Here is a 55,018-nt window from a genome sequence, read left to right as displayed (position 1 = left end):
GTGGCGGACGTCGCGGCGGTGCTCAGATACTGACGATCACTTCGAGCGTCCTGGGGCCGTGCACGCCCTCCACCCGGTTGAGCTCGATGTCGCTGGTGGCGGACGGGCCGCTGATCCAGGTGAGCGGGCGGACCGGGTCGAGCCGGGCGACCGCCTCCGGGACGCTCGCCACGACCTGGTCCGCCCGCACCACGCACAGGTGGTAGTCGGGCACCAGCGTCTGGGCGCGGGTGCCCTGGCCGGGTCCCGCGTCCAGCACGATCGTGCCGGTCTCGGCGATCGCCACCGCGCAGCCGGTGACCACACCGTCGGCGCCGCTCAGCTCGGCCCCGCCCGCCGCGCCGCCCGTCCATTCGTCCGGCAGCCCGTCGGGGACGATCATCCGCCTGCCCCGCACCAGCTCCGCGACCTTGGCCGGCACCTCGGCCGCCGGCAGCACGTGCACGACGGCCCGGTAGTCGTCCACCCGCTCGGTGAACAGCCCCACCGGGTCGTCCACCGGGACACTCGTCCGGTAGTCGCGCGGGATCTCCACCTCGGGCGCGTCGCGGACGGCCCGCCTGATCCGGCCGAGGATCTCCTCACGGGCGCTCATGCCGCTCCCACCAGTCTCTGAACGATTCTTCCGGGATCTCGGGCAGATCCCTCGTGTCGGTCCAGGCCGACAGCGGGCCGGGCAGCCTGCGCGGCACCAGCCCGCGTACGCGCACGGCCAGCCGCTGCGCCTTCGCCAGCCGCGCCTCGTCGCCGAGCACCCAGCCCGCCACCCGCATGCCCGCCCGCTCCGCGGCCCCGTGCGGGGCCTTGGCGCGCAGGTCGACCAGCACCTCGGGGATGTCGATCGCCACCGGGCACACGTCGAAGCACGCGCCGCACAGGCTGGAGGCGTACGGCAGCGAGGCGTCCAGCTCCGAGCCCATGCCGCGCAACTGCGGGGTGAGGATCGCGCCGATGGGCCCCGGATAGACCGACCCGTACGCGTGGCCGCCCGTACGCTCGTAGACCGGGCACACGTTCAGGCAGGCCGAGCAGCGGATGCAGCGCAGCGCCTGACGGCCCACCTCGTCGGCGAGCACGTCCGTGCGCCCGTTGTCGAGCAGCACCAGGTGGAACTCCTGGCCCTCGGTGGCTCCGGTCCACATGCTCGTGTACGGGTTCATCCGCTCGCCGGTCGAGCTGCGGGGCAGCAACTGCAGGAAGATCTCCAGGTCGCGCCAGGAGGGCAGCAGCTTCTCGATGCCGACCACGCTGATCAGCGTCTCGGGCAGCGTCAGGCACATGCGGCCGTTGCCCTCGGACTCCAGCACGACCAGCGTGCCGGTCTCCGCGATCATGAAGTTGGCGCCGGAGATCGCGACCTTGCTCCTGAGGAAGCGCTCGCGCAGGTGAACCCGGGCGGCCTCGGCCAGCGCGGCGGGCTCGTCGCTCAGGCCGTCGGGCGTCTCGGGCATCTTCTCCAGGAAGATCTCGCGGATCTCGGCCCGGTTGCGGTGGATCGCCGGCACCAGGATGTGGCTCGGGAAGTCGTCGCCGAGCTGCACGATCAGCTCCGCCAGGTCCGTCTCGTACGCCGTGATGCCGTGCTCGGCCAGCGCCTCGTTGAGGCCGATCTCCTGGGTGGCCATCGACTTGACCTTGACGACCTCGCTCTCGCCGGTGGCCTGGACCAGGCCGGTGACGATGCGGTTGGCCTCGGCGGCGTCGCGGGCCCAGTGGACGTGGCCGCCCGTCCGGGTGACCGCCTCCTCCAGCTGGACGAGGTAGCGGTCGAGGTGGCGCAGGGTCTCGTCCTTGACGGCCTTGGCGGCGGCGCGGAGCTCCTTCCAGTCGGGCAGCTCGGCCACGACGCTCGCGCGCTTCCCCCGGATGGTGTGCGTAGCCTTGCGGAGGTTGAAGCGGAGTTGCGAGTTCTGAACCGCCTTTTCGGCATTTTTCGGGAAATTGCCTGGCATGCCGAGGAAAGTGCCGCTCATCCCGTCGCCTCCGTCGCGACCAGGATCTCGGCGAGGTGCATGACCCGTACGCCCGCCTTCTGCCGGTCGAGCGTGCCGCCGAGGTGCATCAGGCAGGAGTTGTCCGCCGCGCACAGCACCTCGGCGCCGGTGCCGAGCACGTTGCGCACCTTGTCGGCGCCCATGGCGGCGGAGACGGCCGGGTTCTTCACCGCGAACGTGCCGCCGAAGCCGCAGCACTCGTCGGCCGCCGGGAGCGGGACCAGCTCCAGGCCGCGCACGCGGCTCAGGAGCCGGGCCGGGCGGTCGCCCAGGCGCAGGCCGCGGAGCGAGTGGCACGTCGGGTGATATGTCACCCGGTGCGGGAAATATGCGCCGACGTCCTCCACCTTCAGGACGTCCACCAGGAACTCCGACAGCTCGTACACCTTCGGCGCCACCTCCGCGACGGCCGCCGCTCCCCTGCTGCCGGGCCGCACCAGCTTCGGGTACTGCTCGCGGACCATCGCGGCACACGAACCGGAAGGCGCCACCACCGCGTCGTACCCCGAGAACACCTCGGTGAAGTGACGCGCCAGCCGTACGCCGTCCGCGCGGTAGCCGGTGTTGACGTGCATCTGCCCGCAGCAGGTCTGCGCGGCGGGGAAGTCGACCTCGCAGCCCAGCCTGCGCAGGAGCGACACGACGGCCTTGCCGGTGCCGGGGAAGAGCGTGTCGTTCACACACGTGATGAACAGGGCGACTCGCACGCCTCTCCTTCAGGTATGGTCGGACCACAGTATGGTCAGACCATATCCGATGGCATCGGCGGACCGCATCCCCGCCACGCTCCGAGGGGGCCTCGTTGACCGACACCCGCTGGCGTCCCGTCAAGCGGACCCGCACGTTCGAGGACGTGCTCGCGCAGATCGAGCACCGCATCTCCGAGGACGGCCTCACCGCCGGCGACCGGCTCCCCGCCGAGCGGCAGCTCGCCGAGCAGCTCGGGGTCAGCCGGTCATCGGTACGCGAGGCGATGCGCGTGCTGGAGACGCTCGGCGTCGTGTCCTCCCAGGCCGGCCGGGGCCCCGACGCGGGCGCCGTGCTCGTCTCCCGTCCCGACACCGCGTTGACCGACCTGCTCCGGCTGCACCTCGGCCTGGCCGCCCTGGAGCTGCGCGAGGTCGTCGACACCCGGCTGATGATCGAACGCTGGGCCGCCGGCCACGCCGCCACCGCCCGCGCCGACACCTCGGCCCTCACCGCCGCCTACGAAGGGATGGCGGCGGCGCGCACGCCGGAGGAGTTCGTGGAGCACGACACCGCCTTCCACTGCGCGCTCGCCGACGCCTCAGGCAACCGGCTGACCGGGGCCATCATGCGGTCGCTGCGCGACTCCATGCGGCGCTACGCGGTCGAGGCGGTGGAACGGCTGGGCGACACCACGGCGCTCCAGGCCGACCACGCGCGCATCCTCGCCGCCATCACCGGCGGCGACCCCGGCGAGGCCGAGCGGGCGGTCACGGACCACCTCGCCCGCGCCTACCCCTCGCTCTGACGGCGTAAATAGCTGGCGGCGTCCGGAACGTCCTGGCTAGTCTCGCCCGGGTGATCCACGAGCACCCCCTGGCCTACCTGCTGGGCATCGAAGGGGCCGCCCTGCTGCGGTCCTTCACCGGCGGGCACGACCGCGCGTTCGTCGAGGCCCGCATCGCCGAGATCCGCAGGCTGCTGGACGACGAGGCGCTGGCCGACGCCGCCGTCGAGGTCGCGCGGGTGGAGTCGGCCGAGGGATACCGGATCTGGTCCGGCACCTACGACGGGCCGAACGGGCTGTTCGACATCGACGAGCCCCTCGTGGCCGGTATCGTCGGCGAGCTGCCGCCGGGCGCCGCCCTGGACGCCGCCTGCGGCACCGGCCGGATGGCGGCGGCCCTCGCCGGGCGCGGCCACCAGGTCATCGGCGTGGACAGCTCGCCCGACATGCTCGCCCTGGCCCGCGAACGGGTGCCGCAGGGCGACTTCCGCCACGGCGAGCTGGACCGGCTGCCGGTGCCCGACGACGCCGTGGACCTCGTGGTCTGCTCCTTGGCGCTGACTCACGTGCCGTCGCTCGGGCCCGCGATGGCGGAGTTCGCCCGGGTGCTGCGGCCCGGCGGCCACCTCGTGATCTCCGACATGCACCCCGAGGGGGTCGCGCGCGGCTTCGTCCCCACGGTGCGCCTGCCCGACGGACGGCCCGGGCGGATCGCCACCTACCACCACCCGGTGGGCGACTACCTGCGCGCCGCCCTGGCCGCCGGCCTCCAGCTCCGCGCCTGCGAGGAACCCCGCCTCCCCCCGGCTCCCGCCCCGGCCGAACCCCTCACCACCTCGGAGGCGGTCGCCCGGTGGGACGTCTGGCCCTGGATCCTCACCGCCGTGGTCCCCGAAGCCACCCAGGCCGCCAACACCGACCGCCCCACCATGATCATCTGGCACTTCACCCTCCCTGCCGAAACCCCCGCCTCCACCGACTGACGAGCACTACCGTTTCCGCCGTGCGCACCCACGGATCGGAGGCCGGCCTCGATGCTCTTCAGCTTGGTGCGAGCGCAGCTTGCGGCATGCGCGATGGTCACGCTCATGACCGCGCCCGCCAGATGCGACGAGCAGGACCGCACCGGTGAGAGGGGGCGCGTGTCCGAACCCCGGTGCTTCATGGAGGTGCTTCATCAGACCGTCAGCGTGTCCGCGGCGGGGATCGGCGCCACCCTGAAGTACTGGTGCGACCTTCCACCTGTCCGGCACCGGATCTCCCTTCGCCTGCAGACCCGGGACACCAACGGCCGTTGGGTGACAATGGACGAGAGGACCGACAGGAGGGTGCCCGTGCCGGAGCCGCAGACGCTGACGGTCGCAGTGCCGTGTTTTCCCGGGCTGTGGCGGGCCCGTGGGACGGCGGTGGGCGCCCTGCGGGCGGACGACGGACGGGTGCAGGAGTTCGAGCCCGCCCAGAAGGACAGCGCGGAGAGGCTGGTGTCCACTGATGAATGCGGGATCGGCTGACTCGTGGAGGCGGCGGCGGGAAGCGTTCGGGCACTTGGCCGGGGTGCTGCGGTGGTGTCTTTCCGGCCGTACCCGGTCCGGGGTGACCGGGTACGCTCCGGCGCCCGGGTCGCGGTGGGCGGCCCTTCCGGCGGCGGCCCGGCAGCTGGTTCGGCCGCGTACGGTCCCGGCCCCGGCGGTCGAGCGGTGGGTGTTGAGCAGGGAGAGGGGCGGTTGGGTGGTGCGGCCCGCCGGTGGCGGGACGCCCGTCCACTTCACCGCCGCCATCCCCCAGGACGACCAGGAGGCCGCCTTCGACTGGGCCGGGGAGGTCGTGCCTCGGGCGGGACGTACGGGGATCAGTTACCGGTGAAGGCGGTCAGGTGGTCGGCGGCCCAGGTGGCGTAGGTGGCCGCGGGGCGGCCCAGGATGCGCGGGACCGTGTCGGTGACGCCCGGCGAGCCGCCGTCCCGGAGCATCGCCCAGCCCGAGGCGGCGAGGTCGGCCAGCACCGGGTCGGCGCCGGCGGCGACCATCTGGTCCCGGGCTGCGGCGGCCGGCACGTCGACGGTCTCCAGGGGGCGGCCGAGCAGTCGTGCCAGGGTCGCGACCTGGTCGGGGACGCTCACCATCGCGGGCCCGGTCAGGTCGTGGGAGCGCCCCTCGTGGCCCGGCGAGGTGAGCGCGGCGACGGCGACCGCCGCCACGTCGCGCGGGTCGACGACGGGGTGCGTGCCGTCGCCGGTGAAGTTCGGGATCGGCGCGCCCGTCCGTACGGCCTCGGCCCAGGCCAGCGAGTTGGACGCGAACCCGGCGGGCCGCAGCAGCGTCCAGGCCAGGCCGCCGGCCGCGACGGCCCGCTCGCCGGGCCGGTGCCAGGCGCCGGGGTCGGCGCCGCCGGTCGCGGCGACGGGGATGGTGGAGAGCTTCACCACCTTCTTGACGCCCGCCGCGCGGGCGGCCTCGACCAGGGCGAGGTCGTGGGCGGGCAGGGCGGGGCCGAACGCGGTGGCGAGGAACGCGGCGGTGACGCCGTCGAAGGCGGCGGCGAGCGAGCGGGGGTCGGCGTAGTCGGCGCGGACGACGCCGGCCCCGGCGGGGGCGCGTGCCGGGTCGCGGACCAGGACGCGGACCGGCTCGCCGCGGCCGGTGAGCAGGCGGGTCACGTGGCCGCCGATGGTGCCCGTGGCACCGGTGATCAGGATCATGGGTTCACCGTGCCGCCGCACCCGCCCGCGACTCTAGGAAGAATCGGCATATGAAGGACGCCGCCTCCGCTCACCTCTCCTTCCACGTCCGCGAGCCCGACACGGCGGCCACGGTGGCCTTCCGCACGGGCACCGACGGCGCGGGCGAGCTGTACGCGCTCGGGCCCCGCACCCGGGCCTCGTACCTGGAGCCCAAGCTGGTGCCGCACTGCGTGACGGTACGGCTGCGGCCGGGGCGGGCCCGGCCGCTGCTCGGGGTGGCGCTGGACGAGCTCGCCGACCGGGTCGTGCCGCTGCGGGAGCTGTGGGGCGTACGGGCCGACCGGCTGGCGGACGAGCTGGCCGGGCAGGCGGGCGGCGACGGCTGGGAGCGGCGGGCTCGGGAGCGGATCGAGGCGGCGTTCCTGGAACGGCTGGCCGGGCAGCCGCGCGCCGACCTCGACCGCGCGCACCTGGTGGACGCGGCGGCGAGGCTGCTGCCTCGGGCCGGCGTGCGGGCGGTGGCGGGCGAGCTGGGGGTGAGCGAGCGGCATCTGCGTGACGTGTTCACGGCGGGCGTCGGGGTGGCGCCCAAGCGGTTCGCCAGGATCGACCGGGTACGTCGGGTGCTGGGCGAGGTGTGCCGCCGGCCGGCCGCGGCGCTGGCCGCCGACGCGGGCTACTACGACCAGTCGCACATGACCGCCGAGTTCCGCGCAGTGATGGGGGTGCCGCCGAGCGCCTACCGGGCGGGCCGGCTGCCCGCGCCGGCTCCGTGCTCAGCCGCGTGAGTCGGCCACCCGGCACGACGCCCCGGAGCACGCGCGCATCCCGTCGAGCCGGGCGCGCAGACGCGCCACCAGCCTCGGGTCGGCGTCCGCGGCCAGGTTGTGGAGCTGGTACGGGTCCGTCCGCAGGTCGTACAGCTGCTCCTCCCCCGTCGCATATCTGACGTACGTGTGGCGTTCGGTGCGCAACGCCTGGTAGGGCGGCACCGGGGTCTGCGCGGCCGAGGACCGCTTGGCCGGGCGGGCGAACTCGACCAGCACGTTCCTGCGCCGCGTGGCGGGCCGCTCGCCGCGCAGCAGCGGCGCCAGCGAGCGCCCCTCGGCGAACGGCGGCACCTCGGCCCCGCCGAGCTCGGCGAACGTCGGCGCCAGGTCCACGGTCGCGCCCAGCTCGCTGATCGTCGTCCCGGGGCGCACCCCGGGCCCGCGTACGGCCAGCGGCACCCTGATGGCCTCGTCGAACGGCGTGGTCTTGCCCTGCGCGAGCCGGTGCGTGCCCTGGTGGAAGCCGTTGTCGGAGCCGAAGAACAGGTACGTGTTGTCCAGTTTGCCGCTCTCCTCCAGGGCGGCGACCACGGCGCCGACGAGGTCGTCGACGCCGAGCATGGCGCGCATCCGGTTGCGGTGGCGCCGGTCGACGGCGGCGAGCTCGCGTTCGTCCAGCGGCGGCCGGGAGCGCAGCCAGAGGGGTTCGCGGCTCACGTCCTCCTGGTTGAACGACGGCGGCCGGGGCGCCCTGGCCCAGGCGAAGGCGTCGGTGTGGCGCAGCGCCGGGTTGGCCGGCAGGTGCGGCGCGATGGGGTTGAGGAACAGGAAGAACGGCCCCCGGGAGCCGGTGATGAAGTCGCGCGCCTTGTCGGCCAGCACGTCGGCGAGGTAGTCCTGCTCGCCCCAGCCGTACTCGGCCAGGTCGCCGTTGGCGTTGAGCCGGTAGCCGTACTCGTCGTACAGGTTGCGCACCGGGACATGCCATTCGTCCCAGCCCGGCGGCACGTAGTCGTCGGGGGCCGCCTTGTCCGGGTAGTGGTTGAGGTACTTGCCCATGAGCGCGGTGCGATATCCGGCATCGCGCATCCAGGTGCCGATGGTGGAGCGTTCCCGGCCGAGCTCGTGAAAGCGCTCGAATCCGCCCTCGGGTGGCGTGTTCGTCCAGACGCCGTGGCTGTGGACGTACTGGGATCTGAGGATCGAGGCGCGTGACGGGCAGCACCAGGAGTTCGTCACGAAGAACCGGTCGAACGACGCGCCCTGCTGCACGATATGGCGCGAAATATTGGGAAACTGCGTCAGATTTCCCGCTTCGAGATCGTCCGCCATGACGAACACGATGTTCGGCCGCGACCCGCCGGAAACGACCACCGGCTCGGCTCCAGGCACCAGGAGGAGCAGGACGCACACCACATGCCGCAGACCCTTGAGCACGAAAGCACTCGTCCCCGGATGATCCCGCATTGACACCCGCCCCCGCGCCACCCGTAAATGGAACTTGATTCGGGAGGCGCCTCATGAAGCTCGGCCTGAACCTCGGCTACTGGCAACGCCACGCCGACGACGCGACCGACTCGGTGCTCGCCGCCGAGCGGCTCGGCTACGACTCGGTGTGGACCGCCGAGGCGTACGGCAGCGACGTGTTCACCCCGCTGGCCTGGTACGGCGCGCGCACCACGCGCATCAAACTGGGCACCTCGATCGCCCAGATGTCAGCCCGGCCGCCGGTCACCACCGCCATGACCGCGATGACGCTCGACCACCTCACCGGCGGACGCCTGCTGCTCGGCATCGGCGCCTCCGGCCCCCAGGTCGTCGAGGGCTGGTACGGCCAGCCGTTCGCCAAGCCGCTGGCCAGGACCCGCGAGTACGTCGACATCATGCGCCAGGTGTGGCGCCGCGAGCACCCGGTCACCTCCGGCGGCCCCCACTACCCGCTCCCCCTGCCGGGCGGCCTCGGCAAACCGCTCAAGCCCATCACCCACCCGCTGCGCCCCGACATCCCCGTCTACCTGGGCGCCGAAGGCCCCAAGAACGTCGCCCTGGCCGCCGAACTCGGCCAGGGCTGGCTCCCGCTGTTCGCCCTGCCCGGCAAGATCGAGGAGATGTACGGCCCGGCCCTCGCCGGCCGCGACCCGGGCTTCGACATCGCCGCCATGGTCATGGTCGTCATCTCCGACGACGTCCGGTCCGCCCTGGACGGGGTCAAGATGATGCTCACCCTCTACATCGGCGGCATGGGCGCCAAACAGCGCAACTTCCACGCCGACATCATCGGCCGCATGGGCTACGCCGAGGCCGCCGAGCGCATCCAGGCGCTCTACCTCGCCGGGCGCAAGGACGAGGCGTTCCGCGCCATCCCCGACGAACTCGCCGACGGCATCTCCCTGGTCGGGCCGCCGGGCCGCATCAAGGAACGCCTGGAACCCTGGCACAAGTCCCCCGTCACGACCCTGCTGGTCATGGGCCCCCGCGACGAGCCCTCCCTCCGCCTCACCCGCGACCTCGTCCTGAGCTGACCCCGCCAACCCGAGCCCTCCCGGCACGGAGACCCGCCCGCCTGCCGCAGGCCGACCCCGGGAGGCGCCGTCCTACGGCAGGCGCCCACCCATAAGGCGCCGGTCCGGAAGGGACGTCAGCCGAGGGCGGCCAGGAGTTCCTGTTCGCGGGCAGCGCTGAGACCGGCTCGGCGCTCGCGGTCGAGGCCCTGCTCGCGCTCCCAGCGCAGGGTGTCGGCCAGCAGCTCGGCGCGCGGCCGGTGGCTGAGCCCGGCGGCGCGCGCGGCCGCCCCGGTGCGGGCCGACCAGCCCTCCCAGCCCGGCTCCGGCAGCCACATCGGCAGCGACTCAGGCCCCATGTACTGGCCCACGCCGTTGGCCACCAGCCAGTCGGAGCTCGCGGTGACGACCGGACCGGTGTGGCCGCCGACCGTACGGGCCAGCTCGATCCACTCCCCGAACGGCACCGTCGGCCCCACGGCGTCGAACGTGCCCGTGCCGCCCTTCTCGGCCGAGTCCAGCAGCCACGCGCTCAGGTCACGCACATCCACGGCCTGCGTCGGGCTGTCCGGTTCGTCCGGGACCAGCATCGGGCCGAGCGGGTCGCGGGCCGCCCGCGCCACCCAGTAGCCGGAGCGCCCGCTGTGGTCGCCCGGCCCGCCGATGAGCCCCGCGCGGGCGACCAGCAGCCGGTCCCCGGCCGCCGACGCCGACGCCTGCTCGCAGGCGACCTTCGCCTCGCCGTAGAGCTCACGGTCCACCTCGTCCCGGTCGGTGGGCGCGAGCAGCTCCGCCGACTCGTCCGCGCCCGGGGTGGCGTGGGAGGCGTACGCGTTGACGGAGGAGACGTACGTCCAGTGCCGCGCCCGCCCGGCCAGCGCGTCCAGCGCCCCGCGCACGAAGCCCGGCTGCCACGACACCTCGACCACCGCGTCCCAGTCACGCCCGGCCAGCCGCTCGTACGCCGCGGGGTCACGCCGGTCGGCGGCCACCAGCGTCGCCCCGTCGGCCACCTGCCCGCTCTCGCCGCGCGCCAGGCACGTCACCCGGTGCCCGCGTTCGATCGCCTGCCGCGACAGCTCCCGCCCCACCCAGGCGGTCCCGCCCAGTACCAAGATCTCCATTCCGCCATCCAAACACCCCACCCACCCCAAACCCACCCAGATTCGCCCACAGCGCACCCACCCACCACCCCGGCCCGGCGAAGGGAACGCCCCCGACGGCACCCCCTTCCCGGATGGGACTGGGCGTGACCGACGGGGCTGGTGGTTGGGCGGGTGCTTACGGAACGACCCCTTACGGAGCCGGCGGCGACCTCGCGGCGCCGAGCGGCCCAAGCGGCCGGTCCGCCACCCCGGGGCCGACCGGGTGGGCGCAGCCGGGGCGCGGGCCACCCCCGAAGGCCGAAGGCCGAGGTGACGGAGGAGCCGCCCGCCCGTTCGGCAGCCCGGCCAGGGTGGGCGGCCGCGGCGCTCGGCGGCCCGGGGCCCTTCTCCGCAGACCCGGGCGGTGGTGGAGCGGCCCCGCCCCGCGCGCAGCCGAGCGGGGGGCAACCCCGGTCCGACGTCCCGTGAAGGTCAGTCGGGGCGGGGGGCGGGGTCGGTGGTGACCGCGCGGAGGAGGGGGCGGCTGAGGGCGCCGGCGGCGAGGACGCCGGCGAAGCCGAGCCCGACGCACACCAGCAGCATGATCAGCCCATTGGCGTTCGGCGCGCCGAACATGAACGGCGTGGCGCAGAAGGCCCCGACCAGGATGGAGCCGCCGCCCATGACGGTGAGCGGGATGAGCGTCTCGGCCCGCCGGGCCCGGTCGAGCACGGTGAGGGGGGTGCCCGCGAGCCTGAGCAGCCCGTACGTCTGCCGCCGGTCCAGGATGGAGGAGGCGGCGGTGATGCCGGCGCTGGCGATGGCGACGAGGAAGGACACCGACAGCACGACGACGGTGCCGACGCCGATGTCGGCGAGGAGCTGGGCGCCGGTGTGGTCGTCGTCGGCCCCGGTGGTGGCGGTGCGGCCGGGGACGAGGCCGGCGAGCGCGGTGCGGCCGCGGTCGAGGGTGGCGGGGTCGTCGCGGTTGGCCACGGTGACGGCGACGACGTCGTCGGACTGCTTGACGGTGGCGGTGACGCCGGCTTCGCGGAGCCGGTCGCGGGCGTGTTCGGCGACGGTGGCGGACGAGCCTTCGGGGACGAGGACGCGGAGCTGGCCTGGGACGGCGTCGCTGGTGAGCACGCCGGGGCTGAGCAGGGCGAGGAACCCGGCGACGAACCCGGTGAGCGCGACGCCGCTGACGGTGCGCCAGGCCGAGCGGGGGTCGTCGACGAGCCGCCGTCCGGCCAGCAGCCGGGCGGGCCCGCGGGCGCCGCGGGCGGTGATGCGGCCGATGAGGGCGACGACCCACGGCCCGACCAGGTTGACGGACAGGAACGCGAGCCCGATCGCCGCCACGATGATCGCGATGCCGGTGTCGCGCCCCATCAGAGGGAACGCGGCGAGCGCGGCGAGCAGGACGAGGACGCGCAGGAAGCGCATGGCGGGCGGCGTCTCGCGTTTGGCGACGCCGAGCGGGCTGACCACGACGCGGCGCAGCCCGGCGACGGCGGACAGGCCGACCAGCAGGGGCACGGCGACGACGGTGGCGGCGAGCACGGGCGGGTCGGGCCACAGGTCTGCGGCGAACCAGGGGCCGCCGCTCATGCGGATGCGGGTCAGCAGCGGCAGGGCGAGGGCGTAGGCGACGGTGCCGGTGAGCACGCCGGCGAACGCGACGATGACGGCTTCGGCGACGGTCATGCCGACGACCTGGCCGGGGGTCGCGCCGACGAGCCGGAGGGCGGCGAGCCGCTGGTCGCGTCTGGCGACGGTGAGCCGGGCGGCGGCCCCGCCGAAGACGAGCAGCGGCACCGCCATGAGCACGCTGCCGATGAGCGCGAGGATGCGGTAGCCCTGGGAGTCCATGGACGGCTCCCCGGCGAGGTCGGCGACGCGTACGGGGGCGTCGTCGGCGCCGCGTGGCGCGGTCATGACGGGCGCGTCGGGGCGCTGGCCGACGACGGCGACCAGCTCTTCGGGGTGGACGAGGGCTTCCTCGCCGAGCACGCCGGTCATGGCGGGGAAGCGCCCGGCGAGCTGCGCGGCGGGCAGTTGCTTGGCCAGGGCGGCGAGCGCGGGCGAGAAGTACGCCTCGCCGGGCGCGGGGAAGCGCGGCATGCCGGGCGGGACGGGCAGGGAGCTGCCGAGGGCGGCGAGGTCGACGATGACGATCTGCCGGTCGCGTACGTAGTCGAGCCGGGTGCCTTCGACGGCGACGGCCCGCTGCCCCTGGGCGGCGGGGACCGGGTTGCGCCAGGCGCCGCGCTCGCCCCTGTCCTCGAAGGCGAAGTTGGCGGTGACGGCGAACAGCAGCAGCGCCGTGGAGACCGCCACGGCGCCGAGGGTGAGCCAGGTGCCGAGCAGGCCGCGGCGGCCGCCGCCTTTGAGCAGCCGCCAGGTGAGTTCGAGGTTCACGCCGGGACCCCGCCTGCGAGGAGCTTGCCGTCGCGGACCTCGACGGTGCGGTCGCACCAGGCGGCCACGTTGGGGTCGTGGGTGACGACGATCAGGGAGGCCCCGTTGGCGCGGGTCGCCTCGACGAGCAGGCGCATCGTGTCGTGGCCGGTGCTCTGGTCGAGCGCGCCGGTGGGCTCGTCGGCGAACACGACGGCGGGCTTGGTGACGAGGGCGCGGGCGATCGCCACGCGCTGGGCCTGGCCGCCGGACAGCTCGCCGGGCCGCCGCGTCTCCATGCCCTGGAGCCCGAGGGGCCCGAACCACTCGCGTGCCTGGCGGACGGCCTTTGCCCTGGCGACGCCGCCGAGCATGAGCGGGAGCGCGACGTTCTCCTCGGCGGGCAGCTCCGGCAGGAGCTGGCCGAACTGGAACACGAACCCGAACCGGGTGCGGCGCAGGGCGCTGCGCTCGCGCTCGCCCATGGCGTCGATGCGCTGCCCGAGCAGGTGCACCTCGCCGTCGTCCGGCTTCATGATCCCGGCCAGGCAGTGGAGCAGGGTGGACTTGCCGGAGCCGCTCGGCCCCATGATCGCCACCGCTTCGGCGGCCCGTACGGTGATGTCCACGCCACCGAGGGCGACTGTCTGCCCGAACCTCTTGGTCAGAGCCAATCCTGCAAGCACGTCGTTCATGCGGGCAAGCCTCCCGCCGGGGCGGGGTGCGGCGGATCGGCCTTGTGACCGGTTGCGCCTCGGCCGAACGGCTGATCCTAGAGTTGGGCCGTGACTATTCGGGTACTCATCGCCGACGACCAGCAGCTCGTGCGCACCGGCTTCCAGATGATCCTGGACGCCCAACCGGACATGGAGGTCGTCGCCGCGGTGGCCGACGGCGCCGACGCGGTCGCGGAGGCCAGGCGGCTCAGGCCGGACGTGTGCCTGCTCGACATCCGGATGCCGAGGCTCGACGGGCTGGAGGCGACCCGGGCGCTGGCCGGCCCGGGGGTGGAGAGCCCGCTGCGGGTGGTCATCGTCACCACGTTCGACCTGGACGAGTACGTGTACGGGGCGCTGCGGGCGGGGGCGACCGGGTTCCTGCTGAAGGACAGCGGGCCGACGCTGCTGGTGGAGGCGGTCAGGGCGGCGGCGAGCGGGGAGTCGCTGGTGTCGCCGTCGGTGACCGTGCGGCTGCTGCGGCATCTGGCGCAGCCGCAGCGCCGGGCCGCGCCGCTGCCCGAGCCGCTGACCGACCGGGAGCTCGACGTGGTGCGGCTGATCGCGCGGGGGCGGACCAACCAGGAGGTGGCCGCCGAGCTGTTCGTGTCGCTGTCGACGGTCAAGACGCATCTGGGCAGCATCTTCGCCAAACTCGGCGCTCGGAACCGGGTGGAAATCGCGGCTTGGGCGTGGGAATCGGGGGTCGTGAGCTGATTAACCGAGGTGCCCGCGGGATAGAAGTGAAGGCAGAACCTCAGCGCATGGCCCGGGGGGAGAACATCGTGCGCTTTGCCCAGGCACCGCCCGTCAAAGCGGCCAATGCCGTCTACCTCACGCTTGCCGCGCAGGTCGTCTCCTTGAGCGCTCTGGTCGTCTTCGAGCAGGTGCGCGGGCGCAGCCTCGCCGCCCAGCTCGCCGCGTACGGGGGCCGCCCGCAGGGGGCCGACGCCGAGGCCGTGGTCGGGGCGGTGACGGCGTTCGCGGTGCTGATGATGCTGGCCACGGGCGCGACCGTGGCGGCCGGGGCCGCCTACGTCACCTGGCTGGTGCGCGCCCGGCAGGTCAACGACCCGGCGGCGACGACCGGGCCGGTGGCCGCCGCGTGGCTGATCCCCGGCGTCAACCTGCTGGCCCCGGCGATGCTGGTGCACGAGGTGTGGCAGGGCGCCCGCCCGCCCGAGGGCGAGCGGTGGCGCTGGCTGGCGCTCGTGTCGGGCTGGTGGCTGAGCTGGCTGACGGCGCTGGCCCTGATCACGATCGTGCTGCCGCTGGACGCCGCCGAGGGCGACCTGACCGGCCTCGGCGTCCCGCAGCTCGCCTGCGCCGCGCTGGCCGCGCTGCTGTGCGCGGCCACCGTACGGCGGATCACCCGGGTCCAGCAGTCGGCCTGCGCGGAGCGTGAGGCTCCCGAGCCGGTGGCGGCGCTGGCGCCGTTCACGCCGCCGGGGCTCGGCAGCGCCACCTAGGAGCCTTCGGCGATCTTCTGCAGCTTGTCGAGGGTCGCGCGGGGGTCGCCGGTGGGGGCGAGGGCGTTGCCCAGGTCGGCCGCCATGGTGCCGCGCAGCTCGGCCCAGACCGGCTGCGACGTCGGGTCGAAGCGGGCCTTGGCCACCATGTCGACGTAGGGGCTGACCTTGGGGTCCTTCCGCATGGCCTCGGTGGCGGAGGCGGTGGTCGGCAGCAGGCCCTCGACCTTCAGATACTTGGTGTAGTTGTCGACCTGGTAGAAGTAGTCGAGGAACTCGCGGACGAGCTGCTGGTTGCCGTCCTTCTTGAAGGCCATCAGATAGTCCTGGATGCCGTGCGTGGCGGGCTCGGCGCCGTGGTTGGTGGGGTGCGTGGTGGCGCCGTAGTCGATCTTCGCCTGGTCGACCTGCTCCAGGAAGGCGCGGGTGCCGAAGGAGGCGTAGACCATGCCGACCTTGCCCTGGGCGAACAGCGGCCAGGTGCCGTCGGGCCGGTTGGTCTGGCCGGGGTTCGGCTGGGTGTAGCCCTCCTGCGCGAGCGACTTGAGGAACTGCAGCGCCTCGACGCTGCGCTCGCCGTTGACGGTCCACTTGCCGTCGGTGCGCCAGTCGCCGCCGTTGGCGCGCACCCAGGTGCCGAGCTCGTAGTCGCCGGCCTCGGCGCCGAGCGCCAGCGCGTAGGGCACGTAGCCGCCGGGCAGCGCCTTGATCGCCTTCGCGGCGGCGCGGAACTCGTCCCAGGTGGCCGGGGGCTTGTCGTAGCCGGCCTCCTTGAGGATCTTCTTGTTGTAGTACATGCCGTTGACGGTGGCGACGAACGGCAGTCCGTACTGGGCGCCGTCGTAGGAGGCGTTCTCGGCGAAGGACGGCAGGAAGTCCGACAGCACCTCCTTGGAGACGACCTCGTCGGCGCGGTAGAGCAGCCCGGCCTCGGCGTAGTCGGCGAAGACGTTGATGTTGAGCACGTCGGGGAACTGCTTGGTCTGCACCATGGTGTTGACCTGGCTCTGCAGGTTGCCCCAGTCGATGACCTGGAGGTCGACGTTCTTGCCGGGGTGCGCGGTCTCGAAGGACTTGATCAGCTCGTCCCAGTAGGGCCGGGTGCCCTCGGTGTACTGCGCGACGACCAGTTTGATCGACTGCTGGTCGCCGCCGCCACCGCCCGAGCCGCCGCCGCACGCCGCCGTCGTGAGGACGAGGCCGGCCAGCGCGGCCAGGGCGCCAAGTCGTGATCTTCTTCTGGTCATGTCACGCCAGTCCTTCTCTAGTCACTTGGTGCTGCCTGCGGTCAGGCCGCTCACCAGATGCTTCTCGATGAGCGCGAAGAGGATCACCGCGGGCACGATCGCCATGAGGGCCGCGGCGAACAGGTACTGATAGTTGGTCTCGTACAGGCCGATGAACTGCTGGACGCCGACGGTGAGCGGCACGCGGCCGGTGGCCGGGTCGTTGAAGAGGGTCAGCGCGATGACGAACTCGTTCCACACCTGGATGAACGTGAAGATCATCACGGTGACGAGGCCGGGGGCGGCCAGCGGGAGGATCATCCGCACCATGATCCGGAACCGGCCGAGGCCGTCCATCATCGCCGCCTCGTCGATCTCCACGGGGATCGAGCTGAAGTGCGCGTGCAGGATCCACACGGCGAAGGCCAGGTTGAAGGCGGAGTTGATGGCGATGATCACGCCGTAGCTGTTGATCCCGTCGACGAACAGCGCCTGCTGGTAGAGGCCGATGAGCAGCGCGACCGCGGGGAACATCTGCGTCACGAGGATCACGCCGAGGAACGCCGTACGCCCCCGGAACCTGGAGCGTGCCAGCACGTACGCGGCCGGCGCGGCGACCACGAGCACGAGCGCGGTGGAGACGAGTGCGACGGTCAGGCTGACGCGGAAGTAGTCGGCCAGCGGGATCTTGTTCCACACGTCGGCGTAGTTGGACCAGGCCCAGGTCCCGGGCAGGTAGTCGGCGGGGACGGCGAACAGCTCGGCGTCGGTCTTGAGCGAGCCCGACAGCATCGCGGCGTAGGGCGCGAGGAAGAACAGCGCCACGGCGAACCCCACGACCGGCAGGACGACGGGCCGCACGCGCCGCCAGGCCCGGCCCGCCCGGACCAGCGCGGGACTGCTCCGCCTGATCCGCACGGGACGCGCCACGGCGACGGCCGCCCCAGTGGACGCAGCTGTGGACGGAGCTGCGACCTTCGTGGAGCGCTCCTCGGTCGTCGCGGGGTTGCGGTGGGGCCGCAGCACCAGCACGAAGAGCAGGATGAGCAGCAGCAGGAAGACGACGTTGAGCACGCCGAGCGCCGCCGCCTCGCCGGAGTCGAGCTGGGCGGTGAACGCGATCTTGTACAGCCAGGTGACGGTGGTGTCGGCGTGGTTGCCCGACGTCTTGCCCATGATCACCCAGATCACGGTGAACGCGTTGAAGACGTGCAGCATGTTGAGGATCAGCGCGATCATCAGCGAGGGCCGCAGGATCGGCAGCGTCACCCGGCGCCAGGTCGCCCACGCCCCGGCCCCGTCGATCTTCGCGGCCTCCAGCACGTCGTGCGGCACCGTCTGCAGTCCCGACAGCAGCACGTACGTGGTGAACGGCATCGAGGTGATGATGCCGACCGCCATGACGGAGTAGAGGGCGGTGGCGGGGTCCTTGTACCAGTCGACCGGGGCGGAGATGATCGACAGGTCCATGAGCAGCCGGTTGAGCAGCCCGTTGCCGCCCTCGTAGATGAAGCGCCACACGGTCGCGGTCATCACCAGCGAGGTCGCCCAGGGCACCAGCAGCGCGAGCCGGACGAACCTGCGGCCGAAGAACTCCTTGGACAGGAACTGCGCCAGCCCGAGCGAGAGCAGCACGGTCAGGCCGACGACGATGACCAGCCACAGCAGCGTGTTGCCGACGACGGTGCCGAGCGCGTCCTCGGCCAGGAGCCTGGCGTAGTTGTCGAACCCGGCGAAGCCCCTGACCAGCCCGATCCGGCTGATGTCCAGGAAGGACATGTAGACCATGTAGAGGGCCGGGAAGAGGACGACGCACGCGATGAGGACCGTGCTCGGGGTGAGCCAGCGCCAGGGGACGGTGCGATGCCACAGGTCGGCCGTTCGCTGCATCAGGCCGGCGCCCTCGGTGCGGCTCCTCATCTCACAGGACCTTTCGTCGACAGTGGGCGCAATGGTGTTCCACCATTTTGAGCAATGTCAAGCGATTGGCCGCAAATTCAAGCATCTTCAAGCAACGCCGCGCATGTACCGCTCACTGTCGCGAATCGGGCGCCAGGCATCGAACATGCCTGGTCAGCCCGCTCGTCAGGTCGTCAGGCCGAACGTCTGCCGGTGCAGCCGCTCCAGGGCGATGACCACGGCGCCGCGCAGCACCGGGTCGCCCTCCACGGTGCCGGCGGCGACCTGGGTGGGCAGCGGGGTGGCCTCCCGGAGCCGCTCCTCGACCCGGGCGGCCAGCGCGGGCCCGCCCGCCCGGCCGATCTCGCCGGCCAGCACCACGAAGCCGGGGTCGAGGACGGCGCAGACGCCCTGGGCGGCGACCGTGACCCGCTCGGCCAGCTCGTCCAGGAACCGCGGGGCGGCCTGCCGCACGGCCTCGACCGCGTCGCCGGCGGGCAGCCCGTGCCGCGCGGCCAGCGCACGGACGGCAGGCCCGTCGACGAGCTGGTTCAGCCTGCCGCCGCCGACGCCGGTCGGGGCGTAGGCGAGCTCGCCCGCCCCGCCGGACCTGCCCCGGTGCAGGCGGCCGTCCAGGATCACCGCCCCGCCCAGCCCCTCTCCGAGCGACAGCAGCGCGAACGTGTCGTGCCCGCGGGCCGCGCCCAGCCGGTGCTCGGCCAGGCCGACCAGGTTGACCTCGTTCTCCACCAGGACGGGCACGCCGAGCCGGGCACGCAGGCCGGGCAGCAGATTGGAGTGCCAGGTGGGCAGCGCCTGGATGTAGGCGACGTCGCCGCTGACCGGGTCCACCACGCCGAGCGTGCCGATGACGACGCCGTCGAGGCCGCCGATCCGGGCGTCGGCCAGCGCCGCCGTGATGGCGTCGTAGACGAGCCTGTCGGGCTCGGCGGCCGGGTCCTGGGGCAGCTCGGCGGTGCCGAGCTGGTGTCCGGTGACGTCGTTGACCGAGACGAGGATGCGGTCGGGGCGCACCTCCACGCCCGCCACGTGCGCCCGGTCGGCGACCACGCCGTAGAGCAGCGCGTTGGGGCCGCGCCTGCGGGTCTGCGCCTGACCGGCCTGGGAGATCAGGCCCGACTCCACCATGCGGTCGACCAGCTCGGCGACCGTCGCCCTGGACAGGCCCGTGCGCTGCTGCAGCTCCGCCCGGGACAGCGGGCCGTGGGACAGCAGCACCTCGTACGCCATCCGGTCGTTGATCAGTCGCGCGGTGTGCGGAGAGGCGGTGTGCATGGCGACTGTGTATCACACGGCCTCTTTCTTTCTGGATCCCATCCTGTTAATTTGCCGGGTATGCCCCTGTCGCTGTTCTTCTTCCTGGACGGCGTCGTCTTCGCCACCTGGGTGGTGCGCATCCCCTCCATCAAGGACCACCTGGGCGTCACCACCGGCGGCCTCGGCGTCGCGCTCATGTGCATGTCCATCGGCACCGGCCTGGCCATGACCGTGAGCGGGCGGCTGTGCGCGCGGTTCGGCACCCGGCCGGTCGTCCTGGCCGCGATCACCATGCTCAGCCTGGCCGTGCCGCTGATCGCGCTGCCCGGCACGATCGTGGCGCTGTGCGTGACGCTCGCGGGCACCGGGCTCTGCTACGGGGTGCTCAACATCGGGCTGAACAGCGCCGCCGTCGAGGCCGAACAGGCCACGGAACGGCCGGTCATGTCGATGCTGCACGGGCTGTGGAGCGCGGGCGGCCTCGCGGGGGCGCTGCTCGGCGGCCTGCTGGCCACCCTGCTCACCACCCTGCAGCACTTCCTGCTGGTGTCGGCCCTCGTCCTCACCTGCACCGCCGTGCTCGCCCGGCCGCTGCTGCGCGGGCGGCTGCCCGCCGTGCGGCCCGTGCGGCCCGCGCGGGGCGGGCGCGGCGGGTTCGGCCTGGCCCTGGCCCTGTGCGGGGCGCTGGCCGGGTGCGCGGCCTTCGGCGAGGGCGCCGTGGCCGACTGGAGCGTGCTCCACCTGCGCGACGACCTGCACGCGGAGGCGAGCCTGGCGGCCTTCGGCTTCTCGGCCTACTCCGTGGCGATCGCGTTCGCCCGGCTGACGGGCAGCCACCTGGTGCGCCGGCACGGCCCGACGGCCGTGCTCGTCACCGGCGCGCTGCTGGCGCTGGGCGGCATCCTCGCCGCCTCCTGGACGGGCTCGGTCGCGGTGGCGTTCGCCGGGTTCGTCGCGGTCGGGCTCGGGCTGGCGAACGTGTTCCCGCTGGCCATCGCGCAGGCCGGGGCGCTCGGCGGGCCCTCGGGCGTGAGCCTGGCCTCCACCATCGGGCACACGGGGATGCTCGGCGGGCCGCCGCTGATCGGCTTCCTCGCCGAGCAGATCGGGCTGGCGGGCGCGCTCAGCGCCGTCGCCGTCACCTCGGGCGCCATCGTGCCCCTCGCTCTCTATTTCCGCACCGGAAGCTCACGAAAGGCACTGACATGACCGATCCGTACCGGACGTTGCTGCCCGCTCCCCGTCGTGCGGCCGGCTCCGGGGGCACGTTCGCCCTCGGCGCCGTGCACGGCGAGCCCGCTTTGGTCGAGGCGGTCCAGTCGCTGCTCGGGCCGCTGCCCGTGGCCGCCGGGCCCGAGGGCGCGCTGTCCGTGCGCCTGGAGGCGGGCCGGCCCGAGTCCTACCGGCTGCGCGTCTCGGCCGGCGGCGCCGAGATCGTGGCCGCGGACCTCGCCGGGGTACGGCACGCCGTGCAGACGCTCAGGCAGTTGCGCGGCCCTGACGCGTACCGGGTCGCCGGGCGGGCGGGCGGCGTGGTGCCGTGCGGCGAGGTCGAGGACGAGCCCGCGCTGGGCTGGCGCGGCGGCATGCTGGACGTCGCCCGGCATTTCATGACCAAGCACACGTTGCTGCGCTATGTCGACCTGCTGGCCATGCACCGGATGAACCGCCTCCACCTGCACCTGACCGACGACCAGGGCTGGCGCATCGAGAGCAGGAAATATCCGGAGATCAACAGGCTGGCCACACACCGCCCCGAGACCATGTCCGGCCACCACCACGGGCCGACGACCTTCGACGGCACCCCGCACGGCGGCTACTACACCCTCGACGACCTGGCCGAGGTGGCCGCCTACGCCGCCGAGCGCGGGATCGTCGTCGTCCCCGAGATTGACCTGCCCGGCCACGCCTCCGCGCTGCTGACCGCCTTCCCCGAGCTGGGCACCGGCACCCGCGAGGTGCTGCGCGGCTGGGGCATCTCGGCCGGGGTCCTCAAGCCGGTCCCCGCCGCGGTCAAGCTGGTGTGCGAGCTCCTCGACGAGCTGCTCACCGCCATCGACACCCCGTACGTGCACCTGGGCGGCGACGAGTGCGTCACCTCCGACTGGCCGGGCGACCCGGAGGTGGCCGCGCACATGGCGGCGATCGGCGCCAGGACGCCGGGCGACCTGCACGGCTGGTTCCTGCGCGAGGTCGGCGCCTACCTGGCCGGGCGCGGCAAGCGCATGGTGGTGTGGGACGAGGCGTTCCAGACGGGCGGCGTGCTGCCCGACACGATCGTGATGTGCTGGCGCGGCGACGCCATCTCCCGGGAGGCCGCCGCCGCCGGGCACGACGTGGTCCGCGCGTCCACGTACCCGACCTACCTCGACTACGACCAGTCCGACCGGCCCGACGAGCCGCTGGCCATCGGCGGGCCGATCACGCTGGAGGACGCGGCGGCGTTCGCGCCGCTGCCCGCGTCGTGGACGGACGAGGAGCGGGCCAGGGTGCTCGGCGGGCAGTTCCAGGCGTGGAGCGAGTACATCCCGCACGAGCGGCACCTGGACTACATGGTGTTCCCCCGGGCCTGCGCCATCGCCGAAGCGGTCTGGTCGGGCGCGCCGGTCGGCTACGCGTCGCTGGTCGAGCGGCTGAGCGGGGGGCATCTGGCCCGGCTGGACGCGGCGGGCTGCGAGTACCGGCCGCTGGAGGGGCCGCGACCCTGGCAGATGGGCGGCACCGGGGCGCGTGCCCACTCCTCGGAGGTGCGCACCACCCGGGAGCACTGGCAGGAGTGGGCCGCCCGGCTGCCCGACTCCGGCGTGGTCGCGGAGCCCACCGCCCACAGCGCCTGAGCACCGCACCCGCCTGAGCACCACCCGCGCTTGAACGCGACGCCGCCCACCCCGGAGGAGACCGGGGTGGGCGGCGGGGGCGCGGCTATCGGAGCCAGGGAGTGCGGCGCACGACCGGCAGCCCGCCCAGGCCGAACGTGGTCCCGGCGTCGGCCAGCGCCAGCCCGGCCAGCACGACGGCGTAGATCAGGTGGTCGTCCAGGAACGGGTTGGTGGCCAGCGGCAGCGCCGCCGCCCACATCAGCACGAGCAGCAGGCCGCCGGTGACCGCGGCGACCCGCAGCCCGACGCCCAGCACGAGCGCGCCGCCGATCCCGAGCAGACCGGCCATGAACAGCCAGTCGACCCACGCCTGACCGGCAAGGCCGGCGAAGAAGCCGCCGAGCGCGTTCTCCCCGGCCCCCTTCAGGAACCCGGTCGTCGGGCTCCCTCCCGCGATCCACGCCTTGTCCGCCGGGGTGGCGAGCCCCCAGCCGAACGTCTTGTCCAGGAAGGCCCAGAGGAAGATCCAGCCGAGCGCGATCCGGGCGGCCGCCCAGACGTGGTCGGCCGGGCGGCGGGCGCCGGCGGTGACGGTGTGACGCCTGACGGGCTGCTGCACATGGACGGCCATGACGGGCACCTCTCTGCGTGGATCGCTGTCGTCACGTCCCATCACATCGGCTCCGGCCCGCGCCCGGCAGTGCCGCAAGGCCCGCCGTCGAAGGACTTCGGTCCCTGTTGGACCTCGGTCCCCGTTCACGCCGCCGTGGGCCCGGAGCTGCCCGGGCTGGTGTGCCAGAGGCGACGCGGCGGCTCGGTGATCGCCGGGCCGAGGTCGGAGTAGGGCGACAGCCTGAACCCGTTGGCGTACTCGATCGCCCGCCCGCCGACGCCGCCCCGCTCCTCCGGGGTCTCGGCGATGACCGCCCGGACCGCGTCGAGCCCGCGCGAGCGCCAGACGGCGTCGAGGTCCACCAGGTTCCAGCAGTCGACCGCGCGCATGGAGACGGCCCGGGCGCCGGTGCGCCTGACCACCCCCCGCACGACCATGAGCCACGACCCGAACACCGTCGAGGCGCACCTGCCCTGCACCGACTCGAAGAAGGTCAGGTCGACCGGCCCCGTCGAGTCGTCCAGCGTGACGAAGACGATGCGCTGGCCGGAGCGGATGGCGGGCGTCTGGGTGGCGACCTTGACCCCCGCCACCAGCACCTCGGCGCCGTTGCGCAGCGTGAGCAGGTCCTTGGCGCGCACCACGCCGAGGCCGTCGAGCAGCTCGTCGTGGAAGCTGATGACGTGGCGGCTGACGTCCATGCCGAGGATCTCCAGCTCGGCCTCGACCATCTCCGTCTCGGTCATCTCGGGCAGTTCGCCGGGCGGGATGTGCTCGGCGAACCCGAGCGGGAGCTGCACGGCGGCCAGGTGGCGTTCGGGGGCGGCCTGGCGGGGCGTGTAGCGCTTGGTGGCGCGCGGCCCGGACCGCACGCCGTGGGCCGAGGTCCGCTCCAGCACGCCGACCTGGGCGATCAGGTCGCGCCTGGTGAGCTCGCCGGGCTTCCAGCGGGGGCCGCCGGGGCGCAGGCCGTGCAGCGCGTCCAGGCCGCCGACCTGGACGATCCGCTCCAGCGTCGGCCTGGACGGGCGGGCCCGGTCCCAGAAGTCGGCGAGCGAGGTGTACGGCTGGCCCTCGACCATGCGCGCCACCTCGGCCTCACTCACCCCCTTGACCGCCGAGAACGGCACGCGCAGCGCGTAGCCCTTGCCGATCTCCTCGATCCTGAAGTCGCGCCGCCGCCGGGGCGGCTCGTCGCTCCCGGCCAGGTCGGCGGGGTCGACGCGGAGCTGGAGTCGTTCGACCCGCCAGTCCTTGGCCGACTTGTTCACGTCCAGCGGCAGGATCCGCACCCCGCACTGGCGCGCCTCGTCGATGAGGACGCGCGGCGGGTACATGCCGGGGTCGTGCGTCAGCACCCCGGCGAAGAACGCGGCGGCGTGGTGCCGTTTGAGCCAGGCCGACTGGTAGGTGGGCAGCGCGAACGCCGCCGCGTGCGCCTTGCAGAACCCGAACCCGCCGAACGCGTCGAGCACCTTCCAGGCGCGTTCCACGGCGCCGTCGTCGAACCCGTTCGCCTTGGCCAGCGGCACGAAGTGGCGGCGCACCCGGTCGCGGCCCTCGGGCGTGCCGAGCGTGCGCCGCAGCGCCTCGGCGTAGGACAGGTCCCTGCCCGTCATCACCTGGATGATCTTCAGCACCTGCTCGTGGAAGACCACCACGCCGTGCGTCTCCTTCAGCGCCTCGCGCAGCTTCTCGTGCGGATAGTACGGTCTGCGCCATCCGTGCCTGGCCTCCAGGTACGGGGTGACCATGTCGGAGTTGACCGGTCCCGGCCTGAACAGGGAGATGTCCACGATCAGGTCGTGCATCCTGCGCGGCTCCAGCTTGGCGACCAGCTCGCGCTGTCCCGGCGACTCGATCTGGAAGCAGCCGAGGGTCCGGCCCGCGCAGATCATGTCGTACGTCTCCTGGTCGTCGTGCGGGACGTACTGGACGCCGGGCTCGTCGCCGCTCTGCGTGTCGAGCTCGACGACGACGTCGTCCACCCGCTTGATCTCGCCGAGCGCGTACGCGAGCGCCGACTGCATCCGCACGCCGAGCACGTCGAGCTTGAGCAGCCCGGCCTCCTCCACGTCGTCCTTGTCGAACTGCGACATGGGGAACTCCAGCAGGCTGCGCTCCACGGGCGTGCGGTCGCGCAGGCCGGAGTTGCCGACGAGCACCCCGCACGGGTGCAGCGCGATGTGCCGGGGCAGCCCGTCGAGCTTCTCGGCCAGCCGGAACACCCGGTCCAGGCCGGCCTCGCCGAGGCGGCTGTCGCGCAGCTCCGGCAGGTCGCGCAGGGAGGCGGTGATCTGCATGGCCCTGATGTGCGGGAACGCCTTGGCGATGGCGTCGATCTCGTGCGGCGGCAGCCCCATGGCCCCGGCCACGTCGCGGATCGCGCTGCGCGCCCGGTAGGTCTCCATCATGGACACGCAGGCCACCCGCGACTCGCCGTAGCGGTCGAAGATCGCCTTGTAGCAGTCGAGGCGGCGGGCGGACTCGACGTCCACGTCGATGTCGGGCAGCCCGACGCGGCCCTCCGACAGGAAGCGCTCCATGAGCAGGCCGTGGTCGAGCGGGTTCACCTCGCCGATGCCGATGAGGTAGTTGACCAGGCTGCCGGCGCCGGAGCCGCGGATGGCGCAGCGCACGCCCATCTCGCGGATCATGTCGGTGATGCCGGCGACCGCGATGAAGTAACCGGACAGGCGCTTCTTCTCGATGATGTGCAGCTCGGCCGCCAGCCGCTCCCGCGCCTCCCTCGACCTGTCCAGCCCGCGATCGGCCAGCCCGTCCTCCACCCGGTGGCGCAGCAGCGGCACCGGGTCGCGGCCGATCTCCGGCAGGTGCAGGTCCGGCGGGCTCTTGCGGAGCGCGAGCAGCTCGGCCGCCTCCATCGCGCACGCCTCGGCGACCTGCCGGGTGGCGCGCAGCAGCCGGGTGACGCGGTCCTGGTCGCCGCCGCAGATCTTGGCGGCCACCTGCAGCATCTCCTTGCCGCTCTTGAGATAGGCGTGCGAGGTGGTGCGTTCCAGGTGGCGCGGGTGCAGCGGGACGAGCTGGCGGGCCGCGTCGAGCACGTCGCCCACCTGGTGGTCGGCCGGGTCCAGGTAGCGCGCCGCGTTGCTCAGCACCGCGGGCACCCCGGCCGACTCGGCCAGCGCGAGCATCCGCAGCGCCGTCGTGGCGTCGCCGAACCCGTACTGGTCGACCACCTCGACCACCACGCCGGGCAGCGCGTCGCGCCAGAGCGCGAGCAGCGCGCGGGCGCGGTCGTCGCGCCGCTCGGCCACCGCCCGGCCCACGTCGGAGCGCGGCCCGAGCAGCACCACCAGCCCGCCGTCGGCGCCGTCGTGCTCGCCGATCAGCTCCCGGCTCACCCGGGGGTCGCCGCGCTCGCCCGTGTAATGGGCGGCCGTGACCAGCCGCGCCAGCCGCGACCAGCCGTGCGAGCGCGCCAGCACGGTCACCCGGTCCTGCGCCCCCGGGCCGGTCCGCGGCCGCCGCTCCCCCGTCGGGGCGAGCGCCAGGTTCGCCCCGAAGACCGGGGAGATCCCGGCGTCCGCGCACGCCTGCGCGTGCTTGACCGCCCCGTACAGCCCGTCGCGGTCGGTCAGCGCGAGGATGTCCATCCCGTGCTCGGCGGCCCGCGCCACCAGCGCCTTCGGGAACGCGGTGCCGTAGCGCATCGAGTACGCGGAGCTCACGTTGAGGTGCGGGAACGGCGCCATCAGTCCCACGCCCGCAGCAGCAGCCAGCCGTTGCTAGCGGTGTCGAACCTCAGCTCGTACGAGCCGACCTCGCGGCCGGGGCTGGCCTCGACCCGCCAGAACCGGCGCTCGCCGGGGTCGCCCTCGCCGGTCTTCCACCACTCGCGCGCCACGACCCAGTGGTCGAGCACGCGCCTGACGAGATAGAGACGATCGCGCCAGACGAACTGGGTCGGCTCCCCGTCCCGGGTCCACACCTCTATCGGATCGCCATAGAGTCTGCTCAAGACGCTTCTCCCCGCGGCTCTCGTTCTTCCTGCTGAGCCACCCGGGGGAAGGCGGGCGCTTACGAATCGAACATATGTTCTCACGCCCCCTCAACGCAAGTCGCGGCGGCGTTCTCCCCCGCGCGGGGGACTCGCCTGGCCCCGGGCGGGGATCCGCGGGCCGCGCCGCCGCAGCAGGATCGGCGTCATGGACAGCACACGACCCGACCGGCTCACCGCGTTCGCGCTGGCGCTGGCGCTCCTGTACGGGGCGCTGCGCACGTACTGGCAGCTGGGGCACATGCCGGAGCGGCTCTCGCCGGTCGGACCCGACCTGGTGGTGTTCACCGGGTGGTGGGCCGTCGCGCTGTGCGCGGCGGCGGCGCTGCTCCTGGCCGCCATGCTCGCGGCCGACCCGCCGAGGCCGGTGCGGGCGGCGCTGCCGGTGGCGTCGTGGGCCGTGGGGGCCGCGCTGATCGTGGCGGGGGCGCTGCTGCTGCTCGACGTCGTCGGCGGCGTCCTGCCCGGCCTCGGGATCTCCTTCCACCCGCTGGGCGCGCTGAGCAAGGCCGCCTGCGTGACCACGGGGGCGCTGCTGCTGCGGGCCGCGTTCCGCTACCGGCGGCGGACCGGCCGGCACGCCCTGCCCTCGCTGGCCTCGACGCCCTGGTGGGCCTACGCGGCCGCCTACACCGCCGTGGCCGGCTGCGCGATCAGGGTCGCGGCGCAGGCCGTCGTGGGGTTCGGGGAGACGCCTCTTGAGGACGGCTGGATGATGCCGGTGTTCGAGGCCGGCTTCCTGCTGGGCGGAACGCTGCTGCCGCTGGCGCTGGTGCACCGGTGGGGGCGGATCTGGCCGCGCTGGGTCCCCGGGCTGGCCGGGCGGCGGGTGCCCAGGCCGCTGGTGCTGTGGCCGGGCGCGGGCGTGTCGGCCGGGCTGGTGGCCTACTTCGGCGCGGGGCTCGGGCAGATGGTGTCCGAGCGGCTGAACGGGCGCAACCCCTTCCCGCCTCAGGACGGGCTCGCGCTGCCCGAGGCGTTCTTCTGGGTGTCGGTCCCCGCGTACCTGGTGTGGGGCGCCGGGATGGCGGTGGCGGCGATCTCGTACGCGCTCCGTACCCGCGACACTGCGCGTGAGGGGCACCTGTCGGTAAGCTGACCCGCCGTGAGCGGTGATTCCTCCCACATCGGGCGCTACAGACTGCTGAACGTGCTGGGCAGGGGTGGGATGGGCACGGTCCATCTCGCCGAGGACCCCTCCGGGCAACAGGTCGCCATCAAGGTGATCAACCCGGAATTCAGCCAGCACGAGCAGTTCCGCATGCGCTTCCGCAGGGAGGCGGACGCGGCGCAGCGGGTGCGCCGCTTCTGCACCGCGGCGGTGCTGGAGGCGGCGCTCGACGGCGGCCAGCTCTACGTCGTCACCGAGTACGTGCCCGGCCCCAACCTGGAGCAGGCCGTCCAGCAGTCCGGCCCGCTGCGCGGCTCCAGCCTCGACGCGCTGGCCGTCAGCGTCGCCACCGCGCTCACCGCCATCCACGCGGCCGGGGTGGTGCACCGCGACCTCAAGCCGTCCAACGTGCTGCTCTCCCCCGTCGGCCCGCGCGTGATCGACTTCGGCATCGCGCGGGCGCTCGACACCCTCGGCGGCGTCACCGGCACCGGCGAGCTGATCGGCACCCCCCGCTACATGGCGCCCGAGGTCCTGCGCGGCGACCCCGTCTCGCCGGCGTGCGACGTGTTCTCCTGGGGCTGCCTGATCGCGTACGCGGCGAGCGGCCGCTCACCGTTCGGCGGCGAGACGCTGCCGGCCATCGTCTACCAGGTGCTCAACACCGAGCCGAACCTCGACGACGTCGAGCCCGGCCTGCGCGAGCTCGTGCGGGCCGCCCTGCACAAGGACCCCGCCCAGCGGCCTACCGCCCAGCAGCTCCTCGACCACCTCGTCGGCCGGGCCGCCGGGCCCGAGCAGGTGGCCCAGACCGTCCAGGTCGCCTGGCAGCGCGCCACCACGCCGCTGACCGCCGCCGGCGGCCCCCCGCCGGGCCCGCCGCGGCGGGGCCGCCTCTACGCCGGGATCGCGGCGGCCGTGGCCGTCGCCGCCGGGCTCGGGATCGCCGGCTGGGTCGCCCTCTCCTCCGGCGGGCCGCCCGAGCTGGGCGTCCTGCACCGCGAGGACTTCACGCAGACCTCCGGCGGCTGGTCCGGCACCTACGACGCCGAGGACGAGGCCAGCTTCGGCTACCGCACCGACGGCACTTATGGGCTCGACGTCGAGCAGGGCGACGAGGAGAACTGGGCCGAGGCCGCCGTCCCCTTCCTGACCGAGACGCCCACCGCCGCCCCCGAGCCGTCCGCCACGCCCACCCCGATGCTGCCCGAGACCGTCCTCGTGGCCGTCAGCGCCGAGGTCGAGCACATCACCGGGAGCGGCGTCTACGGCGTCTACTGCCACGCGGCCGAGGACGGCACCTACTACGAGTTCGGCCTCGACACCGCCGGCACCGCCCGGATCAGGCGCATCTGGGACGGCTCCGGCGGCACCCTCGCCCAGGGCGAGGCCGGCAAGCCGGAGGGCAAGGTCCGCATCGAGGCCGCCTGCGAGCAGACGGGCAAGACGGTGCGGCTGTCCATGTGGGTGAACGGCGACCGCGTCGTGCAGGCCGACGACCCCAACGGCATCGCCAACGGCCCGGTCGGGCTGTTCGCCCGCGTCCCCAAGGACGGCGAGTCCCTGCTGAAGACCACCTGGGACGACTTCGAGCTGCGGGGCGCCCGGCAGCAGCCGTGACCCGCGCTCAGAGCACCCCCGCGCGGGCCGCCGCCAGGGCGGCGTCGGCGGCGCGGTCGGCGTCGTCCCGCGTCACCGGCTCGTGGGCGACGAACAGCCGGTAGTAGATCGGCGCGACCGCCACTCTGATCACCTCGCGCACGTCCACCGTGTCCGGCAGCTCGCCGCGCTCGACCGCCCGCCGCACCACCTGGGACGACTGCTCGTGGCGCGACTCGAAGAAGTCGTGCAGGGCGCGGGCCGCCTCGGGACTCTGCATGGCCGCCGCCACGAACGCCGACGACACCGGCCCCAGCTCCGGGTCGTCGAACCCGCTCTGCACCAGCCTGGCGACGCCGCGCAGGTCGCCCTCGACGCTGCCGGTGTCGGGAATGGGCCACGGCTCGGTGCGGGCCAGCTCCAGCGCGTCGGAGACCAGCCCTTCGACGCTGCCCCAGCGCCGGTAGACGGTGGTCTTGTGCACGCCCGAGCGCTCGGCGACGTTCTCCACGGTGAGACCGCGGAAGCCGTGCTCGGCGAGCTCGGCGAGGGTGGCCTGGCGCACGGCGTCGCGCACCCTGGCGCTCCGCCCTCCCGGACGTTTGCTCGTCTCCAAAGACTACTCCAGTTGCGTTTGTCGGGCAGGCTGTGGCAAGCTAAAGCTACCTCAGTTGCGATTGGAGCTCCATCCTGACCATCCTCCGAGACGTTTCCAAGACGTACGGCCTGCACCGGGTGCTGGCCGGCGTGTCGATGGCCGTGCGGCCGGGCGAGCGCCTGGGCATCGTCGGCGAGAACGGATCCGGCAAGTCCACGCTGCTCCGCCTCCTGGCGGGGGTCGAGCGGCCCGACGAGGGCGAGGCCGTCCCGCCCGCCGACGCGGGCTACCTCGGCCAGACGCTCGACCTGCCGCCCGACCACACGGTGCGGCAGGCGATCGACGCCGCCCTGGCCGGCCTGCGGGCCATCGAGCGCCGGATGCGCGAGCTGGAGTCCGACCTCACCCCCGACCGGATGGAGGAGTACGGGGAGCTCGCGACCGCGTTCGAGACCCGGGGCGGCTACGAGGCCGACGCCCGGGTGGACAAGTCGCTGCACGGGCTCGGCCTGACCCATGTCGGGCGCGACCGGGTGCTGTCCAGCCTGTCCGGCGGGGAGCAGGCCCGGCTCGGCCTGGCCTGCCTGCTGGCCGCCTCCCCCGAGGCGCTGCTGCTCGACGAGCCGACCAACCACCTCGACGAGTCGGCGCTGACCTGGCTCGAAGAGCGGCTGCGCGACCACCGCGGCACCGTCGTCGCCGTCTCGCACGACCGGGCCTTCCTCGACCGGGTGGCGACCTCGGTGCTGGAGGTCGAGTCGGGCGGCGTGACGCGCTTCGGCGGCGGCTACTCGGGGTTCCTGGAGGCCAAGGCCGCCGCCCGCGCCCGGCAGGAGCAGGCCCACGCGGCCTGGCGTGACGAGGTCCGCCAGGTGCGCGAGCACGCCGCCACCACCGCCCACCGCGTCGCCGCCGGGCGGGCGATGCGCGACAACAACAAGATGGCCTACGACCGCAACGCCGGCCGCGTGCAGAGCTCGATCGCCAGCCGCGTCCGCAACGCGCAGGAGCGCCTGCGCAGGCTGGAGGCCGACCCGGTGCCGCCGCCGCCCCGGCCGCTCCGCTTCCGCGGCTCCTTCGCCCAGTCCCCCCGCTCCGGCCAGGCGCCGGAGGAGGTCGGGCGCGTGCTCGCCGAGGTGCGCGACGTACGGGTGGGCGACCGTCTGGTCGTCGAGCGGTTCAGCGTCGCGGCCGGTGACCGGGTGCTGATCCGCGGGGCCAACGGCGCGGGCAAGTCCACGCTGCTCCACGCCGTCGCCGAGCAGGCGCGCGGGTCCGTCGGCCTGCTCCCGCAGGAGGTCGCCTACGATCCGGCGCTGCCAGTGCTGGACGCCTACGGGCACGGCCCCCGCCACGAGCGCCGGGCGGCGCTGCTGGCCACCGGGCTGTTCCGGCCCGAGACGCTCGACCTGCGGGTGGGGGCGCTGTCCGTCGGGCAGCGGCGCCGGCTCGCGCTGGCCACGCTGCTGGCCGGCGAGCACGACCTGCTGCTGCTCGACGAGCCCACCAACCACCTGTCGCTGACGCTGGTGGAAGAGCTGGAGCAGGCACTCGACCACTACCGGGGCGCGCTCGTCGTCGTGTCCCACGACCGCACGCTGTGCCGCCGCTGGCGGGGCGCCACGCTGGAGATATCGGGGGAACTCGCATGCACGTAACCAAGATCACCGCAGGTGCCCCCTACGGCATCGCGACCGGGGCCGACGGCGCGCTGTGGTTCACGCTCGTCCACGAGGGCCGCATCGGCAGGCTGCTCCCCGGCGGTGAGCCGGTGATCCACCAGCTCACCCCGGCCGACGGCGGGCCCACCGTCATCACGCCCGGGCCGGGCGGGGAGGCGATGTGGTTCACCGAGTTCCAGGGCGGCCGCGTCGGGCGGATCTCCCCGACCGGCGAGGTCACCTCGTACGAGGCCGACTCGCCCTACGGCATCGTGGCCGGACCCGACGGGGCCATGTGGTTCACCTCGATGCGCTCCGACACGATCGGCCGGATCGCGCCCACCGGCGAGATCACCGAGTTCCCGATCCCGGTGCCGGGAGGCATGCCCTCGGGCATCGCCGCCGGTGCCGACGGCGCGCTCTGGTTCACCCTCAACCAGGGCAACGCCGTCGGCCGGATCACCACCGGGGGCGAGGTGACCGTCCACCCCCTGCCCACGGAGGGCGCCGCCCCGGTCCACATCACCCCCGGCCCCGACGGGGCGCTCTGGTTCGCCGAGATCGGCGCCGGCCAGATCGGGCGCATCGACGTCACAGGCAAGATCGACGAGTTCCCGCTCCCCGACCGCGCCTCCCGCCCGCACGCCATCGTCACCGGTCCCGACGGGGCGCTCTGGTTCACCCTCTGGGCGACCGGCCGCCTGGGCCGCATCACCACCACCGGGGCGGTGGACGAGCACCTCCTCCCCGCCACCCCCGACACCCCCGCCGAGCCGCACGGCCTCACCCTGGGGCCCGACGGCGCCATCTGGACGGCCCTCGAATCCGGCGCCCTCGCCCGCATGGAACCTCCGGCCTGACGACCCCCGGGGCACCGGTGCGCCGGGGGCACCGGGTGTGCGGGTACGGCGTGTGCGCAACCGGCACCCGCCGTACCGGCCGTCCCATGACCGGCGCACGCGAGGTCCCGTCCTCCGCGACCGAGCTCCCGCTCTCCGATCCGGCCGCTCCGAGCTTGCGGGAGGCGTACTGCATCACGCTGGCCGCACCAGCGAAAGCCGAGATGGTGGATCTTCAGTGATGAGCCGGCCGGACCTCGGTCAGTCGAGGCCTTCGATGATGCGGAAGTCGCGCTCGAAGCCGTCGGGGAGTTCGGCCAGCGCCTTCTGGTAGACCGCGCTCGCGCGTGCGGCGACCGCCTGTTCGAAGCTGTCGAACTCGATCAGGACGACGCGCTCGGCGATTCCAGCTCCGTATGCGTCGACTGGGCGCAGGGGTTGGGCAGGTTCTGGGGGCGGATTCGCTGGAGGGGTGGGGCGGTGCGGGGGGAAGGGCGTGGGCGGGGTTGACTAGGGGCATGCGTGCCATCGTGATCGCCGCCCAGGGCGGCCCAGAGGTTCTCGAGTACGTCGAGCGTCCGGATCCGGAGCCCGGTGCGGGGGAGGTGGTGGTGGATGTCGCCGCGAGCGGCGTGAACTTCATCGACATCTACCACCGCTCCGGCCTGTACCCGCTTCAGCTGCCCAGCGGGATCGGGTCGGAGGGCGCAGGGGTGGTGTCGGCCGTCGGGTCCGGGGTGGACGGGGTGGCCGTGGGCGACACCGTGGCGTGGGCCGGGGTGATGGGGTCCTACGCGGAGAAGGCCGTGGTCGCGGCGGACCGGGTGGTGCCGGTGCCGGACGGGGTGCCGGCCGAGCTGGCGGCGGCCGTGATGCTCCAGGGCATGACGGCTCATTACCTGACGCACTCGACGCACGAGGTGAAGCCGGGCGACACGATGCTGGTGCACGCGGCGGCCGGCGGGGTGGGGCTGCTGCTGACGCAGCTGGCGAAGCTGCGGGGGGCGCGGGTGCTGGCGACGGCGTCGACGGAGGCGAAGGCGAAGCTGGCCCGCGAGGCGGGGGCGGACGAGGTCCGGCAGTACGACGACTTCGCGCAGGCGTGGCGCGGCGAGGTCGACGTGGTCTACGACGGGGTGGGCGCCGCGACGTTCGACGCGGGGCTGGAGGTGCTGCGGAGGCGCGGGCTGATGGTGCTGTACGGGGCGGCGAGCGGGCCGGTGCCGCCGGTGGATCCGCAGCGGCTCAACCGGGCGGGTTCGGTGTTCCTGACGCGGCCGACGATGGTGGATTACGTGGCGGAGCGGGAGGAGCTGCTGTGGCGGGCGCGTGACCTGTTCGGCTGGATCGCCTCGGGCGAGCTGAAGGTGACGGTGTCGGGGCGTTATCCGCTGGCGGAGGCGGGGCGGGCGCAGGAGGATCTGGCGGCCCGCCGCACCACGGGGAAGCTGCTCCTCATCCCCTGACGCGACCGGCCCTCGCCCTCATCTCTTCAGGGGGAGTCTCCCCACACGAAATCCCTTACTGTGACCCGCATGGACATAGCGGGATTCGCCTTAGTTGTCGCGCTGTTGACCGTCACGCCGGGGCTGGACACGGCGCTCATCCTGCGGACGTCGCTGCTGGCCGGGCGGCGTCCGGCGTGGGGGGTGGCGCTGGGAGTCCAGCTCGGGGTGCTGGTGTGGGGGCTGGTGTCGGTCGCCGGGCTGTCCACGCTGCTGGCGGCCTCGCAGTTCGCCTACGACGTGCTGCGCTGGGCGGGGGCGGCGTACCTGGTGTGGATGGGGCTGCGCCTGCTGTTCGTCAGGAAGGACGCGCACGTGGAGGCGCCGGCCGAGCGGGAGGTGAGGTTCCGCACCGGGTTCCGGCGCGGGCTGGTCACGAACCTGCTCAATCCCAAGGTGGGCGCCTTCTACGTGGCGATGCTGCCGCAGTTCCTGCCGTCGGACCAGGCGGACGCGGCGTCGGGCCTGCTGCTGGCGGGGGTGCACGTGGCGGAGGGGCTGGTGTGGAGCGGGGTGCTGATCGCGTTCGCGGCCGTGATGGGCGGGCTGCTGCGCGCCCCGGCCGTGCGCCGGCTGCTGGACCGCGTCACGGGGGTGGTCATCGTGGGGTTCGGCGTACGGCTCGCGGTGGAGTGATCACATCTGGTACGCGGTGGTCCAGAAGTCGCGGTGCAGCCGGGGCGTCGCGGCGGAGTCCATCGCGGCCTGGGTGAGCAGCCTCCCTCGAACACGGGCGGCCTGCTGTACTTGCCGCCTTCGGCCTCGTCCCAGACGACGAGCTCGCCGGTGACGGGGTCGTGCGCGTAGCTGGCCGGCAGCCGGTGCAGGTCTCCGGCGGGCACGTGGAAGCCGGTGTCGGTCATCCCCTGGGCCTGATCGAGCTGGGGCCGAACCCGCTGCGGCAGCCGGAGCGGGTGCTCGCTTCCTCGACGGCCTGCAGACCAGGCTCGTCACTCCCACGGCCAGTCCAGCAGGCGGGCGCCGAGAACGGCGGTCTCCAACGTGAAGCGCTGGGTGGGGTCGTCGGGCGAGAAGCCGGTCAGGCGGCGGATGCGCTGCAGCCGGTAGGTGACGGCGCGGGCGCTGAGCCCGAGCCTGCGGGCGGCGGCCGTCTGGTTGCCCTGGGCGGCGAAGACGGCCTCCAGGGTCTCCAGGAGCGGCGCGTGACCGCCGCGCGCCTCCAGCAGCGGGCTCAGCACGCTGGTCACCAGGTCCTCCATGGCGCTCCTGTCGCGCAGCAGCACGGGGAAGACGAGCAGGTCGGCGGCCCTGACGACGTCGTGCTTGAGCCCGAGGCGGTCGGCCAGGTCCAGGGCTCCGGCGGCCTCGCGGTAGGAGGCGACGATGCCGCTGGGGCCGCGCTGCGGACGTCCGACGCCGACGCGCCAGCCTGCCGGGAAGCGGGCGCGTACGTGATGGGTGAACTCGCCGACGGCGGCGGGCAGCGTGGCGGGGGCGACGCACACGAGCAGGCCGTCGCGGACGGCGAGCAGGATGTTGTGGGAGCCGAAGCGGGCGATGAGGTCGCGTTCGATGCGTTCGGGCTGGGCGGCGTCCGCCGGGTCGGCGAGGCCGCGGGCGGCGGCCACGACGTACGACTCGGCCAGGCGCAGGCCGAAGTGCTCGGCGCGTTCGGCGAGGCGTTCGGCGCGGCCCAGCAGCAGGTCGTCGACGAACTGCCGGCGCTCGGCCGAGGCGCCGCGCAGGGCGTCGAGCTGGGCCTGCTCGTACCCGGCGAGGAGCGCGGCGATGGCCCTGCGCAGGGCGGGCAGCACGCCGGGGAGCCCGTCGGCGGCGGCGAGCGCCGCGTCGACCAGCGCCGGGAGCGGGACGCCCAGCTCGGCGGCGCGGGCTCCGGCGGCGCGGTTGGCGTCGAGCGCGGCCCGGTCGGGCAGCCGGCCGCTGCGGGCGGCCAGCCGGAGCGCGTGAAGGTGCCCGCCGAGCAGCTCAGCGGGCACCTCGGGGGTCACGGTCAGACTCCTACGTCGCGTCTGTCGAAGGCGAGCACGGCGGTGAGCACCAGCACGGCGCTCGCGCCCGCCAGCACAAGGTAGTCCCCCACGGGAAGCCCCTGGTAGAGGGGGCGTCCGGCGGCGTAGTAGTGGAACGGCGAGAGCCACTTGAGCCAGGCGACCGCCTCGACGTTCTGGCCGACGGTGACGACCATGTAGCCGAGCACGGCCCACACGCCGGCCAGGGCCAGCGAGGGGGCCCGGCGGCCGGAGGCGGCGCCGGCGGCGAGCGTGAGGCTGCCGAAGAAGAGCCCGACCAGGTAGACGCCGATGTGGGCGGCGATCAGCCGGTCGGCGCCGACGCCGAGCGCGACGCCCTCGGCCAGCGCCCAGGTGACCAGCAGCGTGACGACGGCCACGGCCAGCAGGCCGAGCGCGAAGGCGGCGAAGCGCTCCAGGAGCAGCCGCCGCCGGGCCACCGGCAGCGTGACGACGAGCTCCAGCGTGCCGGCCTCCTCGGGCTGGGCCAGGGCGCGGTTGGCGACGAGCATCGCGCACACCGCGAACAGCATGGGCACGAACAGCTGGTAGACGACCGACTGCAGGTAGCCGGCGCCGCTGGTCATGTCCTGCAGCCCGCCCATGAGGTCACGCAGCGCGCCGGGGAACTTGGCCAACGCCTGCGCCCCATAAAGATCGGGATTCTCCCGAATACTGGGATAAATCCCTAAATACATGGTCATGAAGGCGCTGATCCCGATCGCCCACCAGATCAGCGACCGCCTGAAGTCACGCAGGCTCTTGGCGATCATCGTCTCGCCCCTCCTCGCTGTAGTAGGTGAGGAAGATCTCCTCCAGATCCGGCTCCTCGCTGACCAGGTGCACCACGGTGAACCGGGCCGCCGCCTTGACCAGCGCGTCCGGCCGCCCGTCGATCGTGCAGCTCAGCGCCGCCCCCTCCACGCGCAGCTGCCGCACCCCGGGCAGCCCGGCGAACGCCTCGGCCGGGACCGGCGCGTCGAAGTGCAGCTCCACCCGGCGCACCGCCTTCTCCCGCAGCGCCGCCACGTTCTCGACCGCGACCAGCCGCCCGGCCCGTACGATGCCGACCCGGTCGGAGACGTGCTCCACCTCGGCCAGCACGTGCGAGGACATGAGCACGGTCCGGCCGGAGGCGCGCACCTCGCGCACCATGGCCAGGAACTCCTGCTGCACCAGCGGGTCGAGCCCGCCGGTCGGCTCGTCGAGGACGAGCAGCTCCGGCTCGTGCATGAACGCCTGGATGAGCCCGACCTTCTGCTTGTTGCCCTTGGAGAGCTTGCGCATCGGCACGGACAGGTCGGCGTCCAGCCGTTCGGCCAGCGCCCGGATCCGGGCGGGCGGCACGCCGCCGCGCACCCGGGCGAGGAAGGCGAGGTAGTCCCGGGCCCGTTCCCTGCCCTCCAGCGCCAGCTCGCCCGGCAGGTAGCCGATCCTGGCGCGCACGGCGGCCTCCCGCGAGCCGGCGCCGAGGACGGTGACGTGGCCGCGGGTGGGCCTGATCACGTCGAGGAGCAGCCGGATCGTGGTGGTCTTGCCCGCGCCGTTCGGTCCCAGGTAGCCGAAGACCTCTCCCGGCCGGATCTCCAGCGTGAGATCCTCCAGGCCCCGGCGCCTGCCGTAGTACTTCGTCAGCCCTTCGGCCCGCACCACCGCTGTCATGCCGGAATGATCCCGCCCGGTCCCCGTCCGCGTCACCGGCCGGATCCGGCAGCGAGGGAGGCGGTTCGCTTCCGGCACCCGGCAACACCGTTTATCCGGAATTCCTGAGTACAGTGCTGGCGTGGACATCGAGGAACGGGTGCGCGCCCTGGAGGCCCGCGTCGCCGCCCTGGAAGGCGGGCAGGCCGTCGCGGCCCCCGCCGACGACGACACCGGCCGCGTCGTCTACGGCGGCGAGGCCAGGCTGGGCGGCTACCGGTGGCGGTGGGAGTCGGCCCGCTCCCCCGGCTGGCTCGTCGAGCGCCCGGCCGCGCCGATGGCCGCCGTGCTCGCCGCCGCCGGCCACCCCGCCAGGCTGCGCATCCTGCAGCTGCTGCTCAGCGGCCCGCGCCCGATCGCCGACCTCCAGAGCGAGCTGGCGCTGGCCTCGCAGGGGCAGCTCTACCACCACCTCAAGACGCTCGCCTCGGCCGGCCTGGTCGAGCAGCCCGAACGCGGCGTCTACCGGGTGCCGCCGCAGGCCGTGTTCCCGGTGCTGGCCCTGGCGGCCGCGGCCACGGACGTCGCCGGCCGGGAGTGAGCGGGGCGGAGACCGCGCTGGAGGTCATCTGCACCTGGGTCGCGGAGCGCCGGGCGGCAGCGTCGGCGCCCCGGGCGGGCCGTCCGTGATGAGGTCGAGCAGCGCGCCGGTGTCGAGGTGCTGCTCGACGAGGTCGCCGAGCGCGTCCAGGCGCTCCTCGCGCAGCCGGGCGAAGTCGGTGGCGGGGTCGGGGACGAAGTCACGCCCGGCGCGGGCCGCCACGTCGGCCAGGAAGGCGCGCCTGAACCCGTCGTTCTCCAGCGCGCCGTGCCAGGTGGTGCCCTGAACGGCGCCCACCCGGCAGCCGTCCAGGAACGGCTCGCCGCCCTCGACCGTGGCCCGGCCGTGGTGGATCTCGTAGCCGCGCACCGGCTGCCCGTACGCCTCGCCGTACGGCCTGCCCAGGATCTTGCCGGCGGCGAACTCGACGCGCACGGGCAGCAGCCCGAGGCCGTCGACGCGGCCCGCGCCCGACTCCACCTCGTCGACGATCTCACGCCCGAGCATCTGGAAGCCGCCGCAGATGCCGAGGATCGGCCCGGTACGTGACACGAGCGCGTCGGCCAGGCCGGTGCGGCGCAGCCAGGCCAGGTCGGACACGGTGGCGCGGCTGCCGGGCAGCACCACGAGGTCGGCGTCCTCCAGCCCGGCGGGGTCGGTGACGAAGCGCACCACCACGCCCGGCTCGGCGGCCAGGGCGTCCACGTCGGTGAAGTTGGAGATGCGGGGCAGCCGCACGACCGCCACGCGCAGCGTCCGCCTGCCGTACGGGGGGCGCGCCGCGACCGTGCGGCCGTCCAGGGCCAGCGAGTCCTCCACGTCCATCCACAGCCCGTCGAGCCAGGGCAGCACCCCGTACACGCGCCGCCCGGTCAGCTCCCTGAGCTGGTCGAGGCCCGGTTCGAGCAGCTCACGCGCGCCGCGGAACTTGTTGACCACGAACCCGGCGACGAGCGCCTGGTCGGCGGCCTCCAGCAGGCCGACGGTGCCGTAGAAGGCGGCGAACACCCCACCCCTGTCGATGTCGCCGACCACGATCACCGGCAGGTTCGCGGCCCTGGCCAGGCCCATGTTGGCGATGTCGCCGGGGCGCAGGTTGATCTCGGCGGGGCTGCCCGCGCCCTCGCAGACGACCACGTCGTAGCTGTCGCGCAGCCGCGCCAGCGACTCCAGCGCGGTGGCGCGCAGCAGGTCGCGCAGCTCGCCGTACTCCATCGCGTCGACGTCGGCGACGGGGCGGCCCATGAGCACGACCTGGCTGCGCCGGTCGCTGCCGGGCTTGAGCAGGATCGGGTTCATGTCGGCGACCGGCTCCAGGCCCGCGGCCTGCGCCTGCATCGCCTGCGCCCGGCCGATCTCCGCGCCGTCGGCGGTGACGTACGAGTTGAGCGACATGTTCTGCGCCTTGTACGGCGCGACGCGCACGCCCTGGCGGGCCAGCCAGCGGCAGATGCCCGCGGTGACCACGCTCTTGCCGGCGTCGGAGGTGGTGCCCGCGACCAGGAGTGCGCCCTTCACCTGGAGCAGGTTAGTGGGAAATCGTGAGGAACCACCCATTTACGAATCCTGTGACTTCTGCCACTCTAACTAGAACGTTCGCCTAGAACAGAATTCTAGATTTTCCTCCTGGAAGGTGAGGCATGGTCGGAACGCTGGGTTCGCCCCGGACCGGCAGGATCGACGCGGCCGCCCGGGCGCCGTTCGGCTGGGCGCCGCTGGTGGTGCTCTTCATCGTCGGACTCGTCGACCGCATGGAAGCCAACCTGCTGTCGGGCGTGCTCCCCCTGGTGCAGCGGGAATGGGGCTTCAGCGACACCGCGGCCGGCTCCATCCCCACGGCGGCGGCGCTGGCGGGGGCGATCGTGGCCATCCCGGCCGGCTACTTCGCCGACCGGTACAACCGCACGCGGATCATCGCCGTCGTGGTCTTCATCTGGGCCGTCGCCACGCTCGGCACCGGCCTGGCGACCGGATTCGTCATGTTCTACCTGATGCGGGTGCTGCTCGCCGCCGCCGAGAACATCGACAACCCCGCCTCCGGCAGCCTGCTCGCCGACTACTACCCGCCTGTCACCCGGGCCAAGGCGTACGGCCTGACCCGCGTGACGACCTACCTGGGCGGCGTCGGCACCCTGCTCGGCGGGGTGCTCGGCGAGGCGTACGGGTGGCGGAACGCGTTCATGATCATGGTGATCCCGGGCCTGCTCACCGCCGTGCTCGTCTGGATGCTCAAGGAGCCCCGCCGGGGCGAGCTGGACCGGATCGTCGCCCGCTCGGCCACCACCGGCGCCACTGGCACCACGGGCACCACCGGCACCGTCGGCGCCGAGCCGGTGCCCGCCCCGACGCCCGACACCGTCCCGACCACGGAGAAGGTGCCGTTCGGCAGGCAGATGCGGCAGGTGCTCACCATCCCGTCGCTGGTGTTCGTCTGCGTGGGGCTCGGGCTGCTCACGCTGGGCCTGGCCGGGGTGTTCTTCTGGCTGCCGACGCTCATGGTCCGCACCTTCGGCGTCGCGGCCGGCACCGCGGGCTCGGTGTCCGGCCTGATCACCATCGCGGGCACGCTGACCGGCACGCTGATCGGCTCCTGGCTGGGCCGCACCTGGCACGGCACCCGCAAGGGCGGACGCCTGCTGGCCGGAGGCGGCGGCATCACGATCGGCGCGCTCGTCCTGGCCGTCGCGCTGTCGATGGACTCGCTGTGGCCGATGGCGATCCTCACCCTCATCGCCTGCACGTCCATGTCGGTCGCCATCCCCAACATGACCGCCTGCCTGGCGGACGTGGTGCCGGCCAGCGCCCGGGGGCTCGGCTTCGCCGCGCTCCAGCTCCTCATCACCGGCTGCGGAGCGTTCGGCTCGCTCATCGTCGGCATCGCCTCGGACCAGCTCGGCTCGCTGGTCGGCGGCATGTACATCCTGATCGTCCCGATGGTGATCGGCGGCCTGCTCACGCTCGGCGCCCGCGCCTCCTTCGAGCGCGACGCCGCGAAGGTCCTCGACGCCGCCCGCCACTCCTGACCCGCCCCCGGCCCCCGCACACCCCGGGGGCCGGGCCTCAGGGTGCTGAGATGCGAAAGAAAAGTTGCGCAATTTTCGCTTCGCATCTACGCTCGGGGCATGGCACGGGATGAGAACCGCCGCATCACCGATCTCGGCACGCTCAAGGCACTGGCCCACCCGCTGCGCCTGAAGCTCTACCGGGCGCTGTCCCACGCGGGCACGGCCACCGCCTCCCACCTGGCCGACCAGGTCGACGAGGCGGTCTCCCTCGTGAGCTACCACCTGCGCAAGCTCGCCGCCCACGGCCTCATCCTGGAGGCCGAGCCGCAGAGCGCCGACGGCCGCGAGCGCTGGTGGCAGATCGACCGCGGCCTGCAGATCCAGGACCGCGACTTCCGCGACGTCCCCGAACGGGCAGCCGCCTACGCGTCCTTCACCCGGCTGGCCTTCCGCGAGCACAACGAGCTCTACGAGCGCTACCTCGACGAGCAGTCCGCCTGGGACCCGGAGTGGCGCGCCGCCGCCTTCAGCTCCCAGTATCTGCCCCGGCTCACCGCCGACGAGCTGACCCGGCTCAACGACGAGCTCGCCGAGGTGCTGCGGCGCTGGGAGGCGCACGCCACGTCAGCCGCCGAGGCGGGCGACGTCGAAGGCCGCGAGAACGTCGTCCTGCACCTCTACGGATTCCCCACGCGCCCCTGACCGGCGCAAGGAGGCCACCCCCATGCATCCCGACATCCACCTACGCCTCGACCGCATCCGCGCCGCCGAGCTGCGCGCGGACGCCCGGCGGTGGCGGCGGGCCCGCCATCACCGGCCCGCCCGCACCGCCTGGGCGGGCGCGCTCGGCTGGGCCATGATCGAGGCGGGTCTGAGGCTGGTGCAACACAGCGCGACCAGGCGGGCAGCAGTGACTGAAATTTCAGGAGATTTGATCTGAACTTATGGTGTATCAAGGTGCACGGGCCGTACTCCTTCTGGGTGTCAGAGGAGGCTTTCGTGAATTCTTCAGATGGCCGCGTCATCCTGTTCCTGATCATCGCCGTCACCGTGTTCGTCGCCGGGCGCCGCTACCAGTCGCTGATCTCGTCACGTCAGGTGTGGCGCGACACCATGAAGGCGGCCTCGGCGCGCAAGCTCGTCGCGTCCAACGCCGCCAGGTCCATGCTGTGGGTGGGCGTCGTGACCCTGTTCGTCTTCTGGCTGGTCGCCAACCTCAATCGCATCATGTGAGCCTCGCCGCCGGGCGCGCTCAGGCACGCCGCCGGGCCACGCGCCCGGCGGCGGCCAGCACGGCGGCGCCGGCGGCAGCCCAGCACACGGCCCGCGTCAGCCGCACGGCCCGCCGGATGTCGGCCACCTCCGGCTTGCGCCCGTCGCCCATCGTGGGCCGGTGCTCCGTACGCCCCCCGTACACGTTGGCCCCGCCCAGCGTCACGTCCAGCGCCCCCGCGAACGCCGCCTCGCACCGCCCGGAGTTGGGGCTGGGGTGCCGCCCGCCGTCGCGCAGCAGCACGGCGAGCGTCCGCGCCGGCGCGGGCCCGGCCAGTACGGTGATCAGCCCGGTCAGCCGGGCCGGCGCGTAGTTGGCCACGTCGTCCAGCCGCGCCGCCGCCCACCCGAAGCGCCGGTAGCGCGGCGAACGGTGCCCGACCATCGCGTCCAGCGTGTTGATCGCCCGGTAGGCCAGCAGCCCCGGAATCCCCGCCACCGCCCCCCAGAACAGCGGCGCCACCGCCGCGTCCGAGGCGTTCTCGGCCAGCGACTCCACCGTGGCCCTGGCCAGCTCGGGCGCCTCCAGCCCGGACGGGTCGCGCCCGCACAGGTGCGGCAGCCGGGCCCGGGCCGCCGCCAGGTCGCCGGCCTCCAGCGCCGCCGCCATGTGGGCGCCCTCGCGGGCCAGCGTGGTGCCGCCGAGCACGGCCCACGTCGCCGCCGCGGTCAGCGCGACGCGGGCCGGACGGTTCGGCACCCGCTCGGCCAGCACGCCGAGCGCCGCCGCGCTCCCCACGCAGATGGCCACGTGGAGCACGCCGTTGGTCTTCGCGTCCGCGTACAGCCTGGACTCCAGCTTGGCGGCGGCGCTGCCGAACAGCGCGACGGGATGCCCCCGGCGCGGGTCGCCGACGACCGCGTCGAGCACCACTCCCAGCGCGAGCCCGGCGGCACGATCACCCTGAATACGCATGAAGCACATCAGATCAGATGCGCGTACAGCTCATCCTCGTGGGAGTCCAGCCAGGCCGACGCCCGGCGGATCCGCTCCCCCGCGCCGTCCGCCCACATCCGCGCCCAGTTCCCGCCGCCGTCCGCGCGGGTGCGCATGACCTCGTACGACCGGTGGAAACGCAGTCTGGCCAGCTCCAGCAGCCGGCGCCGATCCCGGGGCGGAACCCCGTACACGTCGCAGAACACCCGCAACCGCTCCCCCACCTCGACGCCGCGCAGCAGCGGATGCCGGTCGACGGGGTCGGCGATGGGCGCCCAGTGCCGCAGCGTGGTCACGACGTCGAACAGCCGCGTGGTCGGCCGGGCCAGGTCGAAGTCGATCATCCCCACCGGCACCTGATCACGAAAAATCACGTTGTCCGGTCGTAAGTCACAATGCCCGATGATCTGCGGGGGCGCGTCGTCGTTCGACCCGCCCTCCCACCGGTGCCCGCTCAACGGGAACCCGGCCGTCGCGTCGTGGAACTCACGCAGCAGCCCCGCCACCCCCGCGAGCGCCTCCTCACCGGCGCTCGCCGCGCTCAGCCCGCTCGCGCCCGGCAGAAAACTGAGCACCTCACGCCCGAGCCCGTCGACCCCCAGCACCCTCGGCGCCCCCTCGAACCCGGCCGCCTCCAGGTGCCTGAGCAGGGCGTGCACAGCGGGCGTGGCCGGACTGACGGGCCTGCGCACGGTGTCACCGACGCGCACCACCCCGTCGGTCACATCCCCGCCCTGCAGGGGTATTTCATGCAGGAGCGTCGCGAACATGCCAAGAGATCCTAGACCGAAACCGCCGTTCCGATGGAGAAAATCATGCACGCCGCCTACATCACCGCCCCCGGCCCGCCGGAGGCCATCACCTGGGGCGAACTCCCCGTCCCCGGCCGCGGCCCCACGGACGTGCTGGTACGGGTGCGCGCCGTGGCGGCCGACCCGGTGGACACGTTCGTACGCTCCGGCGCCTACCCCGTCCCCATGCCCCTCCCCTTCGTCATCGGCCGCGACCTCGTCGGCCACGTCGAAGCGTCCGAAACCACCGCCTTCCCGCCCGGCCTGCCCGTCTGGTGCAACAGCCTCGGCCACGGCGGCAGGCAGGGCTCCTTCGCCGAGTACGTCACGGTCCCCGCCGACCGCCTCTACCCCGCCCCCGACGACCTCGACCCGCTCGACCTGGTCGCCGCCGCGCACCCCGCCGCCACCGCCTGGCTCGCCCTCGTCCGCCACGGCCACCTGCGCCCCGGCCACCGCGTCTTCATCGGCGGCGCGGCCGGGAACGTCGGCTCCGCCGCCGTCGCCCTCGCCGCCTCCTCAGGCGCCACTGTCATCGCCACGGCCCACCCGCGCGACCACGCCCACGTCCGCGCCCTCGGCGCCGCCGACGTCCGCGACTACCGCACCGACCCCCCAGCCGCCCACCCAGCCGGCGACCCCGGCGGCCCCGGCGGCCCCGGCGACCCCGATGACTCCGGCGACTCCGGCGACTCCGGCGACCAGACACCCGACCAGCCGGACATCCGCGACTCCATCGACCTGTACGTGGACACCTCCGGCCAGGGCGACCCCGCCACGGCCATCGACCGCCTCGCCCACCGCGGCCGCCTCGTCATCATGTCCGGCCTCCGCCAGGCCCCCGCCCTCCCCCTCGGCCGCCTCTACACCAAGGACGCCACCGTCACCGGCTTCGCCATCAGCAACGCCACCGTCCCCGAACTCGCCGACGCGGCCGCCGGCGTCATCCACCTCCTCCGCACCACCGCCTGGCGCCCCCGCATCACCGCCCGTCTGCCCTTGTCACAGGCGGCCGAGGCCCACCGCATGCTCGAGGACGGCCGAGCCCGCGGCAGGGTGGTCCTGGAGGCGTCCGGGGGCGGCGGGAGCTGACACGGAGAAAACGTGTGCATGACAAGTCGCCGGATCATGCACAATAAGGCAGGAGCGCCCTTAGCTCAGCTGGATAGAGCACCGGACTTCTAATCCGACGGTCGCAGGTTCGAATCCTGCAGGGCGCGCTTCCGAGACCAGGCAATCCACGGGTTGACCTGGTCTTTTGCATGATCGCCCCGGTTGCCTCGTACGCAGCGGGAGGCCGCCGAAAGCAGCCCTGTGCCACTGCTCACGGAACATACGCGGAATGCTCGCCGCCACGTTCCCCCAGGTCGGCGCGGCTGTTTGGGTGAACGGAACGGCGAAAGGACCCCGAGGTGTCCCGGGGTCCTGTCGTAGCTCCTGCGTCACGCCGCAAGTGCTTCCAAGATGCGCCGGTTGGCGATCTCCTGTTGGCCGTCGATGCACTTGGCGTAGACGCGGAGCATCACGTCCACGCCGTGTCCCGCTCTCACGGCCGCTTCCGGGGCGTGCACGCCCGCGTTGAGCCAGAGTGACACGGCCGCGTGCCGGAGATCGTACGGTCGGCCCGCCAGAGGAGAGGCGACCTGGTCAGGGGTGAAGGCGTACGTCCGAGCCTCCTGCCATACCTTCGCGTAAGCCGAACCGGAGATCACACCACCCGTGCGTGTACGGAAGAGCCGGCCGTCCTCGCCGACTCCGAACGCCGCGATGTGAGCCCGCAGGATGGCCACCAGTTCGGGCGGGATGGGCACGGTGCGCGTGTCCTTCACGTCCCGATGCTTCAGCCCGCGCTCCTCGTGAGCCTGTCCAGAGTCGGTGTACCGCCTGTTGCTCTGTGGCCTGGTCTTCTCCAGGGTCAGCAACCCCCAGCCCCTCTCTGGGAGTCGGCAGTCCTTCTGCCTCAGTCCCGCCGCCTCTGCCGGGCGAAGGCCGCCGAAGTACATGCAGGCGAACATGGCGGCCAGCATCGGCCCGCGCGACCGCCCCACGTAGGTCACTGCGATGAGCAGTTCACGCGCCTGGCTGGGGCTGATCACCGAGCGCCGATCGACCTCGCCGCTCACCTTGACCTTGCGGAACTTGACCTTGTGCAGCGGATTTGCCGAAAGCTCTTCCAGCTCCACGGCGTATTCGAGCGCGTGATGGAAGACGGCCCGCTTGCGGCGGTAGGTCGAGGTCGCCGCAGGCTTGCCGTCCAGGCACAGCGCCAGGGCTTCCAACGCCGCACGGGCGTGCTTGGTCTCTTCCAGAGCGCTCAGCGGATGCGAAGCACCTTCCAGCCAGCGGACAGCGCGAACGATCTCCGGTGTCGGCTCTTGCCTGCGCTCGTCGGGCAGGAAGGAGTACTCGCGCAGTGCCCGCCGGATGATCTCGTCGGATGGACGGCCGGGTGCGTCGCCGGCCAAGACGCGGGTAACGGTGGCCAGCGTGTCGGTCATGCCCTCTCGGGACTTCGCCGCCGCATGAGGCCAGCACGCACGGACGTACGCGACGGCGAAGGCGTACCAGGTCCGCGCATCCTTGGCCTTCGCCATCGAAGAGGGAAGACCGCTATCCAGATCGAAGGCTTCGCCCTTCTTGGCCGCCTGCCGCAGGTCAGACAGGAAGCTCTCGGCCAGGCCCTTGGTCTTGAAGGTCTGCGACTTCTCGCGGCTGCCGACCGTCCACCGCACGGTGTGGGAGACGATCCGGGGCTTCTTGCCGGGCTTGTCTGCTCTGGTGTTGGTACGGATGTCCCAGAATTTGACCTTGTAGGAAGTGGTCATGCGGCGCTCCTGAGGGATTCGAGCCAGGCTTCGAGGTCGCTGCGGTAGATGCGGAGTTCGCCGTTGGGCAGGCGGATGCCGTTCGGTGCCTTGCCGATCTCGCGCCAGCGGTAGAAGGTGCGGCGGGAGACGCCGCCGAGTTCGTCGAGGACCTGGGCGACGGTCAGCAGCTCATCTCGTCTGCTCACGCGGCCCTCCCCATGTCCTCGGTTGCCGAAGGATCTTGTCCGGCTGCTCTCGCTTCCAGCTCCCTGAGGTGGGCTCGCCAGCGTTGGCGTTCGGCCACGGTGCGCAAGAGGCGTACGGCGAGCGGCGGCACGTTGGCATCACCGGCCGGAACGGGCCGCCAGACATAGCGGTGTGGGTCGATGGGCTGGTCGGTCTGGCCGAGGGCTTCCAGGACCCAGGTGCGGCGGTCCTGCCGGTGTTCGGCGAGGGTCTTGTTGGACCACTTGCGGGAGACCAGGACGCGGCGCCCGGCGTAGCCGAGGTGTTCGGGCTTGTGCGCCTTGGACCGGCACCGGCCGGGCTGCATGCCGGGCTTGGCGTTCTTGGGCTGGACGCCGTAGCGGAGCCAGTTGGGGCAGGTGGGCGAGCAGGGTTCGTAGCGGAGGGCGTCGACCATGCGGGCGGTGTGCTCGCGTTGGGCCTGGCCGCCGTCGAGGGTGTCGCCGATGGACTTGGTCAGGTACTTGGACAGATACCGGATGCACTGGTCAGCGTCCGGCGTACCGGCAAGAACACCTTGCACGTCCACCTGATCGCCGAAGCGGATCACGTGGAGAGGCTCGGCGTCCTCGTCGAGGGAGTCGAGGGCCTCGTCCCAGGTGGCCAGGACCTCACCGGTGATCGGGTCGAGATAGCCGGCCTCCTCGTCCCACACCGGTAGTTGATCACCGTCGAAACGCACTTTGTCGGCTTGAGGCCACCACACCTGGTGATAGGTGGCCGCCACGATCTGCTTGATCTCCGTGCGCGGCAGGGTGCCCCGGATGGCCATGTGCAGGTGCGGAGCGAGCCGCTTCTGAGGCTCGACAGCCGCGAAGTACTGCACGTCATAGCCCGCGACCCGGCGAAGGTTCTGCACGAAGCGGTCTACGAGCTTGGAGAAGTGCAGCGCGTCCCGAGCAGCTCGCCGGTAGTCGTAGGTGCCGGGATCGATCGGGACGCCGTCGCGGATCTTGCCGTAGCTGGGCAGGGTGAGCGTGACGAACAGCGACGGCCGGTAGGTCTTGCCGTCCGTGCTGGTGAAGGTGCGCCCAAGAGTGGTGTTGGTCATCTTCCGCTTGGGCAGATCCGGAGCATCCTGCCGTCGCCGGGTCGAGCGGGAGCGCTTGGGCACCGCGGATCCGGTGACGCTGCCCCGCACGCCAGCGGCGTTGATCTCGACATCGAGGCCGGACAGGACGGCGTCCAGATCGGTCGTGTCGTCGCCGGCCTGCTCAGCGGCATCACGCTTGGCCTGCATGTCAGCGCGGAACTCGACCAACCAGCGCTGTTCCTCGTTCGGCTCATCCGGCGTGATGGCCGGTTCGGTGTCGAGGTGCCAACCCTCGCGGCATTGCGCCATGCGGAGCTGCCGGTTGCGCTTGGCGCACGGCGGGCACTTGCTGTCGAGGACGGCCCCACACGGAACGTCGATGATCTCGGATTTGCCGGTGACGATGTCGAGTCGCCGCAGCGGGACGGGCCTGATGCAGACCCCGTGAAGCTTGGCGACCTCTTCGAGTACGTCTCGGGCCATCGGCATGGCTTGGCGGACGGCCCGAGGTAGAGCGCGGTCGTGCACATGGGTCATGCGGCCCTCCCTTCGTCGGCGGCGGCGGCGACCATGGAGCAGATGTCGTGATCGGAGACGTAGGCGGCGCGGACTCGGACGGGTTCGGGGCTGGCTTCCAAGCGGACGTAGCCGACGCCCGCGCCCAGCTCTGGAACGGGTGAGATGTGGTCAGCGAGGGCGCCCCGGTCGCGTGCGCCGTCGCCGAGGACCATGTCCACCTGTTCCGACTCGTCCAGCCTCAGGGCGATCTTGTCGGGGAACAGGTTGCGGATGTTCATGACCTCTTTGCGCGGGTCCTGCAACGCGGCCAGGACGCCGACGCCGACCGCGCGGCCTTGCGTGGTGAGCGTGGCCAGCGCGGCGGAGATGCGCTGCCGCAGTTGCCGGTCGGACTGGTAGGCGGTCAGGAACGCCACCTCGTCGACCACGACCAGGACGAACGGGTCATCGATGGTGGGGGTGTGAGAGCGCTGGAGACCGGCGAACTGGGTGGCCCGCTTCTGCATGACGCTCACGGCCTCGTCCAGCAGGTCGGCGCACTCTTCCGGACTGGCCGCGTACCTGGAGCCGAAGAGAGCGCGTCCGTAGGAGAGCTCCATCAGCTTGGGGTCCAGAGCCCACAACTCGACCAGGCCTGCTCTGGCGGCGGGGAGCAGGGCGCGGATGACAGACCAGATGATCGACCCCTTGCCGGCCCCGGTCGCGCCCGCTACAAGGACGTGGGTGCCATGCACCTTCAACCGCCACGGTCGCCCGTCTTCCCGTCTGCCGATCTCGACCGGTCCCACGGTCGGTTCTTCTCGCAGGGGAAGGGCTGGTAGAGGCGAGGCGAGCGGGTCCTTACGTGGGAAGGTCAGTGTCAGCCGACCGGCCTGAGACAGAGCGACTCGGCACGACTTCGCGCCGAACCCCTGGGCCAGGTGATCGCTACGGTCGGTCCAGTCCTTGACCGCCTGGCCTTTGAGCATGCGCACGGTGACCACGTCGGCCCACGATGAACACGTGACCTTGCACAGCGGAGGCAGGTAGTCACGGCCCCGGAGGTGACGGCCGAGACCTGAGACGACCATGACGGGCTGCCAGTGCCGCCGGTAGATCCAGACGAGTCGCCACCAGGCCAGCAGCCGGTAGCCGACCAGGTGGGCGAAGGACGGCCGGTCGATGTACCCCCATGAGGCCAGGGCCAGGGCGACTGTGCCGAGCAGGGACGCCGCCATGGGCCAGCCGTAGACGTACCAGGTAGCGCCGAGGACAGCCGGGACGGCGGTGGCCATGGGGTGGCGGCAGATCGTACGGACGAGCCCGGCAAGCAGACGCCAGGCGAGGATGATGATGGTGAGGATGGCGGGAGTGGTGACGACGGCCGGGCGGAAGACAACGGCCGTGTCGGGCGTGGTGGAGACGAGGTTGCGCGCCTCGTCGCCAGGCAGCCGCTTGAACATAAGCTGGGAACCTCTCGTGATGTGGAGTCAGGGGAGAACCGAGGGGCCGCCGGAAGTTGCCGCTTCCAGCGGCCCCGCCTCATGTCAGGTCGCCGGGTCGGTGGCGTCCTTGTCGGCCTGTTCGGCGTGCAACTGCTCGCAGTCGGCCAGGTAGCGGGCAGCGGCGGTGAAGATCTCGCGGGCGGTGGCCAGGTCGGCATCGGTGACCGGGCCGGCTCCGGTGGTGGAGATATGCACGTTCGCCTCCGGGGAGCTGAACTTCAGGTACGGTCGCGGCTCGTTGAGCAGCAGCCCGGCGCAGACCGTCAGGCGCGGCGTGTAGAAGGAGACGTCGACCTGAGGCGTGGACTCCGGTCGTATGAACAAGGTGACGTAGGTGTACGAGCCGAGAGTCACGCCGCCACCCCCTTGCCATCGGGCAGTCCGTAGAAGCTGCGCTCCAGGGATCGGGCAAAGCGGTGGGCCTCGCGAGCGAGCTGGCGTGCGAACTCCAGGTCCTCCGCCGTCACGGGTCCATCCGTGGTGACCAGGACGGAGGTCGCGCCGAAGTCGAGCGCCAGGACGGGCTGACGGCGCGGGAACGGGTGGTTGAGCGTGCGAGCGGCATGCCCGGTGGTCAACCGGATCACGCTGTTTCGCGGGGTACGGCGACGAGTCATCTAGGCGGCGTCCTTTCCGGCCGAAGCCTTGCCCGCTGCCTGCGCGGGCTGGGTGAGTGCGTGCATCTCACGGACCTTGATCGAGTACGCGAGACGGCCCGTGGCGTTGACGTACGGCGTAACCGTGATGCCGTCGAAGGCGACCGGGGTGAACGGCAGGCCCGGCATCGGCTGAGGCGGGACCGGTTGAACCGGCGCCAGGATCTTGACCGCGACCGTCTTCTGCGCGGGCTTGAGGGTCGGGTCACCGTCCATGACCGCGACCTGCCAGACCAGCTCTCCGGTCTGCTTGTCGCGGGCCTGCACGAACCGGCCGCTGGACGAGGCGTCGAAGTCCTTGACGGGCTCGACCTCGCCCACGACGTAGCAGCCGTGCGGGAAGACCATGGCGAAGGTAACGGGAATGGGGCCTTGCAGAGCCATAACGGCTCTCCTCTCTTACCTGTCTGACGTTTGAACTCGCGGTGCTTCCGCAAGCACCGTTACGTGCTTCTGAAAAGCGCCCGCAGACGCGTCTGGGCAGTGCTCCAGGACGTCCGCCACGGCGTGAAGCGCAATGATCACTATCGGCAGCACCGTGGTGGCCAGCACCGTGGAAGCCAGGCCATCCGCGCAGTTGTCCATCAACTCGGCCACGATGCGGATAGTCATGATCAAACGGGAGCGTTTGGCATCTTCGAGACCCAACACCATTGATCACTCCAATCCCTCATCGTTGGCCGCAGCAGCCGTTTCCCCTGACAGGGCCCCGTGTAGGGGGGGCTGCACGAATGAACGTACAGGGGGCCCTACACGTCCGTCAAGGGGGGGCTACACGTGTTGCGGTATAGCCCCCTCTGAACGGAGCGCGTACGCTGCCCCCATGGCGAAGGAAGACGTGAGCGAGGCGGTTCAGACCGCGCTTGCATCCCTCGAACACGCCTTCGATGCCGCGCTTGCAGTGATCAATGCAGAGCCTGACCCGAGTCAGGCGTATGCGGGTGCGACGGAACTGGTCGAGACGCTCAGGCGGCTTGTCGAGACCTCAGGCGATCAACGAGCCCTGTCCGCAGCCCGCATTTTTGAGCATGAGCAGATGTCGTTGGCCGGCCTGGCTGACCGCATCGGGGTATCGAAAGCTCGCGCAGCCCAACTGATGAAAACTGCCAAAGATGTCGGTGGGCGAAGCGGAAATTCAGCGGAGGGAAGCTAATAATGAGCAAGCCGACAGAGGTGATCGTTGAGGTCTGGCCCGTTTCGGCCGACGACGTTGGCCTATGGCTCATCAGCGGCATCGATGCCTGGCGCTCGGGTCCCGTACAGCAGGACAGCGATCCTCACAGCGCCGTAATCGGCCTCCTGGCGAAGAACGACGCGGAAGACGGCGTAAAGCTCCTCCACTCGACATCCTGGCGCGCAGATGGAACCGCCGTCATTCTCACTTACGTAGCCGTACTCGGATGCGGCGCTTTCGTACGCGATAAGTGGGAGCAGGCTGCCCCGATCAGTCCCGCCCTCCCCGATGCGGTCGGAAAGCCGATTCCCGTCGAGGCCACGGACGCACCGATCCCGAGGTATATCGACGTCCTCATGCATGGCTTGCGACATCTGCAATTCCTACTGCAAACAGACTCTGCCGCGCGTACGGCCTTGTGTGGGAGGTGGCCGGATCACCTAGCAGCCTTTCGCCCAGCGCTGGCCGGTATGTACGACCACGAGCACGGACAAGAGCCGATCACTCTTCCCGAAGGGCTGGAGGCGCGCTAGTCGGGGAGACCTATGCACGATGACATGGAAACGATCGGCGAGAACGGGGAGCGTTTCGTGCAGGAGCGGGAACAGACAAGAAGCGCCGAACTGGATCAGCTACATGTCCAGCAGCGCGCCATGGAAGCACTTCGGGACCTTCTTTCACGTACCGAGAATGAAGGTCTTGCCGTACTCACTTGGACTATCGCAAGCAGCCCATCAACATCAGCCCTCGTCGCGGTCTGTGACACCGGTGATGCAGGCGAACGCCGCAGAGGATTCGAAGAATGGTGCGACGCTCTCGGGGCTACCCGACTAGCCGACGAGGTTAGTGGCCAAGGGAGTACCAGGCTGCGGGCACGAGTGGTGGACACCTATCTTGACCTGTCCATCGATCTTGTTGCTGATGTGTGAGCTCCGTCGAGGCAGGTCAGCGTGCCAAGGCTGTCAAAGCCCTTGGACATGGCAGCTAGGACGCGGCCCTGCGACGGGCGGCCCTGATTAGCTGATCTGCGCGTGCCTTCGAGATGCCCAGCTTGTCCGCCAACCTTCTTCGCGAGAGATTTTCGGCGTCAGAAATTTTTGCAGCACACCTGGCCCGAGCCAGCGCAGCATCATCGGCGAGCTTTCGCATGCAGTCCGCTAAACAAGTGGCAATATGGTACGCCGCATCGAGATCAGCCATTCCCTGGAGGCTCGCGTTGATCTGCTCGTATGCGTACTTGATCGGTTCGAGGGCGGCAGAATCATTCGACGTACGAGAGATGTCTTCTCCAGGGGAGTTCATTCGGCAGCCTCGCTCGTCGTATCCTTGTCTCTCCCTCTTTTCTGCGCGCCAACCTTCCGAACCATCGGCAGATGCGTTTTGCGGTGTTCTTCCAGCAGGTGATCCCATTTTTGGCGTGCGAACCTATATTGTCCTCTGGCTGTTTCTAGAAGGCCGTCGGCGGTACGCTGGAGCACGAAGAAGAGTCCGCCCTGAGACGCCCATTCGTATATGCCGCAGCAGGATGTCTCACGGATTCGGACTGTGCCCGCCGGCACGAATGGTATCCAGGCTGTCTCAGCACTATGTGACATCTTTGGCACTCCGTACTGACTCAGTATCTCGTGATGTTGCTCATGTGCCAGCACTAGAATGTCCCAGACGGGGCGAGCCTCTTCCCATGCGCCTCTTGCTGCCATTTCCGGGCCGTCTTTCGTTTTCCGCAGGACGACGTATGTGTCATTATCGATTGCCCATACATACGTATTGCAGCACGCAATGACTTCGATGATGGACGGCTCCTCTGAAGAGTTGAAAGGCTCCCATGAGATGCCTGCCGCATGTTTGATCGCCGCGAACCTGGCCGCCCTACCCTTCCTGCCCATTGGCCGACTCCAATCAGAAATAGCCGACGGTTGCACGGCGGTTCCTGCGCCAAATGCACAGAATGGCCAGCGAGATCACAGAGTCCGCCGTCAATTCGGAAGCGCTACAACGGGAGCCCTCAAACGCAGTCACCTTTGGCATTGGTCTCGCATGCCACAGGCCCGAGGTGTCGCGCCAGACATAGAAGCGCCGGAAGGCCGCACGCAAGCTCGGGTCAAGCAACTGACCCGAGCGCGCGTCTTCGGCCGGGCGGTGTCGCGGCAGGTTAGGGCCCTCTCGATCTCCATGGCGAGTCACGCAAGAAGCATACCTCTATAGGTATGGCCTCCTCTAGTACTTGTACACACTCCTACATCTACGGGTAGCACACTGATAGTGCAGGTAGGCGCTTGCTTAGTGTTCGAGCGTGCTCGACCGTGAGGGGCCTGTACTCCTATATGTGCAGATTGCAGACCAGATCAGGCAGCGCGTCGCTTCCGGCGATCTCGCGCCCGGTTCTGCCGTGCCCTCCGAGGTAGAGATGGTGAGGACCTACGGTGTGACACGACAGACGGTCCGTCGAGCGATCCAGCTCCTCAAGGAGGAGTGGGCTTGATCCGGTTTGACGGACATCCGAGATCAGGGGTTCGTCCCCGGAAGGATGTCCATGATGGAGAGCATGGGGAAGAAGAAGCCGCGTCCTCGCCGCTCGTTCACGCCGGAGTTCAAGGCCG

The 55,018-nt window shown here is 72.0% G+C and carries 57 protein-coding genes and 1 tRNA gene (1 of these 58 cut by a window edge); 28 read left to right on the top strand and 30 right to left on the bottom strand.

What is annotated here, in order from left to right:
* On the top strand, positions 1–33 hold the end of the coding sequence (locus ACBI99_RS35765) for a Vms1/Ankzf1 family peptidyl-tRNA hydrolase (protein WP_219503893.1). Its footprint begins 978 nt before the window's first position; 33 of the gene's 1,011 nt are visible here — the last part of the coding sequence; its start codon lies beyond the left edge, outside the window; it ends in the stop codon at positions 31–33.
* Here ACBI99_RS35765 and ACBI99_RS35760 read toward each other — a convergent pair.
* Genes ACBI99_RS35760 through ACBI99_RS35750 form a run of 3 tightly spaced genes read right to left on the bottom strand, consistent with a single transcriptional unit; the run spans position 23 to position 2,701 of the window.
* Positions 23–595, bottom strand: coding sequence for a lactate utilization protein C (locus ACBI99_RS35760; RefSeq protein WP_375074489.1), 573 nt, complete (start codon positions 593–595; stop codon positions 23–25). The two genes, ACBI99_RS35765 and ACBI99_RS35760, sit on opposite strands and share 11 nt — an antisense overlap.
* Positions 582–1,973 carry a lactate utilization protein B gene (locus tag ACBI99_RS35755; protein ID WP_375074488.1) on the bottom strand — a complete coding sequence of 464 codons (1,392 nt, stop codon included), beginning with the start codon at positions 1,971–1,973 and terminating at the stop codon, positions 582–584. The genes ACBI99_RS35760 and ACBI99_RS35755 overlap by 14 nt, the downstream gene beginning before the upstream one ends.
* Positions 1,970–2,701 (bottom strand): (Fe-S)-binding protein, encoded by a 732-nt coding sequence (locus ACBI99_RS35750; RefSeq protein WP_375074487.1) that lies wholly within the window; start codon positions 2,699–2,701, stop codon positions 1,970–1,972. Before ACBI99_RS35750 ends, ACBI99_RS35755 begins: the two co-directional genes overlap by 4 nt.
* 95 nt (positions 2,702–2,796) lie before the next feature.
* Between ACBI99_RS35750 and ACBI99_RS35745 the strand changes: the two genes are divergently transcribed.
* The 4 genes from ACBI99_RS35745 to ACBI99_RS35730 all read left to right on the top strand — a co-directional run bounded on the left by ACBI99_RS35745 (position 2,797) and on the right by ACBI99_RS35730 (position 5,331).
* Positions 2,797–3,489 (top strand): FadR/GntR family transcriptional regulator, encoded by a 693-nt coding sequence (locus ACBI99_RS35745; protein WP_219503875.1) that lies wholly within the window; start codon positions 2,797–2,799, stop codon positions 3,487–3,489.
* A 50-nt stretch (positions 3,490–3,539) separates the two neighbouring features.
* Positions 3,540–4,451, top strand: a complete 912-nt coding sequence (locus ACBI99_RS35740; protein WP_375074486.1) for a class I SAM-dependent methyltransferase — start codon at positions 3,540–3,542, stop codon at positions 4,449–4,451.
* A 51-nt stretch (positions 4,452–4,502) separates the two neighbouring features.
* On the top strand, positions 4,503–4,979 hold the full coding sequence (locus tag ACBI99_RS35735; RefSeq protein WP_219503868.1) for a hypothetical protein: 477 nt from the start codon (positions 4,503–4,505) through the stop codon (positions 4,977–4,979).
* 193 nt (positions 4,980–5,172) lie between these two features.
* Entirely contained in the window at positions 5,173–5,331 is a 159-nt protein-coding gene (locus tag ACBI99_RS35730; RefSeq protein WP_219503865.1) for a hypothetical protein, read from the top strand.
* On the opposite strand, the gene ACBI99_RS35725 is transcribed toward ACBI99_RS35730, so the two are convergent.
* Positions 5,318–6,166 carry an NAD(P)H-binding protein gene (locus ACBI99_RS35725; RefSeq protein ID WP_375074485.1) on the bottom strand — a complete coding sequence of 283 codons (849 nt, stop codon included), beginning with the start codon at positions 6,164–6,166 and terminating at the stop codon, positions 5,318–5,320. The two genes, ACBI99_RS35730 and ACBI99_RS35725, sit on opposite strands and share 14 nt — an antisense overlap.
* 50 nt (positions 6,167–6,216) lie before the next feature.
* Between ACBI99_RS35725 and ACBI99_RS35720 the strand changes: the two genes are divergently transcribed.
* Positions 6,217–6,936 carry an AraC family transcriptional regulator gene (locus ACBI99_RS35720; RefSeq protein ID WP_219503859.1) on the top strand — a complete coding sequence of 240 codons (720 nt, stop codon included), beginning with the start codon at positions 6,217–6,219 and terminating at the stop codon, positions 6,934–6,936.
* Here the strand turns inward: ACBI99_RS35720 and ACBI99_RS35715 are convergent.
* Positions 6,925–8,355 (bottom strand): sulfatase, encoded by a 1,431-nt coding sequence (locus tag ACBI99_RS35715; protein ID WP_375074484.1) that lies wholly within the window; start codon positions 8,353–8,355, stop codon positions 6,925–6,927. The two genes, ACBI99_RS35720 and ACBI99_RS35715, sit on opposite strands and share 12 nt — an antisense overlap.
* Positions 8,356–8,438: 83 nt before the next feature.
* Here ACBI99_RS35715 and ACBI99_RS35710 point away from each other — a divergent pair, with 83 nt between their 5' ends.
* Positions 8,439–9,440, top strand: a complete 1,002-nt coding sequence (locus ACBI99_RS35710; protein ID WP_219503852.1) for an LLM class F420-dependent oxidoreductase — start codon at positions 8,439–8,441, stop codon at positions 9,438–9,440.
* 116 nt (positions 9,441–9,556) lie between these two features.
* Here ACBI99_RS35710 and ACBI99_RS35705 read toward each other — a convergent pair whose 3' ends face one another.
* The 3 genes from ACBI99_RS35705 to ACBI99_RS35695 form a co-directional block, all read right to left on the bottom strand.
* Entirely contained in the window at positions 9,557–10,543 is a 987-nt protein-coding gene (locus tag ACBI99_RS35705; protein WP_375074483.1) for an NAD-dependent epimerase/dehydratase family protein, read from the bottom strand.
* Positions 10,544–10,996: 453 nt separating this feature from the next.
* Positions 10,997–12,925: an FtsX-like permease family protein gene (locus tag ACBI99_RS35700; protein ID WP_375074482.1), complete on the bottom strand. Its 1,929-nt coding sequence runs from the start codon at positions 12,923–12,925 to the stop codon at positions 10,997–10,999.
* On the bottom strand, positions 12,922–13,599 hold the full coding sequence (locus tag ACBI99_RS35695; protein ID WP_375074481.1) for an ABC transporter ATP-binding protein: 678 nt from the start codon (positions 13,597–13,599) through the stop codon (positions 12,922–12,924). Before ACBI99_RS35695 ends, ACBI99_RS35700 begins: the two co-directional genes overlap by 4 nt.
* A gap of 90 nt (positions 13,600–13,689) precedes the next feature.
* On the opposite strand from ACBI99_RS35695, the gene ACBI99_RS35690 reads away from it, so the two are divergent.
* Positions 13,690–14,337, top strand: a complete 648-nt coding sequence (locus tag ACBI99_RS35690) for a response regulator transcription factor (RefSeq protein ID WP_219503836.1) — start codon at positions 13,690–13,692, stop codon at positions 14,335–14,337.
* Between the two features lie 68 nt (positions 14,338–14,405).
* Positions 14,406–15,089 (top strand): DUF4328 domain-containing protein, encoded by a 684-nt coding sequence (locus ACBI99_RS35685; protein WP_357590099.1) that lies wholly within the window; start codon positions 14,406–14,408, stop codon positions 15,087–15,089.
* Here the strand turns inward: ACBI99_RS35685 and ACBI99_RS35680 are convergent.
* From ACBI99_RS35680 to ACBI99_RS35670, 3 genes are all read right to left on the bottom strand, one after another.
* Positions 15,086–16,336, bottom strand: coding sequence for an extracellular solute-binding protein (locus ACBI99_RS35680; RefSeq protein WP_219503830.1), 1,251 nt, complete (start codon positions 16,334–16,336; stop codon positions 15,086–15,088). The genes ACBI99_RS35685 and ACBI99_RS35680 overlap by 4 nt on opposite strands.
* A 21-nt stretch (positions 16,337–16,357) precedes the next feature.
* Positions 16,358–18,235 carry an ABC transporter permease subunit gene (locus tag ACBI99_RS35675; protein ID WP_375074480.1) on the bottom strand — a complete coding sequence of 626 codons (1,878 nt, stop codon included), beginning with the start codon at positions 18,233–18,235 and terminating at the stop codon, positions 16,358–16,360.
* Positions 18,236–18,400: 165 nt separating this feature from the next.
* On the bottom strand, positions 18,401–19,510 hold the full coding sequence (locus tag ACBI99_RS35670; protein ID WP_375074479.1) for an ROK family transcriptional regulator: 1,110 nt from the start codon (positions 19,508–19,510) through the stop codon (positions 18,401–18,403).
* A 60-nt stretch (positions 19,511–19,570) separates the two neighbouring features.
* Here ACBI99_RS35670 and ACBI99_RS35665 point away from each other — a divergent pair, with 60 nt between their 5' ends.
* Together ACBI99_RS35665 and ACBI99_RS35660 are read left to right on the top strand one after the other, a co-directional pair.
* The gene (locus ACBI99_RS35665) at positions 19,571–20,701 is read left to right on the top strand and encodes an MFS transporter (RefSeq protein WP_375074478.1); all 1,131 of its coding nucleotides are present in this window, start codon (positions 19,571–19,573) and stop codon (positions 20,699–20,701) included.
* Entirely contained in the window at positions 20,698–22,329 is a 1,632-nt protein-coding gene (locus tag ACBI99_RS35660; protein ID WP_219503819.1) for a beta-N-acetylhexosaminidase, read from the top strand. The genes ACBI99_RS35665 and ACBI99_RS35660 overlap by 4 nt, the downstream gene beginning before the upstream one ends.
* 85 nt (positions 22,330–22,414) lie before the next feature.
* On the opposite strand, the gene ACBI99_RS35655 is transcribed toward ACBI99_RS35660, so the two are convergent.
* The 3 genes from ACBI99_RS35655 to ACBI99_RS35645 all read right to left on the bottom strand — a co-directional run bounded on the left by ACBI99_RS35655 (position 22,415) and on the right by ACBI99_RS35645 (position 26,909).
* On the bottom strand, positions 22,415–22,942 hold the full coding sequence (locus tag ACBI99_RS35655; protein ID WP_375074477.1) for a hypothetical protein: 528 nt from the start codon (positions 22,940–22,942) through the stop codon (positions 22,415–22,417).
* A 125-nt stretch (positions 22,943–23,067) separates the two neighbouring features.
* Positions 23,068–26,643, bottom strand: coding sequence for a DNA polymerase III subunit alpha (locus ACBI99_RS35650; protein ID WP_375074476.1), 3,576 nt, complete (start codon positions 26,641–26,643; stop codon positions 23,068–23,070).
* Complete coding sequence (locus tag ACBI99_RS35645; RefSeq protein WP_219503810.1) at positions 26,643–26,909, bottom strand: DUF6504 family protein; 267 nt, start codon at positions 26,907–26,909, stop codon at positions 26,643–26,645. The genes ACBI99_RS35650 and ACBI99_RS35645 overlap by 1 nt, the downstream gene beginning before the upstream one ends.
* Before the next feature lie 187 nt (positions 26,910–27,096).
* Here ACBI99_RS35645 and ACBI99_RS35640 point away from each other — a divergent pair, with 187 nt between their 5' ends.
* Both ACBI99_RS35640 and ACBI99_RS35635 read left to right on the top strand, forming a co-directional pair.
* Positions 27,097–28,047, top strand: a complete 951-nt coding sequence (locus ACBI99_RS35640; protein WP_375074475.1) for a hypothetical protein — start codon at positions 27,097–27,099, stop codon at positions 28,045–28,047.
* A 6-nt stretch (positions 28,048–28,053) separates the two neighbouring features.
* Positions 28,054–29,679, top strand: a complete 1,626-nt coding sequence (locus ACBI99_RS35635) for a serine/threonine-protein kinase (RefSeq protein ID WP_308125706.1) — start codon at positions 28,054–28,056, stop codon at positions 29,677–29,679.
* Between the two features lie 7 nt (positions 29,680–29,686).
* Here the strand turns inward: ACBI99_RS35635 and ACBI99_RS35630 are convergent, their stop codons facing one another.
* Entirely contained in the window at positions 29,687–30,235 is a 549-nt protein-coding gene (locus ACBI99_RS35630; protein WP_219503804.1) for a TetR/AcrR family transcriptional regulator, read from the bottom strand.
* Between the two features lie 158 nt (positions 30,236–30,393).
* Here ACBI99_RS35630 and ACBI99_RS35625 point away from each other — a divergent pair, with 158 nt between their 5' ends.
* A complete protein-coding gene (locus tag ACBI99_RS35625; RefSeq protein ID WP_375074474.1) occupies positions 30,394–31,914 on the top strand; it encodes an ABC-F family ATP-binding cassette domain-containing protein in 1,521 nt (506 codons plus the stop codon).
* A complete protein-coding gene (locus ACBI99_RS35620; RefSeq protein WP_375074473.1) occupies positions 31,905–32,777 on the top strand; it encodes a virginiamycin B lyase in 873 nt (290 codons plus the stop codon). Before ACBI99_RS35625 ends, ACBI99_RS35620 begins: the two co-directional genes overlap by 10 nt.
* 240 nt (positions 32,778–33,017) lie before the next feature.
* Here ACBI99_RS35620 and ACBI99_RS35615 read toward each other — a convergent pair whose 3' ends face one another.
* A complete protein-coding gene (locus ACBI99_RS35615) occupies positions 33,018–33,161 on the bottom strand; it encodes a DUF1330 domain-containing protein (RefSeq protein WP_357590208.1) in 144 nt (47 codons plus the stop codon).
* A 113-nt stretch (positions 33,162–33,274) separates the two neighbouring features.
* Between ACBI99_RS35615 and ACBI99_RS35610 the strand changes: the two genes are divergently transcribed.
* Entirely contained in the window at positions 33,275–34,222 is a 948-nt protein-coding gene (locus ACBI99_RS35610; protein ID WP_375074472.1) for a quinone oxidoreductase, read from the top strand.
* Between the two features lie 69 nt (positions 34,223–34,291).
* Positions 34,292–34,897: a LysE family translocator gene (locus ACBI99_RS35605; RefSeq protein WP_219503792.1), complete on the top strand. Its 606-nt coding sequence runs from the start codon at positions 34,292–34,294 to the stop codon at positions 34,895–34,897.
* Between the two features lie 314 nt (positions 34,898–35,211).
* Here the strand turns inward: ACBI99_RS35605 and ACBI99_RS35600 are convergent, their stop codons facing one another.
* From ACBI99_RS35600 to ACBI99_RS35590, 3 genes are read right to left on the bottom strand one after another with little or no spacing between them, the layout of a single operon-like run.
* Complete coding sequence (locus tag ACBI99_RS35600; RefSeq protein ID WP_375074471.1) at positions 35,212–36,231, bottom strand: PucR family transcriptional regulator; 1,020 nt, start codon at positions 36,229–36,231, stop codon at positions 35,212–35,214.
* 2 nt (positions 36,232–36,233) lie between these two features.
* A complete protein-coding gene (locus ACBI99_RS35595) occupies positions 36,234–37,025 on the bottom strand; it encodes an ABC transporter permease subunit (protein WP_375074470.1) in 792 nt (263 codons plus the stop codon).
* Positions 37,003–37,914, bottom strand: coding sequence for an ATP-binding cassette domain-containing protein (locus tag ACBI99_RS35590; protein WP_375074469.1), 912 nt, complete (start codon positions 37,912–37,914; stop codon positions 37,003–37,005). The genes ACBI99_RS35595 and ACBI99_RS35590 overlap by 23 nt, the downstream gene beginning before the upstream one ends.
* A gap of 121 nt (positions 37,915–38,035) precedes the next feature.
* On the opposite strand from ACBI99_RS35590, the gene ACBI99_RS35585 reads away from it, so the two are divergent.
* Positions 38,036–38,494, top strand: a complete 459-nt coding sequence (locus ACBI99_RS35585; RefSeq protein WP_219503781.1) for a helix-turn-helix transcriptional regulator — start codon at positions 38,036–38,038, stop codon at positions 38,492–38,494.
* A gap of 24 nt (positions 38,495–38,518) precedes the next feature.
* Here ACBI99_RS35585 and ACBI99_RS35580 read toward each other — a convergent pair whose 3' ends face one another.
* Positions 38,519–40,012, bottom strand: coding sequence for a cobyric acid synthase (locus tag ACBI99_RS35580; RefSeq protein ID WP_375074468.1), 1,494 nt, complete (start codon positions 40,010–40,012; stop codon positions 38,519–38,521).
* Between the two features lie 122 nt (positions 40,013–40,134).
* On the opposite strand from ACBI99_RS35580, the gene ACBI99_RS35575 reads away from it, so the two are divergent.
* The 4 genes from ACBI99_RS35575 to ACBI99_RS35560 all read left to right on the top strand — a co-directional run bounded on the left by ACBI99_RS35575 (position 40,135) and on the right by ACBI99_RS35560 (position 42,732).
* Positions 40,135–41,517 (top strand): MFS transporter, encoded by a 1,383-nt coding sequence (locus ACBI99_RS35575; protein ID WP_375074467.1) that lies wholly within the window; start codon positions 40,135–40,137, stop codon positions 41,515–41,517.
* 99 nt (positions 41,518–41,616) lie between these two features.
* Positions 41,617–42,201 carry an ArsR/SmtB family transcription factor gene (locus tag ACBI99_RS35570; protein ID WP_375074466.1) on the top strand — a complete coding sequence of 195 codons (585 nt, stop codon included), beginning with the start codon at positions 41,617–41,619 and terminating at the stop codon, positions 42,199–42,201.
* A 22-nt stretch (positions 42,202–42,223) separates the two neighbouring features.
* Positions 42,224–42,439: a hypothetical protein gene (locus tag ACBI99_RS35565; RefSeq protein ID WP_357590076.1), complete on the top strand. Its 216-nt coding sequence runs from the start codon at positions 42,224–42,226 to the stop codon at positions 42,437–42,439.
* Between the two features lie 59 nt (positions 42,440–42,498).
* A complete protein-coding gene (locus tag ACBI99_RS35560; protein WP_219503765.1) occupies positions 42,499–42,732 on the top strand; it encodes a hypothetical protein in 234 nt (77 codons plus the stop codon).
* Positions 42,733–42,751: 19 nt separating this feature from the next.
* Here the strand turns inward: ACBI99_RS35560 and ACBI99_RS35555 are convergent, their stop codons facing one another.
* Positions 42,752–43,687, bottom strand: coding sequence for a cobalamin biosynthesis protein (locus ACBI99_RS35555; RefSeq protein ID WP_219503762.1), 936 nt, complete (start codon positions 43,685–43,687; stop codon positions 42,752–42,754).
* 8 nt (positions 43,688–43,695) lie between these two features.
* Positions 43,696–44,478, bottom strand: coding sequence for an aminoglycoside phosphotransferase family protein (locus tag ACBI99_RS35550; protein ID WP_219503760.1), 783 nt, complete (start codon positions 44,476–44,478; stop codon positions 43,696–43,698).
* A 45-nt stretch (positions 44,479–44,523) separates the two neighbouring features.
* On the opposite strand from ACBI99_RS35550, the gene ACBI99_RS35545 reads away from it, so the two are divergent.
* Entirely contained in the window at positions 44,524–45,591 is a 1,068-nt protein-coding gene (locus ACBI99_RS35545; RefSeq protein ID WP_375074465.1) for an NADPH:quinone reductase, read from the top strand.
* A gap of 54 nt (positions 45,592–45,645) precedes the next feature.
* Positions 45,646–45,719 (top strand) — tRNA-Arg (locus ACBI99_RS35540).
* A 222-nt stretch (positions 45,720–45,941) separates the two neighbouring features.
* On the opposite strand, the gene ACBI99_RS35535 is transcribed toward ACBI99_RS35540, so the two are convergent.
* From ACBI99_RS35535 to ACBI99_RS35500, 8 genes are all read right to left on the bottom strand, one after another.
* A complete protein-coding gene (locus tag ACBI99_RS35535; protein ID WP_375074464.1) occupies positions 45,942–47,324 on the bottom strand; it encodes a tyrosine-type recombinase/integrase in 1,383 nt (460 codons plus the stop codon).
* A complete protein-coding gene (locus ACBI99_RS35530; RefSeq protein ID WP_357590068.1) occupies positions 47,321–47,512 on the bottom strand; it encodes a helix-turn-helix domain-containing protein in 192 nt (63 codons plus the stop codon). The genes ACBI99_RS35535 and ACBI99_RS35530 overlap by 4 nt, the downstream gene beginning before the upstream one ends.
* Complete coding sequence (locus ACBI99_RS35525; RefSeq protein WP_375074463.1) at positions 47,509–49,122, bottom strand: replication initiator; 1,614 nt, start codon at positions 49,120–49,122, stop codon at positions 47,509–47,511. The genes ACBI99_RS35530 and ACBI99_RS35525 overlap by 4 nt, the downstream gene beginning before the upstream one ends.
* On the bottom strand, positions 49,119–50,546 hold the full coding sequence (locus ACBI99_RS35520) for an FtsK/SpoIIIE domain-containing protein (RefSeq protein WP_375074462.1): 1,428 nt from the start codon (positions 50,544–50,546) through the stop codon (positions 49,119–49,121). The genes ACBI99_RS35525 and ACBI99_RS35520 overlap by 4 nt, the downstream gene beginning before the upstream one ends.
* Positions 50,547–50,630: 84 nt before the next feature.
* Complete coding sequence (locus tag ACBI99_RS35515) at positions 50,631–50,942, bottom strand: hypothetical protein (protein ID WP_364178526.1); 312 nt, start codon at positions 50,940–50,942, stop codon at positions 50,631–50,633.
* Positions 50,939–51,166 (bottom strand): hypothetical protein, encoded by a 228-nt coding sequence (locus tag ACBI99_RS35510; protein WP_357590060.1) that lies wholly within the window; start codon positions 51,164–51,166, stop codon positions 50,939–50,941. The genes ACBI99_RS35515 and ACBI99_RS35510 overlap by 4 nt, the downstream gene beginning before the upstream one ends.
* 39 nt (positions 51,167–51,205) lie before the next feature.
* A complete protein-coding gene (locus tag ACBI99_RS35505) occupies positions 51,206–51,628 on the bottom strand; it encodes a plasmid replication, integration and excision activator (protein WP_357590059.1) in 423 nt (140 codons plus the stop codon).
* Positions 51,629–51,643: 15 nt separating this feature from the next.
* On the bottom strand, positions 51,644–51,898 hold the full coding sequence (locus ACBI99_RS35500; RefSeq protein ID WP_375074461.1) for a hypothetical protein: 255 nt from the start codon (positions 51,896–51,898) through the stop codon (positions 51,644–51,646).
* 169 nt (positions 51,899–52,067) lie between these two features.
* Here ACBI99_RS35500 and ACBI99_RS35495 point away from each other — a divergent pair, with 169 nt between their 5' ends.
* From ACBI99_RS35495 to ACBI99_RS35480, 4 genes are all read left to right on the top strand, one after another.
* Positions 52,068–52,397, top strand: coding sequence for a hypothetical protein (locus tag ACBI99_RS35495; RefSeq protein ID WP_357590055.1), 330 nt, complete (start codon positions 52,068–52,070; stop codon positions 52,395–52,397).
* Positions 52,398–52,399: 2 nt separating this feature from the next.
* Positions 52,400–52,951 carry a hypothetical protein gene (locus ACBI99_RS35490; RefSeq protein WP_364178514.1) on the top strand — a complete coding sequence of 184 codons (552 nt, stop codon included), beginning with the start codon at positions 52,400–52,402 and terminating at the stop codon, positions 52,949–52,951.
* A 24-nt stretch (positions 52,952–52,975) separates the two neighbouring features.
* On the top strand, positions 52,976–53,347 hold the full coding sequence (locus ACBI99_RS35485) for a hypothetical protein (protein WP_375074460.1): 372 nt from the start codon (positions 52,976–52,978) through the stop codon (positions 53,345–53,347).
* 1,364 nt (positions 53,348–54,711) lie between these two features.
* Positions 54,712–54,900 (top strand): GntR family transcriptional regulator, encoded by a 189-nt coding sequence (locus tag ACBI99_RS35480; RefSeq protein ID WP_375074459.1) that lies wholly within the window; start codon positions 54,712–54,714, stop codon positions 54,898–54,900.
* The last annotated feature ends 118 nt before the right edge of the window (positions 54,901–55,018 follow it).

It is taken from the genome of Nonomuraea sp. ATR24, assembly GCF_041950485.1.
Classification (GTDB): domain Bacteria; phylum Actinomycetota; class Actinomycetes; order Streptosporangiales; family Streptosporangiaceae; genus Nonomuraea; species Nonomuraea ceibae.
Note: the sequence above shows the minus strand (reverse complement) of the source record. Positions and strands in the feature narration are given on the sequence as shown.

Coding starts and splice junctions, on each gene's coding strand:
- ACBI99_RS35640 (WP_375074475.1), top strand. CDS start 27,097: ATGGACAGCACACGACCCGACCGGCTCACCGCGTTCGCGCTGGCGCTG.
- ACBI99_RS35610 (WP_375074472.1), top strand. CDS start 33,275: ATGCGTGCCATCGTGATCGCCGCCCAGGGCGGCCCAGAGGTTCTCGAG.
- ACBI99_RS35720 (WP_219503859.1), top strand. CDS start 6,217: ATGAAGGACGCCGCCTCCGCTCACCTCTCCTTCCACGTCCGCGAGCCC.
- ACBI99_RS35695 (WP_375074481.1), bottom strand. CDS start 13,599: ATGAACGACGTGCTTGCAGGATTGGCTCTGACCAAGAGGTTCGGGCAG.
- ACBI99_RS35605 (WP_219503792.1), top strand. CDS start 34,292: ATGGACATAGCGGGATTCGCCTTAGTTGTCGCGCTGTTGACCGTCACG.
- ACBI99_RS35725 (WP_375074485.1), bottom strand. CDS start 6,166: ATGATCCTGATCACCGGTGCCACGGGCACCATCGGCGGCCACGTGACC.
- ACBI99_RS35520 (WP_375074462.1), bottom strand. CDS start 50,546: ATGTTCAAGCGGCTGCCTGGCGACGAGGCGCGCAACCTCGTCTCCACC.
- ACBI99_RS35490 (WP_364178514.1), top strand. CDS start 52,400: ATGAGCAAGCCGACAGAGGTGATCGTTGAGGTCTGGCCCGTTTCGGCC.
- ACBI99_RS35675 (WP_375074480.1), bottom strand. CDS start 18,235: ATGAGGAGCCGCACCGAGGGCGCCGGCCTGATGCAGCGAACGGCCGAC.
- ACBI99_RS35660 (WP_219503819.1), top strand. CDS start 20,698: ATGACCGATCCGTACCGGACGTTGCTGCCCGCTCCCCGTCGTGCGGCC.
- ACBI99_RS35545 (WP_375074465.1), top strand. CDS start 44,524: ATGCACGCCGCCTACATCACCGCCCCCGGCCCGCCGGAGGCCATCACC.
- ACBI99_RS35535 (WP_375074464.1), bottom strand. CDS start 47,324: ATGACCACTTCCTACAAGGTCAAATTCTGGGACATCCGTACCAACACC.
- ACBI99_RS35550 (WP_219503760.1), bottom strand. CDS start 44,478: ATGTTCGCGACGCTCCTGCATGAAATACCCCTGCAGGGCGGGGATGTG.
- ACBI99_RS35655 (WP_375074477.1), bottom strand. CDS start 22,942: ATGGCCGTCCATGTGCAGCAGCCCGTCAGGCGTCACACCGTCACCGCC.
- ACBI99_RS35595 (WP_375074470.1), bottom strand. CDS start 37,025: ATGATCGCCAAGAGCCTGCGTGACTTCAGGCGGTCGCTGATCTGGTGG.
- ACBI99_RS35760 (WP_375074489.1), bottom strand. CDS start 595: ATGAGCGCCCGTGAGGAGATCCTCGGCCGGATCAGGCGGGCCGTCCGC.
- ACBI99_RS35555 (WP_219503762.1), bottom strand. CDS start 43,687: ATGCGTATTCAGGGTGATCGTGCCGCCGGGCTCGCGCTGGGAGTGGTG.
- ACBI99_RS35680 (WP_219503830.1), bottom strand. CDS start 16,336: ATGACCAGAAGAAGATCACGACTTGGCGCCCTGGCCGCGCTGGCCGGC.
- ACBI99_RS35650 (WP_375074476.1), bottom strand. CDS start 26,643: ATGGCGCCGTTCCCGCACCTCAACGTGAGCTCCGCGTACTCGATGCGC.
- ACBI99_RS35705 (WP_375074483.1), bottom strand. CDS start 10,543: ATGGAGATCTTGGTACTGGGCGGGACCGCCTGGGTGGGGCGGGAGCTG.
- ACBI99_RS35620 (WP_375074473.1), top strand. CDS start 31,905: ATGCACGTAACCAAGATCACCGCAGGTGCCCCCTACGGCATCGCGACC.
- ACBI99_RS35485 (WP_375074460.1), top strand. CDS start 52,976: ATGGAAACGATCGGCGAGAACGGGGAGCGTTTCGTGCAGGAGCGGGAA.
- ACBI99_RS35590 (WP_375074469.1), bottom strand. CDS start 37,914: ATGACAGCGGTGGTGCGGGCCGAAGGGCTGACGAAGTACTACGGCAGG.
- ACBI99_RS35505 (WP_357590059.1), bottom strand. CDS start 51,628: ATGGCTCTGCAAGGCCCCATTCCCGTTACCTTCGCCATGGTCTTCCCG.
- ACBI99_RS35575 (WP_375074467.1), top strand. CDS start 40,135: ATGGTCGGAACGCTGGGTTCGCCCCGGACCGGCAGGATCGACGCGGCC.
- ACBI99_RS35665 (WP_375074478.1), top strand. CDS start 19,571: ATGCCCCTGTCGCTGTTCTTCTTCCTGGACGGCGTCGTCTTCGCCACC.
- ACBI99_RS35495 (WP_357590055.1), top strand. CDS start 52,068: ATGGCGAAGGAAGACGTGAGCGAGGCGGTTCAGACCGCGCTTGCATCC.
- ACBI99_RS35500 (WP_375074461.1), bottom strand. CDS start 51,898: ATGGTGTTGGGTCTCGAAGATGCCAAACGCTCCCGTTTGATCATGACT.
- ACBI99_RS35735 (WP_219503868.1), top strand. CDS start 4,503: ATGCTCTTCAGCTTGGTGCGAGCGCAGCTTGCGGCATGCGCGATGGTC.
- ACBI99_RS35755 (WP_375074488.1), bottom strand. CDS start 1,973: ATGAGCGGCACTTTCCTCGGCATGCCAGGCAATTTCCCGAAAAATGCC.
- ACBI99_RS35570 (WP_375074466.1), top strand. CDS start 41,617: ATGGCACGGGATGAGAACCGCCGCATCACCGATCTCGGCACGCTCAAG.
- ACBI99_RS35670 (WP_375074479.1), bottom strand. CDS start 19,510: ATGCACACCGCCTCTCCGCACACCGCGCGACTGATCAACGACCGGATG.
- ACBI99_RS35525 (WP_375074463.1), bottom strand. CDS start 49,122: ATGACCCATGTGCACGACCGCGCTCTACCTCGGGCCGTCCGCCAAGCC.
- ACBI99_RS35565 (WP_357590076.1), top strand. CDS start 42,224: ATGCATCCCGACATCCACCTACGCCTCGACCGCATCCGCGCCGCCGAG.
- ACBI99_RS35710 (WP_219503852.1), top strand. CDS start 8,439: ATGAAGCTCGGCCTGAACCTCGGCTACTGGCAACGCCACGCCGACGAC.